At 55.9% G+C, this 57,671-nt stretch carries 42 protein-coding genes; 5 read left to right on the plus strand and 37 right to left on the minus strand.

Features of this window, described 5'->3' with window-relative positions:
- The 25 genes from KDN35_RS15305 to KDN35_RS15425 form a co-directional block, all read right to left on the minus strand.
- On the minus strand, positions 1-441 hold a 441-nt coding region (locus KDN35_RS15305), incomplete at its 3' end, for a spore germination protein (protein WP_212133149.1).
- Between the two features lie 109 nt (positions 442-550).
- Complete coding sequence (locus KDN35_RS15310) at positions 551-2,248, minus strand: L-lactate permease (RefSeq protein WP_212133180.1); 1,698 nt, start codon at positions 2,246-2,248, stop codon at positions 551-553.
- A gap of 39 nt (positions 2,249-2,287) precedes the next feature.
- Entirely contained in the window at positions 2,288-3,715 is a 1,428-nt protein-coding gene (locus tag KDN35_RS15315; RefSeq protein WP_171564589.1) for an FAD-linked oxidase C-terminal domain-containing protein, read from the minus strand.
- 3 nt (positions 3,716-3,718) lie between these two features.
- The gene (locus tag KDN35_RS15320; protein WP_171564588.1) at positions 3,719-5,065 is read right to left on the minus strand and encodes a (Fe-S)-binding protein; all 1,347 of its coding nucleotides are present in this window, start codon (positions 5,063-5,065) and stop codon (positions 3,719-3,721) included.
- Between the two features lies 1 nt (position 5,066).
- A complete protein-coding gene (locus KDN35_RS15325) occupies positions 5,067-6,377 on the minus strand; it encodes an FAD-binding oxidoreductase (RefSeq protein ID WP_212133150.1) in 1,311 nt (436 codons plus the stop codon).
- Between the two features lie 25 nt (positions 6,378-6,402).
- A complete protein-coding gene (locus KDN35_RS15330) occupies positions 6,403-7,092 on the minus strand; it encodes a FadR/GntR family transcriptional regulator (RefSeq protein WP_171564586.1) in 690 nt (229 codons plus the stop codon).
- Positions 7,093-7,107: 15 nt separating this feature from the next.
- Positions 7,108-8,712, minus strand: a complete 1,605-nt coding sequence (gene aceB / locus KDN35_RS15335) for a malate synthase A (protein WP_171564585.1) — start codon at positions 8,710-8,712, stop codon at positions 7,108-7,110.
- A gap of 178 nt (positions 8,713-8,890) precedes the next feature.
- On the minus strand, positions 8,891-10,060 hold the full coding sequence (locus tag KDN35_RS15340) for a tetratricopeptide repeat-containing glycosyltransferase (RefSeq protein ID WP_212133151.1): 1,170 nt from the start codon (positions 10,058-10,060) through the stop codon (positions 8,891-8,893).
- A 10-nt stretch (positions 10,061-10,070) separates the two neighbouring features.
- The gene (locus KDN35_RS15345; RefSeq protein WP_212133152.1) at positions 10,071-12,437 is read right to left on the minus strand and encodes a lantibiotic dehydratase; all 2,367 of its coding nucleotides are present in this window, start codon (positions 12,435-12,437) and stop codon (positions 10,071-10,073) included.
- Between the two features lie 115 nt (positions 12,438-12,552).
- On the minus strand, positions 12,553-13,377 hold the full coding sequence (locus tag KDN35_RS15350) for a tetratricopeptide repeat protein (protein ID WP_212133153.1): 825 nt from the start codon (positions 13,375-13,377) through the stop codon (positions 12,553-12,555).
- On the minus strand, positions 13,346-15,352 hold the full coding sequence (locus KDN35_RS15355; RefSeq protein ID WP_212133154.1) for a hypothetical protein: 2,007 nt from the start codon (positions 15,350-15,352) through the stop codon (positions 13,346-13,348). Before KDN35_RS15355 ends, KDN35_RS15350 begins: the two co-directional genes overlap by 32 nt.
- A gap of 2 nt (positions 15,353-15,354) precedes the next feature.
- Positions 15,355-16,488 (minus strand): glycine oxidase ThiO, encoded by a 1,134-nt coding sequence (gene thiO / locus KDN35_RS15360; RefSeq protein WP_212133155.1) that lies wholly within the window; start codon positions 16,486-16,488, stop codon positions 15,355-15,357.
- A gap of 44 nt (positions 16,489-16,532) precedes the next feature.
- Entirely contained in the window at positions 16,533-18,497 is a 1,965-nt protein-coding gene (locus KDN35_RS15365; protein WP_212133156.1) for a tetratricopeptide repeat protein, read from the minus strand.
- A gap of 16 nt (positions 18,498-18,513) precedes the next feature.
- Positions 18,514-20,961 (minus strand): lantibiotic dehydratase, encoded by a 2,448-nt coding sequence (locus KDN35_RS15370; protein WP_212133157.1) that lies wholly within the window; start codon positions 20,959-20,961, stop codon positions 18,514-18,516.
- A complete protein-coding gene (locus tag KDN35_RS15375; RefSeq protein WP_212133158.1) occupies positions 20,958-23,444 on the minus strand; it encodes a lantibiotic dehydratase in 2,487 nt (828 codons plus the stop codon). Before KDN35_RS15375 ends, KDN35_RS15370 begins: the two co-directional genes overlap by 4 nt.
- A 4-nt stretch (positions 23,445-23,448) precedes the next feature.
- The gene (locus KDN35_RS15380; protein ID WP_212133159.1) at positions 23,449-25,938 is read right to left on the minus strand and encodes a lantibiotic dehydratase; all 2,490 of its coding nucleotides are present in this window, start codon (positions 25,936-25,938) and stop codon (positions 23,449-23,451) included.
- Complete coding sequence (locus tag KDN35_RS15385; protein ID WP_212133160.1) at positions 25,935-28,445, minus strand: lantibiotic dehydratase; 2,511 nt, start codon at positions 28,443-28,445, stop codon at positions 25,935-25,937. The genes KDN35_RS15380 and KDN35_RS15385 overlap by 4 nt, the downstream gene beginning before the upstream one ends.
- Positions 28,446-28,459: 14 nt before the next feature.
- A complete protein-coding gene (locus KDN35_RS15390) occupies positions 28,460-30,739 on the minus strand; it encodes a tetratricopeptide repeat protein (protein WP_212133161.1) in 2,280 nt (759 codons plus the stop codon).
- The gene (locus tag KDN35_RS15395) at positions 30,733-33,240 is read right to left on the minus strand and encodes a lantibiotic dehydratase (RefSeq protein ID WP_212133162.1); all 2,508 of its coding nucleotides are present in this window, start codon (positions 33,238-33,240) and stop codon (positions 30,733-30,735) included. Before KDN35_RS15395 ends, KDN35_RS15390 begins: the two co-directional genes overlap by 7 nt.
- A complete protein-coding gene (locus tag KDN35_RS15400; RefSeq protein ID WP_212133163.1) occupies positions 33,237-35,834 on the minus strand; it encodes a lantibiotic dehydratase in 2,598 nt (865 codons plus the stop codon). The genes KDN35_RS15395 and KDN35_RS15400 overlap by 4 nt, the downstream gene beginning before the upstream one ends.
- Before the next feature lie 12 nt (positions 35,835-35,846).
- Positions 35,847-37,088 (minus strand): MFS transporter, encoded by a 1,242-nt coding sequence (locus KDN35_RS15405; RefSeq protein ID WP_212133164.1) that lies wholly within the window; start codon positions 37,086-37,088, stop codon positions 35,847-35,849.
- A gap of 19 nt (positions 37,089-37,107) precedes the next feature.
- Positions 37,108-38,466, minus strand: a complete 1,359-nt coding sequence (locus KDN35_RS15410; RefSeq protein ID WP_212133165.1) for a metallopeptidase TldD-related protein — start codon at positions 38,464-38,466, stop codon at positions 37,108-37,110.
- Complete coding sequence (locus KDN35_RS15415) at positions 38,463-39,845, minus strand: TldD/PmbA family protein (RefSeq protein ID WP_212133166.1); 1,383 nt, start codon at positions 39,843-39,845, stop codon at positions 38,463-38,465. Before KDN35_RS15415 ends, KDN35_RS15410 begins: the two co-directional genes overlap by 4 nt.
- 102 nt (positions 39,846-39,947) lie before the next feature.
- Entirely contained in the window at positions 39,948-40,061 is a 114-nt protein-coding gene (locus KDN35_RS15420; protein ID WP_212133167.1) for an ammosamide/lymphostin RiPP family protein, read from the minus strand.
- A gap of 5 nt (positions 40,062-40,066) precedes the next feature.
- On the minus strand, positions 40,067-40,624 hold the full coding sequence (locus tag KDN35_RS15425; protein ID WP_171564568.1) for an NADPH-dependent FMN reductase: 558 nt from the start codon (positions 40,622-40,624) through the stop codon (positions 40,067-40,069).
- A gap of 381 nt (positions 40,625-41,005) precedes the next feature.
- Between KDN35_RS15425 and KDN35_RS15430 the strand changes: the two genes are divergently transcribed.
- Together KDN35_RS15430 and KDN35_RS15435 are read left to right on the plus strand one after the other, a co-directional pair.
- Positions 41,006-42,409, plus strand: a complete 1,404-nt coding sequence (locus tag KDN35_RS15430; protein WP_212133168.1) for a helix-turn-helix domain-containing protein — start codon at positions 41,006-41,008, stop codon at positions 42,407-42,409.
- 205 nt (positions 42,410-42,614) lie between these two features.
- A complete protein-coding gene (locus tag KDN35_RS15435; RefSeq protein ID WP_230077049.1) occupies positions 42,615-42,911 on the plus strand; it encodes an aspartyl-phosphate phosphatase Spo0E family protein in 297 nt (98 codons plus the stop codon).
- Between the two features lie 247 nt (positions 42,912-43,158).
- Here KDN35_RS15435 and yjcZ read toward each other — a convergent pair whose 3' ends face one another.
- Complete coding sequence (yjcZ, locus tag KDN35_RS15440) at positions 43,159-43,248, minus strand: sporulation protein YjcZ (RefSeq protein WP_171564566.1); 90 nt, start codon at positions 43,246-43,248, stop codon at positions 43,159-43,161.
- Between the two features lie 550 nt (positions 43,249-43,798).
- Here yjcZ and KDN35_RS15445 point away from each other — a divergent pair.
- Together KDN35_RS15445 and KDN35_RS15450 are read left to right on the plus strand one after the other, a co-directional pair.
- Positions 43,799-44,686 carry an AraC family transcriptional regulator gene (locus tag KDN35_RS15445; protein ID WP_171564565.1) on the plus strand — a complete coding sequence of 296 codons (888 nt, stop codon included), beginning with the start codon at positions 43,799-43,801 and terminating at the stop codon, positions 44,684-44,686.
- 78 nt (positions 44,687-44,764) lie between these two features.
- Entirely contained in the window at positions 44,765-45,322 is a 558-nt protein-coding gene (locus KDN35_RS15450; protein WP_171564564.1) for a cupin domain-containing protein, read from the plus strand.
- A 175-nt stretch (positions 45,323-45,497) separates the two neighbouring features.
- On the opposite strand, the gene KDN35_RS15455 is transcribed toward KDN35_RS15450, so the two are convergent.
- The 10 genes from KDN35_RS15455 to KDN35_RS15500 all read right to left on the minus strand — a co-directional run bounded on the left by KDN35_RS15455 (position 45,498) and on the right by KDN35_RS15500 (position 55,428).
- Entirely contained in the window at positions 45,498-46,127 is a 630-nt protein-coding gene (locus KDN35_RS15455; RefSeq protein WP_171564563.1) for a cyclase family protein, read from the minus strand.
- Positions 46,128-46,247: 120 nt separating this feature from the next.
- Positions 46,248-47,768, minus strand: a complete 1,521-nt coding sequence (gene zwf / locus KDN35_RS15460) for a glucose-6-phosphate dehydrogenase (protein WP_212133169.1) — start codon at positions 47,766-47,768, stop codon at positions 46,248-46,250.
- Positions 47,769-47,976: 208 nt separating this feature from the next.
- The gene (locus KDN35_RS15465) at positions 47,977-49,392 is read right to left on the minus strand and encodes an FMN-binding glutamate synthase family protein (RefSeq protein ID WP_171564561.1); all 1,416 of its coding nucleotides are present in this window, start codon (positions 49,390-49,392) and stop codon (positions 47,977-47,979) included.
- 98 nt (positions 49,393-49,490) lie between these two features.
- On the minus strand, positions 49,491-50,294 hold the full coding sequence (locus tag KDN35_RS15470; RefSeq protein ID WP_171564560.1) for an ABC transporter ATP-binding protein: 804 nt from the start codon (positions 50,292-50,294) through the stop codon (positions 49,491-49,493).
- Entirely contained in the window at positions 50,287-51,105 is an 819-nt protein-coding gene (locus KDN35_RS15475; protein WP_171564559.1) for an ABC transporter permease, read from the minus strand. The genes KDN35_RS15470 and KDN35_RS15475 overlap by 8 nt, the downstream gene beginning before the upstream one ends.
- A 17-nt stretch (positions 51,106-51,122) precedes the next feature.
- Entirely contained in the window at positions 51,123-51,704 is a 582-nt protein-coding gene (locus KDN35_RS15480) for a nitrous oxide reductase accessory protein NosL (RefSeq protein ID WP_249179137.1), read from the minus strand.
- A complete protein-coding gene (locus KDN35_RS15485) occupies positions 51,701-53,080 on the minus strand; it encodes a right-handed parallel beta-helix repeat-containing protein (RefSeq protein ID WP_171564558.1) in 1,380 nt (459 codons plus the stop codon). Before KDN35_RS15485 ends, KDN35_RS15480 begins: the two co-directional genes overlap by 4 nt.
- A gap of 241 nt (positions 53,081-53,321) precedes the next feature.
- Positions 53,322-54,032 (minus strand): B3/B4 domain-containing protein, encoded by a 711-nt coding sequence (locus tag KDN35_RS15490; protein ID WP_171564557.1) that lies wholly within the window; start codon positions 54,030-54,032, stop codon positions 53,322-53,324.
- A gap of 72 nt (positions 54,033-54,104) precedes the next feature.
- Positions 54,105-54,740, minus strand: a complete 636-nt coding sequence (locus KDN35_RS15495; RefSeq protein WP_212133170.1) for a LysE family translocator — start codon at positions 54,738-54,740, stop codon at positions 54,105-54,107.
- Positions 54,741-54,810: 70 nt separating this feature from the next.
- Positions 54,811-55,428 (minus strand): FMN-binding negative transcriptional regulator, encoded by a 618-nt coding sequence (locus tag KDN35_RS15500; RefSeq protein WP_212133171.1) that lies wholly within the window; start codon positions 55,426-55,428, stop codon positions 54,811-54,813.
- A gap of 127 nt (positions 55,429-55,555) precedes the next feature.
- Between KDN35_RS15500 and pdxR the strand changes: the two genes are divergently transcribed.
- Positions 55,556-56,935 (plus strand): MocR-like pyridoxine biosynthesis transcription factor PdxR, encoded by a 1,380-nt coding sequence (gene pdxR / locus KDN35_RS15505; protein WP_376717842.1) that lies wholly within the window; start codon positions 55,556-55,558, stop codon positions 56,933-56,935.
- A gap of 156 nt (positions 56,936-57,091) precedes the next feature.
- On the opposite strand, the gene KDN35_RS15510 is transcribed toward pdxR, so the two are convergent.
- Complete coding sequence (locus KDN35_RS15510; protein WP_171564553.1) at positions 57,092-57,343, minus strand: WGxxGxxG family protein; 252 nt, start codon at positions 57,341-57,343, stop codon at positions 57,092-57,094.
- Positions 57,344-57,671: the final 328 nt, after the last annotated feature.

Below are 57,671 nucleotides of genomic sequence, written 5' to 3' on the forward strand. Positions count from 1 at the left end.
TACCAGGAGCAGCGCTTTGCCGTGCAGGATCTGCTCAATCGCGGCCTGCCAGTCCTCTACTCGCTGTATGTCACTTGCGGATATGATGTTCTCCTGGATAAACAGGATCAGGCTTTTTTCCTCGTCCTCGGCCAAAGACGTCTCCACAGCTGTCGGGAACATGCCCGCTCTCTGCTGGAGGGGAACGATCACCTGCCGGTTCAGGCGGTCGGAATCGGCCAGACTGTGCAGAAAGAACAGGCTGACATTCCTGTCCAGACACGTGAAGTGGCAGGCGGCGAAATCGCTGTTGCGGCCGAGGCGCTCCGTCAGCACCTCCGCGTTTTTGACCAGCGACGCGTGAAGGGGCGTCTTCTCGATTGTGTTCACCGCTTGTGTCTCGCGTAACAGGAACCGTTTCGATCTATCCACCGATTTGCGCCAAAACAGGTTGAACTTCATGGTCGTTTGATAGCTGTCCTTCCGTATATCCGGTAATAGGTATAGTATTGCTTACAGGATGTTCGATTATCATATAAATGGGATCGATTCGGGGGAAGGATGATTTCGTTTACGGCAGCATCCAGGAGAGGATATTTGTCTGCAGATAGGTCAGCATGCAGATGATCAGCAGGAGCAACACGCTGTGCCTACACGTAAACCGGAACAGGTCGGCGTCTTTTCCAGCCAGCCCCACCGCCGCACAGGCGACGGCGATCGATTGCGGCGAGATCATTTTGCCTGTAACACCACCGCTGCTGTTGGCGGCGATCGCCAATGCTGGGTCCATGCCCAGTTGGATGGCCGTCACCTTTTGCAGACCGCCGAAGAGCAGGTTGGACGAAGTGTCCGAGCCCGTGAGAAATACCCCCAGCCAACCCAGGATGGGCGAAAAAAACGGGAACAGGATCCCTGTCGCCGCCAAGGTCATCCCCAGGGTCGTGCTCATTCCGGATGCGTTGGCCACATAGGCAAAACCGACGACGGAGGCGATCGTTACGATGGCAAAGCGCAGTTCGCACAGGGTCTCACCAAACGTCTTCCCCCACTCTCTCCAGGAAAGGCGGCAGATGAACTTGGTGATGACCGCTGCAAACAGGATGGCCGTCCCTGCCGCCACCAGCAGTTCGAGCTTAAACACCGCGTCGATTGGCTTACCGTTGGCGCCAATGACTAGCCGGTGCAGGCCGGGAACCGGTGGTGCAAAGGTGAGGGCCTTGCCGATCGAATTGAGGGCGGACAGGAGCACGTTGCCCCCTTCGTATTTGCCGGTCAATGCCAATTTTACCGCTGGAATTCCCCACAAGGAAATCAGCGCGGTCAGCACCAAAAATGGCGACCAAGCGTACAGAACCCGCCCCGCCAAAAGGGTTTCCCCGTTTTTCCCTCCTGTCGCTCCAGCACCACCAACCGTTCTTGTTTCGGTCTGATCTGCTTCAAAGCGGAAGATCGACCGGGGCTGCCACACTTTCAAAAAGAGCGTCAGGCAGACAATCGAAACCAGGGCGGAGAGAATATCGGGAAGTTCCGGTCCCATGTAGTTGGAAGTGAAAAACTGCGTGACGGCAAACGAAATGCCGGAAACCAAAATGGCAGGCAGCACTTCCATGGTCCGCCGAAAGCCGCACATCAGCACGACGAGATAAAACGGAACGAGGATGGAGAGCAGCGGCAGTTGGCGGCCGACGATCTGGGAAATGTCAATGGCCGGAATGCCTGTCGGACCAGACACGGCGATGATCGGCGTTCCAATGGCACCAAAGGCGACCGGTGCCGTGTTGGCGAGCAGGCAAATGCCCGCCGCATAGAGAGGATGAAAACCAATCCCGGCCAGCAGTGCCGCCGAGATGGCGACCGGCGCTCCAAAGCCGGCCGCTCCTTCCAGAAAGGCCCCGAACGAGAAGGCGATCAGCAGAGCCTGCAGGCGGCGGTCTTCCGTGATGGACACAACGGACGAACGAATGATGTCAAACTGCCCCGATTTTACCGTCAGTTTATACAAAAAGACGGACGCGATAATAATCCAGCCAATCGGCAGGATTCCGTAAACAGCGCCTTGAATGGCCGACATGACTGCCATGCCGACCGGCATCCCGTACACCAAAATCGCAATCAGCACAGCCACCAGCAATGTAGTCGAACCGGCCACATGGCCCTTCATGCGTTTTACGGCCAGCGCCCAGAAAAAATAGAGAATCGGGATCACTGCAACCAGGGCGGAGAGGCCCAGACTCCCTCCCACCGGGCTGAATATTTGTGACCACGTCATCATAACGCCACACCCTTAATTCAGAATCGTCATTGCAATTCAACAGGTTTTAACCGGTGCCGTCCTCATTTCCGTGCAGCGGCCCGGTTTGGGAAATATTTTGTCCGGATTGAGCAGATTCCGCGGATTGAATACGCTGCGAATCTGCAACTGGGCGTCCAGCTCGTCATCCGTAAAGATGTACCGCATCTCCTCTTTTTTCTCGATGCCTACTCCATGCTCGCCCGTGATTGAGCCTCCCGCGTCCGCGCACACCTTCAGCACTTCCGATCCCACCCGGACTGCCCGTTCTGTTTCGCCCGGGATTCTGCTGTCAAACAAGATCAACGGATGCAGATTGCCGTCTCCGGCGTGAAATACATTGGCGATCCTCAGCCCAGAACGCTCGCTGATCTGTCTGATTTTCTCCAGCACTTCCGGCAGCCGGCTGCGCGGAATGACGCCATCCTGTACGAGATAATCGGGTGAAATGGAACCCATCGCGGGGAAGGCCGTTTTCCGGTTGGCCCACCATCTCGCCCGTTCCTCCTCGGTCGCGGCCACCTTTACCGCCGACACCTTTCTGCCCTGGCAAACGGACACGATCTTTGCGATCTGATCGTCAATGCCGGCGGCAATCCCGTCCACTTCGATCAAGAGAACCGCTTCTGCCTCCTTGGGGTGCCCGATCGGATACGTGCCTGCTTCCACGCCCTCGATCGCCGTTTTGTCCATCATCTCCAGCGCCGCAGGTATGATGCCGGCCGCCACGATGTCGGAGACGGCCTGGCTTGCTTCTTCCACACTGTCGAAATAAGCCAGCACCGTCTTTTTCCCTTCCGGATTTTTCAAGATGCGCACCGTGATCCGGGTGACGATCCCCAAGGTTCCTTCCGACCCGGTTATAAGCCCCATCAGGTCGTAGCCCGGTGCATCGGGAACGCCGCCGATTTCCACGATCTCTCCGTTTGCCAGCACCACCTCAAGGCCGAGCACATGGTTGGTGGTCACGCCGTACTTGAGGCAATGGGCCCCACCCGCGTTTTCCCCCACATTGCCGCCGATGGTGCAGGCGTATTGGCTGGAAGGGTCGGGTGCGTAATAGTAGCCTTTGCCCGCTACGGAATTTGTCAGTTTCAGATTGACGAAGCCAGGTTCCACCACGGCCAGACGGTTTTCGTAATCGACGTGAAGCAGCCGTTTCATCTTCACCAGGCTGATGATCACTTCGCCGCCCAACGGGACGGCTCCGCCGCTCAACCCGGTTCCCGCTCCGCGGGGGATGAACGGGATGTTTTGGTCGTGCAGATACTTCACCACTGCGGCAACTTCTTGAGTGCAGGACGGAAAGACGACAGCCCGCGGCGGGTGTTTGTGCACAGTGTAGCCGTCGCACTCGTAGGTCATCAGATCCTCCTGTTGATATAGGATGGAATCCGCCCCCACAATCCGCGCCAGTTCATGGACAATCGGGTCGATTGCCGACATGGATCATTCCCCCCTTACCGCTTCCGCTTGGTTCGCAGTCAGCGCTTCCCGCTCGTACGACCAATCCAGCAGTTGTACGGTATGGACGATTGTTGTCGTTCGACCGTGCTTCCTCGCCCCCATTATCATCTGCAACATGCAGCCGGGATTTCCCATCACGAGCAGATCAATTTGATCGGGGACGGCTTTCATTTTCTCGTCCAGAATCTTGCCGGCCATCTCGGGATTGGTCAGATTGTAGATGCCGGCGCTGCCGCAGCAGCGGTCCGCAAGCGCCATCTCGATCCACTCCACTCCCGGAATCTCGCGCAGAAGCTGCCGCGGCTCGTCGCGAATGCCCTGCCCGTGGGCGAGATGGCAGGCATCATGATACGCCACCCTCGCCTCTACCCTGCCGCGCGGTTTCTGATAACCGCGGGCAACCAGGAACCGGGAGATGTCTTCCACTTTTTCCGCAAAGCGAACGGCTTTGTCGTGATACGCGGGATCGGTGCGCAACAGTTCGGGGTATTCCTTGAGCGCACATCCGCAGCCCGCTGCGTTTACCACCACGCTCTCCACATCCGCCGCCAGAAACGCGTCGATGTTTTGTCTGGCCAGCGCCTTTCCCTGCTCCCGGTCGCCCGCGTGAATGTGAAGCGCTCCGCAGCATCGCTGTCCGCGCGGCACGATCACGTCGTACCCGTTTCGATTCAACACGCGTATCGTCGCTGCGTTGATCTCACCAAACATCACATCCATCACGCAACCGGTGAGCAGGCCGACTCTCCCCCTGGCCGGTCCTGCCGCCGGAATCACTTCCGGGCGCGTACGCATAACGGGATCGGTGACGGTCGGCAGGACGCGCTCCATCTCTCGCAGGTGCTGCGGGAGCAGGTTGAGCAGTCCCGTTTTTCGGAAGAGCGACTGCAAACCGCTTTTCTGGTACATCTTCAACAGATTTCCCACCATGTGCAGCCGGGATGGATGAGGAAACACGCCTCTCAGAAAAAAGGAATGAAGAAACGCTTTCCAACCCGTGAGCGGAATGGCCTTGCGAATTTGTCCGCGAGCGGCCTCAATCAGCGAGCCCACCTGTACGCCAGACGGGCAGGCAGTCTCACATGCGCGGCAATCGAGGCAGGTAAAGACAGGGTTTTCAATCCCCGCACTGATCGATAGCTTTCCTTCTGCCACGGACTTGATCAGATGTACCCGGCCGCGCGGGGATTGCTGCTCATGCCCTGTCTCCAGATAGGTGGGGCACGACTCCAGACAGAGCCCGCAGTGAACGCATGCGGAATACTTCTCTTCGTCCGGCGGATCTTCCCACCGAAAATTGCCTTTTGCATGAGATACAGGCGCACTCACGTCAGATCCCCCCTATGAATCGGTTTGGGTTTAACACACGACGCGGATCGATGGTTCGCTTAATGCCCTCCATCAGGAAAAAGGCGGCAGGTTGTCTCCCCCACACGTCCAGCTCTCGCCTCTGTTTGAGCGTAGCGTGCTGTATGACTGCATAGCCTCCCCTGCTTTCGGCCAGCGAGCGTATCTCTGTCAGGTATGCGGCAAAATGCGCCGGGTTTCCCCTTAAATAGACTCGGGTAATGCCGTGACCAACCCCGCCGTGGGTCTGGACGGCCAGATCGTACCGTTCGCCGAGCTCATGGCAGGTCTTGACGATTTCGAGCACATCCAGGTTTTTACTGCCAATTTTTATCGCCATCGTTTCCTCTCCATCTCCGGAAGAAAGGGCGGAGGGAGGCAGCCGGGCGAAACGCATCCACCACTCTGCAGCTTCCTCCTGCTCCCAAGACAGAATCTCCGTATCTTTCGGCAGTCGTGCCTTTACCCACTCTTCCTGATAGCGGACCGCTTTCTCTTCATCTTCAAAGGCGATCGCCAGCGCATATCCGTTTCCTCCACTCATGTATTGGTTGACAGCGGGACTGAGGAATTCCAACGAGACGGGTTCCATTAGGGAATCGAGGAGAGATACTGCAAAGGAGCGGATCTGGGTAAAGTCAGAGCGGGAGAATGCGAGGAGCAGCAGGGTTTGAAAGGGCGGGAGCGGGCGCAGTTTCAGCGTGATTTCACTCATGACGCCCAGCGTCCCCATGGAGCCGATAAACAGCTTGTTCATGTCGTAGCCGGCTACATTTTTCACTACCTTGCCGCCTGTTCGAATAATGCGGCCATTGGGATAGACGACGCGCATCCCGATGACGTGGTCCCTGACCGAACCGTAGCGCATGCGCTTCGGCCCGCTGTCGTTGGCAGCCACGACGCCGCCGACGGTCGCATGCCGGGGCCAGTACGGATCGAACGGAAGCATCTGGCCATGGGCAGCCAGATGCGTATTGATCTCCTGGATGGTCGTTCCGGGCTTGACCGTCACGGTCATGTCACCTGGCGCGTAGTCGACAATCCCCCGGAAGGCGGACAGACCGAGCAGGATGTCTGTGTTTGCTTCGGTACCGCCAAAACCTCTTTTCGTTCCGCCGCCCATCGGAATGACGGTCCACCCTTGTTCGTACGCCGCTCTCAGCACTGCTGCGATCTCTTCTTCGGTTTCCGGAAAGACTTCGTATAAGCCGTGATTGCCGAGAACGTGGGACGAGTTCGCCGCCGGCCGTATGCTCCCCGTACCGATGACCTGTGAGATCAGCGTCGCGTCCATGTTCTTCCCTCCCTTGGACACAATGTCACAACGTTCCGTTCAACAAGGCTTCCACATGGGCCAAATGCTCCACCATCGCCTGTCTCGCCTGTTCCGGTTTTGCATCGCGGATGGCCTCGAACACAGCCACATGCTGGTGAAAAATCACCCGCTCCTGCTCGGCATCAGCCAGAATGATCCGGTGGCAGTCCATGATCCCCTTGCGGATCGCCGACGAAACGGTCTGCATCAACTGCACGAGGTGCTCGTTTTGCGTGGCTTCCGCAATAGCAAGATGGAAGTGGAGATCGGCTCTCCACCCATCCCGCGAATCCGCCTGGGCCAAGCGTTCCAACGTCTTCTTCATGTGGTACAGGTGGTCCGTATTGCGGTGAACCGCCGCCAGTTCGGCCGTCCCTGCCTCAAGGATTTTCCTCACCGCAAAGAGCTTGTGGATATCCTCTTTGCGCACGAGGCTCACGCCTTGAAAGACGCGAGAACAGTCAGACTGGCGGACGAATGTGCCGTTGCCGTGTCGGACTTCCACCAATCCTTTCCCTTTCAGCGTCGTGATGGCATCTCGCACAGCGGTACGGCCCACGTTAAACAGTTGGCACAATTCCCGTACAGATGGAAGCTTGGCGCCGGGCCGTACATGTCCTGCGGTAATCCACTGCTCTATTTGGAGCGCCACCCTGTCAGAAAGCTTCTGTCTGTCGATTTTGACCGCTTCCATCTGCTCACTCCTTCCCTACTCCAAGATCTCATAGCCGGGGATGGTCAAAAACTCGACGAATTCATCGGCCAGGACCAGTTCGGTAAACAGCCGGGCAGCCTGCTCGAAGCGTCCCGCCTCATACGCCTCCCGGCCGATTGCCTCCCTGATTTTCTCCAGCTCTTCGTCCCGGATTTGTTCTGTCAATGCCGCCGTAACTTTCCGCCCGTCCTCCAGGATGCCTTTCGGATGGCGAATCCACTGCCAGACCTGAGCACGGGAGATTTCCGCAGTCGCAGCGTCTTCCATCAGATTAAAAATCGGGACAGCGCCGGTACCGTTCAGCCAGGCTGCGATGTATCGAATGGCGACGTGGATGTTGGTCCGAAGCCCCGTTTCCGTGATCGGCCCTTTGGGAACCGCCAGCAGCTCTGCGGCTGTCACATGCACGTCTTCCCGTTTGTTCTCCACTTGATTGGGGGCCGGCATGTGCTGGTTGAACACATCCATCGCGACAGGCACCAATCCCGGATGCGCGACCCACGTGCCATCGTGCCCGTCGCGCACTTCCCGGAGTTTATCCGCCCGGACCTGTTTCAGGGCCTCCTCGTTTGCAGCCGGATCGTGTTTCACCGGAATGTGGGCGGCCATACCGCCCATCGCGTGGGCATTGCGCTTGTGGCACGTCTTGATGGTCAGAAGGGAATAGGCCCGCATGAATGGGACCGTCATGGTCACGACCGATCGATCGGGCAGAATCACATCCGGGTCGCGGCGAAACTTTTTGATGTAGCTAAAAATGTAGTCCCAGCGTCCGCAGTTGAGTCCGGCCATATGATCCCGCAGTTCCCAGATGATTTCGTCCATCTCAAAAGCGGCTAAAATCGTTTCGATCAAAACGGTCGCCTTGATGGTTCCCCGAGGGATTCCCAATTGATCCTGGGCCCAGACGAACACGTCGTTCCACAGCCGCGCCTCCAGATGGCTCTCCAGTTTGGGCAGGTAAAAATAGGGACCGGAACCGTTTGCGATCAGCGTCTTGGCATTGTGAAAGAAGTAGAGTCCGAAGTCGACCAGACTGCCGGACGCCGCTTTTCCATCGATCAGCAGGTGCTTTTCATCGAGGTGCCAGCCGCGCGGCCGCACGATCAAGGTGGCCACCTGTTCCTTCAGGGCATACGTCTTGCCTTCGGGACTGACGTACCGGATCGTGCGGTTGACCGCGTCCCGCAAATTGATCTGCCCCTGGATGGTATTGACCCACGTCGGCGAATTGGCATCTTCCAAATCAGCCATGAACGCTTTCGCCCCCGAGTTCAAGGCGTTGATCACCATCTTTCGGTCTCCGGCGGGCCCGGTGATTTCCACCCGACGATCCTTCAGATCAGATGGAATTGGCGCAATCGTCCACGAACTGTCGCGGATGTGTTTGGTCTCCGGCAGGAAATCGGGCTTTTTACCGGTGTCCAGTTCCGCCTGTCGCAGGACCCGCTGCCGCAAAAGCGCGTCCCGCCGCGCGGCAAACGCCCGGTTCAACCCGGCGACAAACCGCAGTGCCTCCGGCGTCAAAATCTCGGCAAACGCCGGCGTAACTGTCCCGGCAATCTGCACTCCGTTTACCTGTTGTCCTCCTACCGCCACTATTGTCCTCACTCCATTCCTGATGGGAAATCGAACCCTGTTCAGTTATCAGATATGTGATGAGCGGAAAAATCATGTCACGTGGTTGTTCCAGACCACGCCAAAAAAAAAAAGCGCGCCAGGATCAACTGTCCTGACGCACTCTTTGCGCTCGCCTGCCCATGCAGCCCAACACGCCTCAAGGCTTCACTGCTTTCTTTTGCAGTATTGCGGGATTGATGGTGATTGCCGCTTGGTACGCTTTTTTCGCATCTTCGGGTCGGTTCAGTTGTTTGTACAAGGACGCGAGCATCAGATTGGTCCGATAGTTGGTCGGATACACTTCAAGGCTGCGCTCGAGGAAGCGGACCGCATCCAACAACCGGTTTTCGCGGCGGCTGATCTCTGCCAGTTCGTTGAGCGGTTTCCAGGTAGACATGCTCTCGTCTGCCAAGAGGTAATACGGCGTCTTCGCCTTGCGCTCCAGCGCCTGCTGCAGAGCGGCTTTTGCTTCGTCCAGGCGGTTGTACCGCACCAGAATCGTACCGAGCATGAAATAAGCGTCGGAGAAGTTCGGCTGCTGCTCAATTGCCCGCTCGACGTACTGCAGGGCCAGTTCGCTGTCATTCAGCGACAGGGCGCACGTGGCGGCACGCAGCATAAACAGCGGATTCTCAGGGTCATTCGGATCAGACTCGATCAGGATGTTCTGCTGCTCGAGCGCTTTGCCCCACTCGCGGATTGCCATCAGATAGTACCCGAGTTTGTTGCGTGCAAACCGGTCATCCGGATGCTCCTCAAGGTGTCGGCTGAAATTTTTGACGCGCAGATGGTTTTTCTGGATGATGATCTCGTCCTGCATGTAGGCGCGGTGGGCGATTTTGATTTCGCTGTCCACAACCGCTCCCCGGTCTTCCGGAAGGACCAACTGCGGATCGATCGTTCCCAAAAAGCGGGAGTCGGGTTGCAGATTCAGCAGGCGGTAAGTTCGCGGTTCATCAAACGTGCTGACCGGGTCCTCGAAGTGAATCGCCCGGACGCTCGCTGCTTTGGTCTTCCCGTCCTGCACCAGTTCGCCAATCAACGCATGGCCTTCCAGGATAAACTCGTCCGCATCCATCCAAATCAGCCACTCTTTGTTGGCTTCCTTCAGCATGATGTTCAACATGGCCGCTTCGTGCGGCTGATCGTGAACGCGGACCACGCGGGCACCGTATTCTTCCGCAAATCGTTCTGCAAACGCATGCTGCCCCATGTCCAGAATGTACAGGTCTTCCGTCAGCGGACGGAACGAAGACAAACTCGCATGGAGAAACGGTTCTTCTGCCGGGACACGCAGGATGACGCACGCACTCAGGTTTTTCAACATCGTTCTCACCTCATTGGTTTGATGGTTGACGCCTTACGATATTGGTGCGAAGTTCGCAGCAATACGCTCCTTCGTCGTTGGAAAACCACTCCGAGGAGCGGTCGGGCAGCCGTTCACTGAACGTCACCCGTGTTTCTCCCCGCAGATGCGTGAGGAGCAGGTCGACCAGAAAATACGATCGGAAGTTGACATAAAAAGGTTTCAACTCACTGTTCACACGCACGAACACCTCGTCGGGCATGCCGTAATGCTCTTTTAACCGCCACACGTGAAGAAACCGTTCATGCGGCAACGTGGAATCGGACAACCAGTCGGCTGCCGGCAGGTTCCATGTCTCCCGCTGGACCACCAGGCCACGATACGTCAGACGGGGCAGGTGCCCCTCCGTCCTGATTTTGGGAATTTCGATGCTCGGCTCGGCAAAGACAAAAGCGACTGGTGAATTCGGGTCGCCCATGTACGGAATGAACCGCTTGCCGTCCGCATCCACCAGCACCAATTCTCCGTCTTGTTCCACGACCCAGAGTTCAGAAAATGTCCGTACGGCATCACCTCCTTTCTGCGAACGCCCAAGCAGCGTCAACGTCTGCTCGAACATTTCGACAAAGAAGCTTTTGCCTGCCCGCTGTTTCAATACGACGTTTGCCAGAAATTCGCCGTTCGGCAAGGCTTTTAATGCCTCCCTCACCTCGGCGATCTGCGCTTCGCGCTGTGGATGGAAATAGAGCAGGTTGCTCATGCCCTGCGTGCAGCAATGTACTTCGCCAATCACCCATTGATACTCGCCGCGATTGACGTGTTCCACGCTTCTCGCTTGCAGCATGAGGTCCGGGGAGCAGACGCACAGCCGCTGATCGAAAGCGTGACCGGCTGATTGTTCGCGGAGCCACTCGTCCGGCAGCTCGACGACCCGCTGGTCCCGCTTCCCGCTCGCATTCAACCGCTCTACAATGTCGGAAAAGTCAGGATGGAACCCTTCGCTGCTCATCCGGCTGGTCAATTCCGGCAATACGGCGAGAAACGGCAGTTTCTCCTGGCCCCACTCTTCCCTCATCGCCGCAACAATCTGCCTGGCCTGACGCTGAGCATGCTCCCGCTTTTTCATCGCCACCGCCGCGCCCCAATCGAGCAGCGGGCTGATCCTTTGCTCCAAGTCCTCCTTCATGTCCAGGCTAATCAAGAATTCCTGCACATCGCCCAGCGTCTCCTCACAAAACAGCGAACGATCCGCATACGTCTCGCCATGCAGTTGGGTGGAATCGCGTCCGGTCAGCCGTTCAAACAGTGCGGACGCCTGTTCCAGAATCTCCGTTTTGCCTTGCGCGTCGGCGGCGCTGTAGGCCGTTTGCCACGCAGCGAACTGCCGCAAATCAGCGCTCCACTGCTGCTGTGCCTCATCGGCCGGGAGAGCGTCCACAAAGGCGAGCAGTTCTTCCAGCACCTCATGGCACGCTTGCGGAACACGGAATTCCCACAGGATGATTCCTTTGTCCCGCAGTTTTTCCAAAGTACTCCTCGTCGTCTCTGTGCATCCTGCCAACAAATCCCGCGCCGGAGTTTGACCATCCGCCCGGTGCAGCACCCGCACGACTTCGGACGGCAGAGGGATCCGTTTTTGCGTCTGGGCGTGAACCAGCCCTGTTTCCACCAGATAAAACGCATCGTGCACAGCGATCGGCATGTACTCGCGCCATTCCTTGTGGCGGCTCACCTGCTCTGCCAGTGCCTCCACCGCCCAATAGGTCAAAAAGCTGCGGCGGCGTCTCGGAATCGGACCGCTTCGCTCCACCGTAAGCAGCTGTTCACTGTCTCGAAACGAGCCGTAGTTGAGCGGACCAAAAAAGCTCGTCGTGTCATTTTTGAACAAAAAACGCTGCAGGTAGCGAATCAATGTGCGGCTGTCATAGCGCTTGCCGGACGATTTCAACTTTTTCGCATCGGCGGCTAGAAAGCGCTGCAGCGACCGCCAGACCTGCGCACTGGAGTGTGCGACCGCTTCCTGCACGCGCGGCAGGGAAAGCACGCGTTTGAACGCCTCCATGCACTGGGGCCACTCGCGCTCAAAAATCGCTGCCAACTCGGTCGTCAGACGCATTTTGTGCTCACGGATTGCTTCGTAGCGATTGCGCCATTCAACGAGCGGCAGTACGTCAGGCAGCGGGTTTTCCAAAGGCAGTGCGCTTCCCTTTTCGACTGCTTTTCGCCACTTGTACAACCGCTTGAAAACCGGATCACCTTTCGGATGCGTTTCCTCCAACGTTTTCACCCACGCGGGAAACTGCTGCAAAAAATGTTCCTGTTCCCGCTTGAGCTCTGCCTCAGCGCGTAAAATCGCCTGCATTTGCTCCACAGTGGCGGAAAACTCAAGCGGATCCATAAGATGCTGGGGAAAACCTGTGCTTCTGACAATAAACGCTGACAAGAACGACCACTGACCAGCCACTCAATCACCCCTTTTTGGCATTCTCCACGCTGACGACGGCGAACAGAAGTCATCCCTGCATCTGCTCTGTCTGTGCCTTGGCCTGCTCTTGCCGGATCGCTTCGAGGCGTTTTTTTGCTTCAGTGACGAGGTTGAGTGCCGTGATGCGCTCATAATACGCGCGGGCTTCCTCCACCTGTCCGCGCCGCTCCGCCACCATCCCCAGCACGTAATACAGCGGGTCGGGATGTTCGGCATGGGCGAGCGCCTTCTGGAACATGCGCTCAGCAGCTTCATACTTTTTCAGAGCCAGATAGATTTTTCCCAGATGTTCATACGCGCCGACGTGATCTTCGCGCACCGCGACGATGTGCCGCAGGTGTTCGGCCGCTTCCTTCAGACGCTTGTGGCGAAGCAGGCTTTTGGCCACCGCATAGCGCCACTCGATCTGCTCCGGAGCCTGTTCCAGTGCTTGCTCGTACGCCTGCAGCGCTTCTGACACCTGACCCGCTTCTTCCAGGCATCGCCCATAGTGAAAAGCGTGTTCCGCCTGCGCGGGATGCAGCCGCCGCAGTTGCGCAAATGCCTGCATCGCTTCACTCCACCGCTCTTTTTGCATGTACAGCGCAGCGAGATTGTGCCATGCCTTTGCATGTCCGGGTTCCTGTTCTACACACCGCTTCCAGTTTTTGATCGCCTGCTCCTCCATGCCTTGCGCAGCATACGCGTTGCCGAGATGGAAACGGGCCGAGGAACTGCGCGGGACAACGAGCAGGCAGAGATGCCACCAGGCCCAGAGCAGGTAAAACTTGATCCGAAAGCGGGAACCATCCTGCACCAGCAAACCGGACGATTTGCTGCTCTCAATCGGAGAGAGCGGCTGCGGATTCGGCATAGACCCGCACCATCCCTTCTTTTTTCCATTTGCGAAGCAGACTGCGTAGTGACTCCGCCTGTCGGGCGGGGAATTTCGCCAGAAGCTCGGCCTCTTTGACCGGCTGTCTGCACAACTCGATCACGTTGAACACCGCGCTGTTTACCACCGACATCTTCCCCCGGTCGTTTCGATAGACGACATACGTAAGTGATTGTTGAAGCGGCTCTGCTTCCGGCCAGGGAGTTTGCCCGATCAGAAATGTCCGCCAACGCTGCTCAAGCGTGCCAAACGGATAAGAAAAGCGGCGGGCCTCCACGTCCGGGGAGAGCTGCAGGACCGCTTCCCCGCCTTCGTCCGGCAATTGGTTCGCCTGCTGCGAAACTGCACTGCGTCCTTCCCCCCGAAATGCCCAATCATCCAGTTTCAGGGCGGTCGTCGGGAGGTCACCCGCACGTCTTTTCAACCCGGCGATATAATCCGCTGCAAGCGGGTACAGGTCCGCACTGTTCACTCCATGCCTGGACACAAACGGGAAGTGGCGTTTCAGATCACGCTCCCGCTCTGCCTCCCCGATCTCGACGATGCCGTAAGCGGCCGGATCGTTCCAAAAACGACTTCCCGGGGTAAGCCGGAACAGTTGAAAGCGAACCAGCCGATCGTACGCGAATTGGTGCTCGTTGAGGAAAGAGACAAACGCCTCAAAATCCCGCGGATCTGACAGCGGATGGCCGAACACCACCGACAAAAGCACGCTGCAACCTGCTGCGCGAGCGTTTCTCCAGGAATCGGTCATCTGCTGTTTGGCCGTATGCTGATCGGGATAACCGAGGAATCCTTTCAGCTCGAAGTGCAAAAACTCGCAGCCGGCCGCGGCCAGTTGAGCCGCTTGTTCCGCAGACAGCCAGGTGCCATAGGAGACCAGACTGCCCCAGGCAGGCCGGAAGCCGTCCGCTTCCATCAAGCGCGCCAGTTCGCACAGCCATTCCGGGATAAGCGGTGTGGAGAGGTAAAAGCGAAGCGTTGGTTTGCTTTGCGACAATGCGCGCATCCGCTGATACAAGCCGGCAATTGTTTCTTTATCCCCCTTTCCATCGAAGAAAGGGTCGTCCTCCACAAGCGGGAGCACCGCCACGGGAGGTTGGCCGAGATAACGGTCCAACGGCAGTCCTTCCACCGTCCACAGGTCCGGGCTGTCAGTACCCTCTGCCAGCAATGGCTGCTCCTGCACTGTGATCCCGGAGAACAGACCCGGACCGCATGCGAGGGTGTCGATCCACTCCTTCCACGGATTGCTTCCCCCGAGCGCTCGACTGATGAACTGGGCGAAAGGACCGGCCAACACAATCTCGGCAGAGACTGCTGCTTCCTTTAACATGCGGGCCAGCGTCAGCGACGGGATCACCTGCTGATCCACTTCGATCCAGAGAATGACCGCATCCGGACGATCCGATTTGATCTGCCCGACCCGCTCTCGCCAAAAGGGGACGTACGGATTAACCGCATCGTCAACGGCCGCTCGACGGCACTGCTCGGACGATTCGCTGGAATACGGCAGATTCAGGTCATGAAGCGAAATCAGCGACGGAAAGGCGGACAGTCCCGCTACTTCCAAGGCGTGCTGCACGATGCGTTTTGCCTCCTCGCGCTGCGCGACAGAGGAACCCCGGTTTTGCAGGACAGACCAGGCGTGTTCCACCTGCTTGGGCAGATTGGCGCCGTACAGCAGCGCGCGGCCAGTTCGGTAATACAGGTACTCTTCCCGAAGTGTTGACAGCCTGCTGCCTTCCTCCATCTGGTTCAGCGTGCGCTCCGCTTCCAGCCGGCAGGCCGTCAATCTTTTCGGATCAAGGAAAAAGTCGTAGGCATGCTGATTGTCGTCATCAAGCCGAACAGTGTGATGCAGCGCCCGCAAGCGCCTGGCAAGCGTGGAGGCGCGGTACGGGACGCTCGACGGATCGGCCTGAGGGGGAACGATCACCTGCAAGGAGAACATGGTCATACCTCCGTTTCCGCTTTACATGTCAAGACTCGCTGGACCTGGAAATGCCGCCAGAGTTCGCCCGGGTCTTCACCGTTCAGGTAGGCGGTCATCATCCTGCCGGTAATTCCGCTGAGCAGGATACCGTGCTGGGCGTGACCCGTCGCGACATGCAGTCCCTCCCACCCGGGCAGGGGGCCGATCAGCGGCATTCCGTCGCTGGACATTGGGCGCAATCCGACAAATGTATCGTGAATCCTGGCTTGCACCAAGGCGGGAGCTGCGGAGAGCACTTTCAGCAGGTGCGTGATGCCCGCAACGGTGATTTCCTTGGCAAAGCCGGCGTGTTCCTGCGTCGCCCCGACGACGATGCGACCGTCCTTTTTCGGGACCAGATAGCCGCGTGCAGTGTTTATCAGACAAGGCAGAGCGAATCCCGCAAGCGAAACGACCAGCATCTGTCCCCGCAAAGGGGTCACCGGCAAATCAATGCCGACCAGCTTTAGCAGTTCCGGTGACCACGCTCCGTTCGCCAGAATCACATGCTCCGCGTAATAGTGCTCCATTCCGGCAGCCACCCCGATCACGCGCTGCCCTTCCGTCAAGAATGCGGTGACCGCCGTGTTTTCCTGCACAAGCACTCCGCGCTGGCGAGCAGCCTGCAGCACGGCTTTCAATAACAACCCCGGCGTGACGTGATACTCCTGTGGACTGCGCATGGCTCCGGTAACGCGCGGGGACAACAGGGGCTGTTCCCGCCGCACCTGCTCTGGTTCCAGCCATTCTTCCTGCACTCCCAGTTGGCGACGTTCCTGATAGAGGGCAAACATCATGTCCCGTTCCTGCTCATTTGTCGCGATCCGGTACAGCGGGTGGCATTCCAGCCAGCAGTCTATCCCCGTTTCGTCTTCCAGTTGTTGAATAATTGTTCGCATCTCCGCAAGGCCTTGTACGGACAGATCGAGATACGGTCCCTTCCCGCTGCCTTCTGCAACAGTGGTCAGCAGCCCCGCCCTGGCGCCGGATGCCTCCCCGCCAGGCAGCCCGCGATCGAGCATCCGGACGCTGCGTCCGCTATGTGCCAGCAGATAGGCAAGTACCGAGCCGACAATCCCCGCACCGACTACGATAACGTCAGATGTGCGTTCCAAGGGATACCACCCCCTTTTCGTCTTCTTTTCATTGGAGGAGCAAATCAATAGAGATTGGTGAGATCAAACGGTCGATTCAGTTTGGTGTCCGGTTTGTCAATCGCGTACGAAATCAGCTCCTCCAGCTCCTCAGCGGAGAGGTCGTTCCAGCGGGACAGCGCCTTTTTCGCTTTTTCCGCCGCGTCCCCTGTCGGCTGCAGGTCCAGCGCTTCGCGGAGCACTTGTTCGGCCTCGAGGGTTCGTCCCTGTTTTCGCAGGCTCAGCGCACGGCCAAGCGCCACTTTGGGGAGATTGTCTTCCTGCAGCAGTTTCTTCTTGGCGTCGATCGCCAGTTGATACCAATGGGCGGCTTCTTCGTACTGTCCTTCCCAGAAATACACGCCGGCCAGTCCTCGCGCGATCACGTCCTGGTAAAAGAGCGAATGCAGATCGCAGGCAAGCCGATAGCTGGCCGTAAGCGATGTGATCGCTTCCGCTACCTGCCGGTTCTTGTACTGCAGACCGCCTTTGCGGTAATAGTAGTGCTTGGCAAACACCGGTCCGGACGCTTTGAGAAACTTTTCAAAGAACATCCATTTGGCGATCGCCTTATCCAGTTCTTTTCCGTATTCGTGCAGAACGGTGATGTTGGAGATCAGGTTGATTTTAATGTGGATCGCGTCGCTCGAGCGGTGTCCGTGTTTGATGTAGTCAAGCGCTTTGAGGCAGCACTCGTAGGCAGCGCTTCTGTTTTTCTCGTTCACGTACGTCAAGGCGCACAGGTTGTTCAACCAGGTCCGCTCAATGTCCGCCAGTTCTCCCTGCACGCCGGCGAGGCACTCCAGAGCCTGTGCGATGTAGTCGCATCCCGTGACGGAGTCGTTCAGCCGTTTCGTGTACAACAACGCCAGGAAAAATTTGTTTTCCGCCGCCTGTACAGGGTCCGATACGAACTGCCCCCCGTATGTGAACACGTCAATCGCTGTCGGGAAGTCTCCCATATAGGCGTAGAGGATGCCGAGCAGATGAATGACTTCCACCCGGTTTTTTGTTGAAAACCTGGGAAGCATCGGCCACACCTGCGCGATCGCCCGCAGGGAGTGGTCGTGATTTTTTGTAAATACGGAAACTTCCAACAATTCCAGAACCGCTGTTTCGATCGCCTGCACATCGCCGCGCTGCAGCGCCTCGCGGAAGGCACGGGTTTTCTCACGCTCCGCATTTGCCGCCGCAGCCGCCTCGCCCGCCGGTTGTCTCTCTCTTGCCGGGGCCTGGTACGCTTTGCCCTTTAGCGAGCAGAGGATTGCTCCTGTCTTTTCGGCGATCCGGTTCAAGAGGTCGATGCGGATCTTCGCCACGGGGAAAAACGCTACGTGTCCTGTTCCTGCGCCGGAAGCCGCCAGCACATCCGGCACGCCCTCCTCGTGCACTGTAGCGGTGATGGCAGCCGGGAGGGAGAAGAGGCATTGTGCCAGACGGGCTATGCACGTCAACGTGTGTTCATCCATCCGCTCCAGATGCTCAAAGTGAAACAAAATGCTCCGCTCCTGACGTCTCGCATATTTCACCAGAAGCGTTACGACCATCTGGGTGACGCGGAACATCTGCTCCGACTCCTTGTGCAGTCGGCGGCGCGACGGAGCCACAGCGATGGCATCCAGGGCAGGTGCGGAGCGAAACTTCTCGTCGCTTCGCAATTCCGGCATCAGGTACAGCACTTCAGATGCGACGCTTTTCAGCCATGCCTCTTCCCGCTTGTCATCCATCAGCACGCCAAGGGCTTCCCGAATCAGCGGCATCAGGGAACTGAACCCCAGCGTATCGGACTCCGTTCCATCCACGACGAAAATCTTTACATCCATGTCTGCCAGGTTTTCCCTCACCGCCGCGATGCCATGGTCCACATCCAGCAGCCAGAACATGCTGTCATGGCCTCGCTCCTGCAAACGCCGCTTGAGCGTTTTCCACAAGGTTGGTGCATCCATTTCCCGCTGCGCTTTCAATCTCGACGTTTGGCTTTTCACCTTCATCCGGCTCACCCTTTCATTATGCGCGGAGGCACATTGTGCGAAATTCGCAGCAATAGCGCTCTCCGCCGTCGTCCAGCCACAGGTCGTTCGGTGCGGGCAGCATCTCGCTGAAGACAGCTGTCCGCGATTGCTTCAACAGTCCCTGCAGCATTTCCAAAAGGAAAACGTTCGCGAAATCGATGCAGAATGGTTTTCGCTCCCCTTCCACACGCACGAACACCCAATCCGGCATGCCTTCCTGCTCCTTGAGGCGATACACGTGCAGCATCAAATCGAAGGGGTGATCGCTTCCTTGTTCCACCCGCCAGGCGTCAGCATCCAATTCCCAACGTGCCCGCTGCAGCAGTACACGCCCCATGACGATGCGCGGTGTGCGATTCCCTGTCTTCACTGTTCCAATTCCCAGGCGAGGATGCGAAAACAGGGCGACCGGGTCCAGCGGCTCCGCGTGCAGCGGCGGATACAAGCGCCACTCCTTGCCCGTCTGATCGTGCAGGTACACCTGCCCCTCCCGATTGGACACGTGCAATTCACCGGCCGGGATTACTTGGTCGTCGATCTCCGGCAGGCGCGGCAGCAATTCAATCACCTTGCCGGGCAGCCGATAGGGGAAAATTTTTGTCTTGCGGTGGTAGGCGATCTGGGCCATATGCGGATACGCGCGCTGTCGTTTGGCCCACGTGTCGATCTCTTCCATCATTCGCTCCCGTTCCGGGTGGAAGCAGGCGGACGGGAACACCGCCGTCAAAAATTGCGGATGTGCTTCACCCACCACGATCTGTACGTCATCACCGTCTGTAGGAATGAACATCAAATCGACGGAGAGAAAGTACGAATCCAGGTCGTCTTCCGCCTCTCCCACCGTCTGCCCCGTCCCTTCCGCGTCCAGATCGGCCGCCTGCAGGCAGATCGGCGTGGAAGGATCGCCTTCCTCAAACCGCTGCGCTGCCGCCCGCTGGAAGCTGGAGAGCGCCGGTTCGGGCAGATGTTGTTCGCCAGCGATCCGGGAGCGATGGTGGAGAAAGCGCAGGTAAGGCATCGTTCCTCGGCCGTTGGACCATTCATCCAACAGGCGGGCGGCGGCCTGCCGCTCTTGCCGGGATGTCTGGATCGCATCGGCACGCGCTGCCTCCAGTATCGGCTGCAGACTTTCTTCGAGCTGCGCCCAAAGCGTTCCGCCGATCTCGATGGCTAGCGGGCCGTGCGCATCTTCAAACACGATGCTGCGGTCCGCGTACATCTCCCCCGCTTCGCGGGTCGCATCCCGCGCTGTCAACCGGGCGAACATCCGCTCCAACTCGCGCAGCCGCTCCTTTCGTTCCGGCCACCCGGTCTCTTCCAGCGTCCTGATCTCCTCTTGCAGGCGGAGCAGGTTGGCAATCCAGCCATCCCGCTGCGGAAACGACTGCGGTTGTTCCTTTAGCCACGTCAGTATCCAGGCGATCGGGTCTGCTTCATCCCCGGGCAGGAGCGGGTGCAGAATAATCGCTAGTTGCTGTGCGAGAAGTTTCCCCTCCGCCAAAACCGCGTCAAGCGGCTGCCGGAGCCGTTCGGCCATCTCGCGAAACGAGAGCGTGCCGTCCGCCAGGTCGTAGACGGCAGCGGCGAGTGCGGACAGGGTGGTCTCTCGTCCGCTCAAGCCTGAACGGAGCACGTGATCGTTCACGCGGCTGTACAGCGTGTGACGCCGCGGCCGTAAAAAGGGGGTGGCTCCCGGTTCTGAGCAAATCTTCTCGAGAAGCGTTTCCGCCGCCCAATAACTGCAAAACACGCGCCGCTCCCTGACAAACGGCACAGCCCATTCGTACACGACAGGCGCCTGCTGTTCGGGATTGGGCTTGGCGTAATCGATCGGACCAAAAAAGCTGTTCGTTTCGTTTTTCGCGCACAACCGCTGCAGATACGTGATCAATCTGCGTTCAAATCGCTTGTCGTCCGAGGTGCGTTCCCCGCGCGGATTTTCCAGGTAGCGCGTCACAGCCTCGTCAAAACGCGGATTCATCGACCACAACGCTTCCCGCAAGCGGGGCGAATGCAGCAACTGACGCAATCGGGCGCGCTTTTCTTTCATTTCCGACTCCGCGCACTCCCGGCCGGCCCGCTGCTGCTCGGCTGCCTGCTGCAGCAGATCATTCCAGGCTGCTACCTCGCGTCCGAGCTGATCGTACCCCTCTTCTTCCACCGGGATGGCGGGGCATTGCAAGGTTTTCCGCTTTGCGAGCCCTTTGCGGATCTTGGACATCGTCGAGAGGAGGTGCCGCCGGTCCTGACCGTTTTTTTCGCACACTACCAGGTGTTCAATCAAACGCACGATCGCAAGCCTTTGTTCATCCAGCCGTTTTTCGATCTCCAGCACGTTTTTTACGCACGCAAGCGTTTCGGTAAAGCGCAGACTTTCCAGCCAGTTGATTGGAAACCCGGCCCGCCGAACGATTACGTACGGCATAATCCGCCACTTGCTCATTCCTGATCCCCCACCGCATCGGCATGATAGAAGACGGACGTCCGAAATTCGGCGCAGTAGCGGTTCCCCTCCGTATCCCGCAGCCAGAGATGTTCAGGACCCGGCAGCATTTCGGTGACGATCGCCACCTGATCCTCCCGCATAAAGGACTCCCACATCTCCAGGAGGAAGTAGTTGTGAAAATCGATCAGGAACGGTTTCGGCTCCGTGCTTACTCTGACGTACACATACTCCGGCATCTTCAATTCCCTGCGCAGTTTCAACATGTCGTAAAACAGCTCGAACGAGGTGCCGGCATAGGTTTTCCGCCAGCGGTCGTCGCGGGTCACCTTCCATCGTTCGCGCTGGTACACCACGTCACCCAACACGATGCGCGGCGTCCAGTCGCCCAGGTCCACCCGAAAGGGAACGACTCTCGGGATCGCAAACCACTCGTGCGCCATGGAGTGCAGTTCGCCGTTGTACAGGCGGATCGCTTCCTGTTCCTCCGCCAGTTTGAGCTGCAATTCTCCATCCGGACTGACGTACAGTTCCGCAATTCCCTTTTTGTCGTGGCGGTCGCTGACAGACCGCGCTCTCATCTGAATGGTGTACCCCGGAAACTCAAACGGGATGATCTTCAAACGCTTGGAGCCGAGCATGTTTGCTATCGGCCGTCTGACGATCGCGGCCAGTTCCTGCCACATCCGCTCACGGACCTGCTCCTCCTCCGGGTGAAAGGACAACGCCCAGCCCCACAGCAGCACGGTATCGTGAATTTCCCCGAGAATAAGCTGGTCGGCGACGGCTTCCCCCCCTGGTATCACCATCAAGTCCGGGGAGCAGAACAACGGGTCCTCGACGTCGGGGGCCTCCTCCCCCACCAGCGCAGCGATCTCGTCGGGGTCAAGCACCACGACGCGCTCACCGCTTTGTTCGGCAAGCTGGCGGACCCGTTCACCGAACTTCTCGGCAAACGAGCTTTGCAACGCGGCGAACTCCCGCGTCCACTGCTCCCATTTTTCATGCCGCATCGCATCGGTCAGGAAGCGGATAAACGGAATCATACGGTCGGTCTCGCCGTACAGTTCCCGAAATACCTTTAGCGCGAACGTCCGATGAAGCTGTTTCAGTTCCACAGCGTGCTTGGCCGCAATCTGCAACACGGGGCGCAACCGCTGTTCCCACTGGCGGCGGGTTTCGACGCTCATCCGCAGATGGGCGAGCTGCCCCCGGCACTCTTCGTAAAACAGCGTACGGTCCGCGTACATGCGACCGCCACTGCGTTCAGTTGCCTGCCCGGTCAGTTCCTGGAAGATTCTGTTTGCCTCTCCCAGCATCTGCTCTTTTGCAGCGACGTCCCCGTCCGAATACTTGTTTTTCAGCTCCAGCAGCCGCCGCACCGATTGGCGCCACGTATCCACTTCCGGATCATCCGTCTGCACGCACTGCATCTCGTGCATCAGCCATTCGAGCGTGCGGGTGGCGGTGATTGGCACTTCCCATGCCAGGTTGATCAGCTTCTGCTGCTCCAAACCGAAGAGCCTTTCCCTGAGCTGTTCTTCTGACATCTCCACTTCCCGCATCATTTGCTCCACCGTCCGCGTGCCGTCGGCCAGATGCAGCAGCTCGTAGTCAGCAGAAGGGAGCTTGGATCGTTTTTGTGTCAGCGCGTTTTGAATCGTTCCATCGTCTCGCAGGCGATAGAGAAAGCTGCGTACAGGTCTCAGCCGGGTAAACACACTTGGCAGGCGGGAAAACGTCTCCGCAAGCGTTTGGACAGCCCAATAGGCCATGAATGTCTCCCTGTGCTGCAGGGCAGGCGTCCAGTTGTAGCGGATATCGGGCCGCTTTAGGGAGACGTCCGGATCGTGCGGGGCGCAGTCGTCTGCAAAGCAGCCGTAGTTGATCGGTCCAAAGAAACTGGTCGTTTCATTTTTGCCGACCATGCGCTGGAGATAGGCGACAAGCTGCCGCTCCAAACGTTTGGTCTCCGCGTTCCGTTCTTCACCCGATGCATGCAGGTAGGCCAGCAGCCCTTTTCTGTACATATGGGGACTGGAGAGGAAGACCGCCTCCTGAAAACGCGGGTTGGAGACGAGGGCGCGCAATTCGCGCCGCTTTTCCTGCAGTTCTGCTTCAAACACACGGACAGCGGCCGCCTTGGCAGCGTGAAGGGCGTCCAGCTTTTGGTTCCAGTCTGCCGCCGTCTCCGCAGGTCCGCCGTGCTGCCTGATCCATTCCAACTCCTCCGCGGTAATCGCCTGCATTTTGCCGATTGATTTTTTCAGCCTCTTCCAGCGCAGTGCGACATCCCGGTCCCTCAGCCAGTCACTGCCGTGTTCCCGGAAGGAACTGAGCACGCGATTCAACTGTTCTTCCTTTTCAAACAAGTCCTCAATGGCCTGCACTGTTCTCGAAAACCGAAGACGCTCGATGTCAGAAAAGGCGAACCCGGTACTCCGCAGGATAAAATCATTGGCCAGTTTCCACTCTCCGCTCATCGATTCAACTCCTCATCAGCAGTGTGCGCAGTTCCGAACAGTAGGTGCCGTGCCGATCGCGCAGCCACAACTGGTCGGGGGCCGGCAGCATCTCGCTGAATGTGACCGTCTCGTTTTTGCCCGCGAGATGCTGCAGCAATTCCACCGCGTACGGATTTTCCAGATCGAGGTAGACCGGTTTCTGTTCGGAGGGCACGCGGAGAAACACATGGCGGGGCAGCGAATATTGGCGTCTGACCTTTTGCACGGCGACGTAGGCGGAAAACGGCTCTTTTGCCCGGATTACCGTCTGCAGGTCTTCCGTCGAAAGCGTCCACTGCGCCCGCTGCACGACCAGGTGCCCCGTTTCAATCCTTGGCGTGAATCCCTCACGGCGATAGGTCGGCATCTGGACGATCGGGAAGGAAAACAGGGCAAAGGGAACATACGCCTGATCTGTGAACCCGAAGGCCGGCGGATAAAAACGAATGGCTCGATCATCTCCGCGCAACGTGAGGACAAGTTCGTCCCCGTCCACTCGTACGACCAGATCTTTCAGACCAAACGTCGCATCCGGTCTGCGCGTGGAGGCATATCCCGACACTTCCACCATCACACCCGGATACTCTTGCGGCGCCGTTTTCATCTTTCGGTTGAAAATCAGGTTGGCCGGCAGGATCTTCCGTTTCGACCGTTCCTGTACGATTGCGAGATGACGTACAATTTCCTGCCGAATCTCCTCCCGCACACGGTCCGCGTCAGAATGGAAAGAGAGCATCCACCCTTCCATCGTGATACCGTGATGAAGTTCGCCCAGCACGAATGTGGGTGCAGTCGCCCCTCCTTTTGCGCCCGAATCAAACATCACGAGCAGGTCGGGGGACGTGAGGTACAGGTCGTCGTCTTTCATCTTGTGCAAGAACGCCGCGAACTCCGGTGAGATCAGCGTGGGGGAGTGCCCCGCCAGATAAGCGTCGCATGACTGGTGAAAGATCCGGAGGAATTCCTCCAGCGGATCATCGGCGTCCCCATGCTCCCGCGCGCCGTCCGCCAGCTCCGGCAGCAGCTTGTGGCATGCGACGACAAATTGGTCAAAGCGCACCGCTTGCCGATTGCCAAACATCCTGCGGTAGATCTGCATGGCAATCTTCATGTACCGCTCTTTGCGGAGTGTCGTGTAGACGGTGGCGATCTTCAGCGGGCCGTACAAATCCGTGAGCAGGTGGTCAACCATCCGCCGGTCGAGGCAGATGGTAAGATTGCCGCGAGTGTCTTCGTAAAGCACCGTGCGGTCCCGAAACAACTCCCCTTCACCGCGGCGCGGTGCCAGGCGGGTCAAGTCGGAAACCATGGTCTCCACCTGCTCCAGGATGGCGATGCGTTCTTGCAGGTCCCCCTGTTCGAATTGATGCTGCAGGCGCTGAAGCTGTCTCAGCACCGACAGCCAGCGTTCTTTTGCGCCGCGCTCCGCTTCCGTTTCCGCCTGCAGCCTCCCAATCCGTTCGATCAGATCGGCCAGTCCGTGTATCACGGAAGACGGAATGGGGAAAATGCGCTGCAGCGTGCTGTTGGCGATCAAGCGATCAACCTCCTGACGGGTTTGCTCAACTGCCGCTCCCGTCGCTTTCGCCCATTCACGCACGCTCATTCCTTCCGAGAAGTGTTCAAGCTGCACCTGCTTGGAGCTTCCCCGAAACATCAGGGGAACGACATCGGCCAACGCCGGATCGGCCGCAACCAGTGCGGCCAGTTCCTGCAAGACCCAAAAGGCGTAGAACGCAACCCGCTTTTCTAGCGCAAATGTGTCGGGCCATTGCGCCGTGATCAAGCCGTTGGTCCCGGTACCCTCCCCTTCCGCGATCCGGCCGTAGTTGACAGGGCCAAAGAAGCTGGCCGTTTCGTTTTTTGCTGTAAACCGCTGCAAATAGGTGAAAAATTGACGCTCCAACTGCCGCCAGCGCGAGTCACGGGTCTGGTCGGCACGGTGTTGGTCAAAATAGGCGAAGCCGCGTTCATAGAAGGATGGGTTGGAGAGAAACACCGCCTCCCGGAAGCGGGGATGCGCAATGCAGGTGTGCAGTTCCTCCCGTACCCGCTCCCATTCGCCGGCAAATACCTGTTCCGCCTGACGGTAGAGCTGCTCCTCCTGTTGAAACGTTTCTTGCCATTGGTGCGCCCATTCGCTCAGCTCGGAGCGGCCGATCGCTTGAATCCCGGCCCGTTCATTTTCGTTGAACGCACACGCTTTTTTTACTTTCCTGTACACGCTGGCCAGCACTTTCTGCTGAGGTTTCTCCCAGCGAATCGCCTTGTCGGTAAGGAGCGGCAGCACGTCCCGCTCCCACTGCTCCACCAGGCGGTGGCGTTTTTCTTCCCACGCGAACACAGCCTCCAGCACCTGTTGGGTCTCCTCCATCCTCATTCGTCCGATCCATTCAAACGGAAAGCCGGTACTGCGCAGGACGAAATGCGGAAACCACGTCCACACAGACGCAGCCAGTGCCGTCTGGTTCATATGTTCATCCCCAATTCTTCCCGAGTCGATTCATACTCCCTGGAGCCGGGCAGCGGCGGACGAAATGCGGTGCCGCGCAGTTCGATGCAATAGCTGCCGTCCTCGTCGCGCATCCAGAGATGCTCTGGACCAGGATACATCTCTGTCATGGTCACCTGGTCGTTGGTCTTCAAGTGGCCGTGGAGCAGTTCGATCAGGAAGAAACTGTCGAAATCGAAGTAATACGGCTTTTTCTCATTCTCCACACGCACGAACACCCAGCGCGGCAATTGATGGCGGCGCTTCGCACGGCGCATCGCGAGGAACAGGTCGTAGTCGCTTGTGTCAGGGTCCGTGCCGATAAACTCCCTCGACGGCAGCACCCAACGTTCCCGTTGGTAGACAACGCCGTTGATTTCAATGCGCGGCGTATGCTGCCCAAAATCAATCGGGATGCTTGCCACGCGCGGTACAGCAAACGCCCACAAGTGCAGGTTGTCGTCGCCGCTGTTGTAGATCGTGAAGGTTCTGTTGGAATGTCGGTCGGCGAGCACCAATTCGTCTTGCTCGATGCGCACCACCAGATCACGAAGCGGAACGACGTGTTTGGCACGATCGGACGGCTTGCCGAGGAATTGAATCAACGTGCCCGGGAACGCTTCGTAGAGCAGCCCTTTGTGCCGGCGTGTGTTCAAAATGGTGGACAGCTTCTGATACGCAGGCAGTTCCTGGATCACCTGCTCGATCTCCTGTTCCACCGCTTCGCGATCTGAATCAAACAGGAATTGCGACCCCCACATGGACACAAACTGGTGCACCTCACCCAGCACGATCTGGTAATCACCGCGGGCGAGCGCCTCCACATCCCGGGCGGCAAACATCAGGTCCGGCGACGTGTGCAGGGAACCGCCGGCATCGTGCGCGATCAGTTCCGCGAGGTCCTCTTGCGTCAGGCGGACGATGTTTCCTTCCTGATTGGCTTTCACCACGGCGTAAAGCTTCCGATGGAACTCGTTAAAGATCTCGTCATCGTAGTTGATCTTTCCCTGCTCTTCCATCTCCTGGACGCGGCGAATGAAGTGGGCATACGGAATTTCGCTCTGTCCTTGTGCGATCTCCCGGAACACCTGTTTGCCGATCCGCTGATAGTACCCGCGCATCATCTCCCCGTAGGAAGCGATAAGCTCGAGGATCGGTTCAATCCGCGAATGAAAATCGTCAAGAAACGCCTTGTTGAACGACAGGTTCCGGATGGTGCCCTTGCACTCTTCGTAATAAAGCGTGCGGTCCGCGTACGTCTTGCCAGCAAGCCTCCGCGTTGCATGCCGGGTCAGTTCCACGAACCGTTCCTCCATGCGCTTGCTGATTGCCACGCGCTGTTCAAACGTACCGCCTTCAAATGCGGCCCGGAGCTGTTCGAATTGATCCAGTTCGGCTGCCCATTTGGCTTTGGCTTCCACATGATCCGGCAGGGCACGAACGAACTCGTGCAGATAGTCAAACGGTCCAAAGATGGTAGACGGGATTTCAATGCCGAACAAGATCATGCGCTGTTTGACCAACAGCTCAATCTGTTGAATCAGCTCCTCAACCGGCATGTCGTAGCGGTTTGCCAGCTCCCTTACCGTGGTCGTGCCGTCCACATCGCGCAGCAGCCGCAGGAGATGAGCGGGCAGTTTGCGCCGGCCGTCGATAAACAGGTACTCGACGCCGTCTTCGGTCAGGGTGCACAGCGGGTGCAGGCGCGGAGCCAGATAGGGACGGATTGAAGGCTCTTTGGAGATTGCATCGGCCAGAACGTTGGTCATCCAGAATGAATAGAAGACAGCGCGCTTGGTGAATTTCCCACTGACCATGTCCAGCTTGACCGGTTCTGTTTGCTCCAGGTCGAAGCGGGCGTAGTTCATCGGGCCAAAGAAGCTCGCCGTATCGTTCTTCGCGGCGAATCGCTGCAGGTAGGCGATGAACCGTTTTTCCAGCATTTTTAACCGGGTTGTGCGCTTTTCAAATTCGTCGTGGGCGATGTATTTCAGGTACGAGTTTTCGTAGACGTCCGGGTTGGAGATAAACACTGCTTCCGCAAAGAAAGGGTCTCCGACCAGTTTCTGCAGATCGCGGCGCTTGTGCACAAGCTCCTCGGCCAGAATTGCCTCTCCTTCCCGATGCAGCTTCCTGACCTCTTCCGCCAGGGCGACCACCTTGGCAAACTGCTCGTAAAACGGCGTATTCGGCCAATACAGTCGCACGTGTTCCAGGTCCTGCAACGACACCTGCCCCTTCGCCACTTTTCGGCGATACTTCGATAGGAGCTTCAGCTCTTGCCGGGCCTGTTTTGCCTGGGATATTTTCACCTGTTCGGTGAACCGCTCACTGAGGAGAACGCCAATTTCCCGTTGCAGCTGCTCCTCCGTTTCCAGCTGCTTGTCAATGTGCGCAGCCGATTTATCAAACGCGATTCGGTAGAGCAATTCAAAGGGAAAACCGGTGCGACGAACTACCATTTTTGAGATATATTTCCATTCTGACATGCAGCGGGTCCCCCCTACTCTTTTATCACGTGGCCGTATGGTATATGAATCAGATAAAACGGCATGCCCAGTTTGGTGCGCGGCCGCTGCAACTCCTGACGAATGACTGCTTGCGTTGTATCGCGGCCGCCCTGCTCCCATTCGAGAAGAAGCTGTCTGCACAAGTCGCGCCGCCGTTCTATGCGACAAGTGGCCTCCAATTGCTTCAGGATTTCCACCGATTGCTCCCCGCCGCGCCCCGTTTCGTACGCGATGGCAGCAGCGGCAATTCTGGCTCCTTCTGCACGGTTGCAGCTGCCTACTTCCAGCGCGTGTCGTTCGCTCTTGCTAAGCCAGTCGATGCACGCGTCCACCATTCCCCGCTCCCGGTACAGGGAACTGATGTTGCGCGAGATCACGTCCATATGAAAATGATCCGAGATGGCGCCTGCCTCCTCGTACGCCCGGATGAGCTGTTGCAACGCCGCTTCCTCGTCGCCCATGCACAGGAGCAGAGCCGCTTCCCGATAGAAGTAGATTTTGGCGAAGAGACGGCTGCCGCTGCCGCGGAGGAACTGTTCAAAGCGGCGCCAAATCTTCAGGGCCATGTCCAGATTGCCCATCTGTTCAGCGACCACGCTCATATTGGAAACCAGATTGATCTTCAAATGCAGCGCTTCCGAGTTGCTTTGGCTCTTGAGAAACTGAAACGCCGTCCTGCACAGTTCGTACGCTTCCTTGTACCGCTTTTGCATGAAACGGGTGAGCGCAAGCGTGTTGTGCAGCCAGCCGCGCTCGATCATGGTCGCCTCATCCTCCAGGCCGTCGATCTCTCGCAACCCTTGATGCGCCAGGACTTCGGCGCGCTCCACGTTGAACTGTCGCTTCGTGGCCACCAACGTCAAATAGGCGTACAGCTGGGCGCGCATGGTAGGGGTATCCGCGACCCGGAGTGCCTGTTCGTATGCGGCGTTCACCTCGTCGTAGTTCCCCAGGTATGCCTGCATCAGCCCGCAGCGCTTCCACAGGTAGACTCGCTGCTCCACTGAGAATGATTCTTCCGTGCGCAGGGCCAGCTTGACGAGAGCAAGCACGTTTTCGTAGTTGCCCCAATGTTCAGAAATCGACACCGCCTGCTCTACATGTGCGAAACCATCCGCTGTCAGGCCTGCCATTAAAGCGTGATAGGCCAGGTGGCTGTAGTACTCCTCCGCCGTCCAGTATGACGGGCATCCACGCGCTATCAGTTTTTCGTACAACAAGCGGTGAGCAGCCTGCACTTCCTCTTCACCGGGCGCTTCCGGCGAGTCGAGCTGCTCCGCCAGAAGCAGTCGGTCCCGCGTCATCGCCTGAATACCGGCCGCGGTCCATACGTGCTCGTTGGCATGCACGGCGCGATAGAGCCGCAAAAACGCCTGCTCCTCCGCTGTCCATTCGAATGTGCCCAGCCCTTCTCCGGCGCCGGCTAGCAGTGCCTGCACCAGCATCGGCATGCCGCCGCTTTGCCTGTACATCTGCGGGACCCGTTCCACAAGATCGGGGCGCTTCGCTTCCACGAACGCGCGCACCTGGTCTTCCGTCCACGCCTGCAGCTCCATGACACGCGGCTGCACATCGCCCACCAGATCAGACAAGAACTGCGCGCGAATCCGGCGAACATCGAACAATACCTGGAGCGGATTGCCTTCCTGCGCTTTCGGCGCTGGCCGCGGAACGCTGCGCATCGTGGCGACGACGCGGATGTGCGGATGGCGGCGCAGCAGCAGATTGTGGAAGGCATGAGCGGAGAGCCGGTCAGCCTCATCCAGGCGGTTAATAAACAACCAGAGCGTTTTGCCTGCCAATGAAGGGCAGCGTTCCATCGCTTGCAGGACGAGGCTTACGGAGCCTGTAATCAGGCGAAACACCTGCTCATTTTCCCGCGAGAGACGCCGTTCGGAAGCCGAAAGGGCGATCTCTTCAATCCTGACGGTGTTCGCAAACAGCTCGTCGTCCCTGGCATGGGGGAACAGACTGGTCCACTCGGCCGCATGTGCCTTGAGCAAGTCGGCAGCCTCCTGCCGAAGAACGGGTTCCAGCGCCATGAGCATCGCTTTTAGCCCGTAAAAAGAGTGGGACATGCGCCCGGTTACGTCGATCGACACGGCGAGATGACCTGCCTGGTGCACGTCTTCTGCTGCCTGTGCCATAAGCATGGCACCGCCCAGCCGCTCTTCTCCGATCAAGAGCACTGCCGCTTCTCGCACGGATTGAAGCTGATCGATCAGCGAGCGGTTCCAATCAACTTTCACAGACGTTTCAGGAACGGCTACCATAGTCCGCCTCCTTTGTTCTCGGTTCTGGTCTTCCACACGTTCATGCGAAATTCGCAGGAATATCGGCCCGCTTCACTGGTCAGCCACAACTGACCCGGCGTCGGCAGCATTTCTTCGATCAAGAGCCGCTCATTGTTTTGCACGATCGAGCGCAGCATCTCAACGCAGAAGAAGTTGCGAAAATCCACCACATAGGGCTTGCGCTCCGACAAACCGCGAATGTAGACCACGTCCGGCATGCCCTGCTTTTCTTTAAAGCGGAATACGTTGAGGAACGCAGCTGCATCGTCTTTGTCGAGCAGTTCCGCGACCGCCTGTGCCCCGCATTCCCAGCGTTCCCGCTGGTAGACTGCTCCGTCGATGACGATGCGCGGGGTATGGTCGCCGAGCGAAATCGGCATGTGTGTCAAAGCCGGCAGGGCAAACAGCATGAAGGGCAGATACGTTACCTGATCAGCCAGTTGAATGTACAGGCGGATCTCTTCGCCACTCTTCACGTTTTGCAGCCCGAGTGTGCCGTCTTCCTTCAATACGACCTCCAGATCGTACATCGGGATGACGTCGTCGCCCTTTTTCAAGGACAGCTCTGCAAACTGCATCGCACGGCCCGGAAAATCGTAAAAGCCTTTGTTGCGGCGGACGACTTCCGGCGCGACGAGCTGACGGAACTCAGCCGTTTTATTCAGCTCACGGCACAGGTCTTCCCGCAGTGCTTCCCGGTTCGGGTAGAAGATGGTCATCCAGTTTGGCACGAGCAGGTGGCTGTGCAGCTTGCCCAGCACCACCTGAAAATCCCCCTTCGCCATCGCATCGATGCTTTCGCTGGCGATAAACAGGTCCGGCAAGCTGTACATAGGCATCGTGACTTCGCGAATCGGCAGTGCAGCGCTGGAAAGCTCGACACAACGCGGGCTGTCAGCCGCTTTGCTGCGGACCAGTTCTTCGATTTGCCCGACGACTTGTGGTTTGAACGGTTCCAATGAATCTGGATACCTGTCCCGCAGCGCGTTCACAAAGGTGTAATACGGAACGGGAGCGCCACCGTTGGAGATGGAGTCAAACACCTCTTTGCCGAGCCTTTGCGCATGAAGCCATAGTTCGTAGCCGTAGTACGCGCTCAATTCCAACGCCCCGCGCAGGTCATTGCACAGCTTTTCATGGAACTGCCTGCCCATGACAAATCGCTCGATGTGCCCTTTTGTTTCCTCGTAGAAGATGTAGCGGTCGGCATAGAGACTGCCGCTGCCCCGGCGGGCCGATTCTCCGGTCTGCTCGGTGAATCGCGCTTCGCCTTCGCTGATCAGCTCGATGCGGGCCTGCAAATCCTGCTCGGCCGACATGCGCGCAAGCCATGCCTCCCAACCGCGCAAGCGCTCCAGCCACATCTGCCGTTGATCGGACGGCGGCAGCGCCGCTACTTGTTCGATCACGTAGGGGAGCGGGTTCCCCAGCGTTGACGGAACGTGCAGTTCCTGCTTCAACAGCCCGGCTTGCAGCAGGTGGGAAAGCGGCTTTTCCACAGCCAGGCGCTCCTTCTCGTCCAGAGGGGCGAGCAGCTCCGGCAGGCTTCTTGTGCCGTCCGCCTTCCTGAGCAGGGAGGCCAGCGTACGGCCTACCGTTACGGTTTTTCCGCTGTTGTGCAGGTGCAAAACCCCTTTCTCCGGAACCGCCTCCACCATCGGATGCAGGTGGACCGGGAGATGAGGCCGGAGCGTATCGTCTTGCCTGATGGCTTCCGCCAGGCGCTTGATCGCCCAGAAAGCCAGGAATACTTCGCGATGCCGGATGATGTCGCCCGTTTGAAAACGCGCGTCGAGGTATGACGGATCAGAATCGTCGATGCTGCCGTAGTTCAGCGGGCCAAAGAAGCTGGAGGTCTCGTTTTTTCCGCACAGGCGCTGCACGTAATGGAAGAAGCGCCGCTCCATGCGTTTGACGGCCGCGTTTCGGTCCGGCAGCGGTGTGTAGCTGAGATACTTCGGGACGTTGTTTGCGTACATGTCCGGTGAGGAGAGGTAGACCGCTTCCTGGTACTTGCGATCTTTCACGAGCTGGCGCAGCTTTTCGCGTTTTTCGGCCAACTCCTGCTCAAACGTCTCCGGCACCAGCGCCAGCAATTCCTGGTAGTCTTTGGCAATTCGGTCCCAGGCTGCCGCGCAGTCGAGCAGCTCATTCGGGCCGGTGAGTTCCAGTTCGGCCAGTTTGGCAGCGGCGCCTGTCTCCCGGCGCTGCAAGAACCGCGACAGCTTCTGCCTGCTTTTTCTCGGCAACCCGCCGCTTCGTTCGGCGATTTCCAGCAGCGCTGCCGTCTGGACATCCAGTGAACGCTCTACCTGCACAATCTGCCGTGCCATGTCGCTGGTGCGGGGAAACGCCAATGCTTCCAGCCACTCAAATGGAAATCCGGTGCTGCGGATGATGTAGTGCGGGAAAAAACGCCATTCAAAATCAGGGGAAAACGGCTGCGTCCCCGCCTGATTTTCGGCCGTCATCATATTCATCGCCTATCCATCCTCGCTTCCTGCTTCTGCCTCAAACCGGCAGAGTAGTCGTACACATAACCTGTCCGGAGTTCAAACGTATGCACACCGATATCATCATGCCACCACAGATGCTCCGGGCCCGGATACATCTCGCTGATCGACACGCGGTCCGTCTGGGCCGCCACCCGCACCATCCACTCAAGCGACCAGGGGATGGACAGATCGACATACATCGGTTTCTCGCCCGCCTTCCATTTCACAAAAAAGCGGTCGGGCAGATCGAACTGCATCTGCTTGCGAGCCATGTGCACAAACAAGGGGAACCCTTTCAGTTCCAGGGAATCAGCCCGCATGTGTTCGGCCGGAATCTCCCACCGTTCACGCTGCATCACCACACCGTCGACGACAATGCGTGGAGAGCGTTTCACATCCGCCTCCTCCTGCTCGCTGGAAACCGTAATTGCGATCGGCACCACGCATGGCAGGGAAAAACAACCGTGCGCGGCCGAGTGCAAATCTCCCGGATAGAGGGTGAGCGGCTTTCCGTTTGCCCAGAGCGTGAGCCGCCCGTCGATCTCACGCACCGCGACCTGATGGATCGGAATGACATAGGCAGGCTCTTTGGTCGAAACGGCGGAGAGCAGGATCGTATGGCCCGGCAGCTCCGGAGTGACATGCTTGTTTCGCCGCTCCGTGATGATTGTAGCCATGCGCTCCCACTGCGGCATCCTTTGAATGCGCTGTTCAAACCGTGCCCACAGCGCCTCTGGATCATCCGCAAAGTACGCCATGAACCCGTTGAAAATCGTTGAGCAGTCATCATGCAGTTCACCGAGCACCAGCCGGAACTCCCCTCGCTCGACCGCATCAGCAGAAGGTGCCGCGACCATGATATCGGGACTTGGCAGGGTCATCTGCAGGTGAGCCAGCGCTCGTTCGATCTCTTCCTGGAACGGTTCCAACAGGTCGCGGACCTCTTCCTCGCTGATGTGCAGTTCGCCCCCCGAATGTTCCTCCTGCCGCTGGCGCAGCAGCGTTTGGATGCGGGATTGGAATTGACGGGTGTACCTCATCTCCGGTTCGCCCTGCTCAAACAGCGGGATCATGTCGATGTAGCGGACCACCTTCCCGTCCGCCGCCAGCTTGCGGTACAATGTCCTGCCCGCCTGTTGGTAATCCATCCATTTCAGGACGGCAGCGGCTGTCAGCAGTTTTAATGTTGTTAAAAACGAACCGGTCAGCGCCCGATAGAGGGGGCCGCCAATCGTCAACGCGGAGAGCGTGCCTGCACAATCTTCGTACAACGCGGTGCGGTCCGCATACAAGGCTCCGCCCTTTCGCCGCGTATCCTCTTCCACCAGGTCAGCGAGCTGCCTTTCCACATCCTCCCACACCTGTACGCGCTCCGGATACGGGGTATGTTCCAATAAGACCCGGAAACCTTCCAGTCTATCGATCAACTCCTCCCCCGCTTGACGCGCCTTTGGAGGAAGTGCCGCCAGCTGGTCCCGCAGTTCGGCCAAGGCGTCTACGCGCACCGGAGAGAGGGGAATCGACAGATCGATCAACCGTTTGTTCTTGAGCTCATGCAAAAGCGCGATCAACGCGGATTCATCCATGGACAATTCCGCGGCCACTCGCGAAACGGTCTTCTCGCCGTCCAACGCCAGAAACACACGTGCATGCGCATCCGGCAAGCGGAACGTCCGGTTGAGTCCGTGGAAATGAAACGTGTGGCTGTCCAGGGGGCGCACCAGCGGATTGGGGCGCGGCTTCAGATGCGGGAGGATTTCGTTGCGCCCGGCCAGCTTTTGCGCGAGCAGCTTGACATACCAGTGGGCGATAAACACGCGCCGCTTTCCCAGGACGTTCCCTTCGCGAAACGCGCGTCGAATCGCTCGCGGCTCTGCGGCGTTACATGTTCCGTAATTGACGGGCCCGAAGAACGACGTCGTGTCGTTCTTGGCACAAAAGCGCTGCAGGTACGCAAAGATCATTCGCTCGGCACCTCGTGCGGTGCTGTTCCAGTCCGGTTCTGGCTTGGCTTCCCAGTCCTTGCTGTACTTTATCACTCGCTGAAAGGAAGACGGGCTGCTGAGAAACACCGCCTCCTGAAAACGCGGATCGTTCACCTTCGCCATCATGACGCGGCGTACGCGGGCCAACTCCGCTTGAAACAGCTCCTCCCCCGCCGCTATTGCCTCTGCCCGCCTGCTTTCCAGCTCGTTCCACTCATCCACAAAGTGCTCCCAGTCTGTGTTTTCATACCGGCGGCTCTTCCAAAAGGCCACATCGTCCAAAGAGAGCGTCCGGTTTTTCATCACGCGCTTCCTTAATTTGTACAGTGTCGGAAACACCGCCGACCCGACCTCTTCCCGCTCTTGTTCATACGCGATCAGGCGGGGAAACAGCTCGTGCACAAAGCGATCGCGCAGCCGGTCCTGCTCCTGCTCCAGTGCGAGCAGCCGCTTCGCTTGCGCCAGCGTTTGTGTGCACCGCAACTCTTCCAACCATTCAAAGGGAAAGCCGGTCGTACGAAACACGAAATCCGGCAGCAGCTCCCAACCGGTATCCAGCGAATGCGTCTGCACCGCTTGGCTGTTTTTCAACATCAAATCACTTCCCTATCCCTGTGTAGAAACGGAAGATGGAACACGGTGGGCAGTCCGGGTCAGCCACAATCCAACCACGCCACACAAGATCAGCCCGACGCCTGCAACCTTGTAACTGTCAGCCGCTCCCAGCCACCCGATCAACGCACCGGCCAGCAGGCTGGAACCGGACTCGCCGATAAAGGCGGTCGTCGATTGCATGCTGAACACTTTGCCAAGCCGGTCGTTGGGCACGGAGTTCTGCACGAGCAGAATCTGCGGCATATCGATCAACGATTCCGCCGCGCCGGCCAGGAAGGCGAAGCCGACCGCCAGGACAAACATGTCTGTGGAGCCGATCAGGAAGTAAAACAAGCCCCAGAGCGCCCAGCCGCTGAAAATGACTCTTGCGAATTTCTTGATCTGGATTTTGCCGAGCAGAAGCGTCATCAGCAAGTTGCCGACCGCAAATGCGCTCAAAATGATCCCATACCCCTTGGAGCCCATGTCCCACACCTGATCAGACAGAATGGGAAGGCCCAAACGGTCAAGACCGACAATCAGACAAAGACCCACGCCAAAGAAAAAGATGGACCAAAACAGCGGACGAACGGTTTTGACGAAGAGGTAAGTATCGTAAATGTCCCGGAATACTGATACCTGCACATTCTTCTTTTCAATCGGCGGTATCTTGGTCGGCAGCAGGGACAGAATCGAGACGACGTAGCTGGCGGCGGTGATCAGATAGATGAAAATCGCGCTGGTCTGCGCAATCAGCACGCCTCCGATCATCGGCCCGATGGCGCGCATTAGCTGGAAGGACGCCTGCATGAATGAGTTGCCTGCCGACCAGAGTTCTTTCGGCATAAAGCTCGTAAGCGACGCTCTCATCGCCGGGAAAAAGAAGCAGCGTACCGTACTGAGCACAAATGCCGTAATGGCCAGATTCCATACGTGCAAAAGATCGAGCCAGTAGAAAAAGGGTACGGTGAGGAGAGAGACAAGGCGGATGATGTCCCCGTACACCATCACGCGTTTGCGGTCCCAGCGATCGGCATAGGCGCCGCCGAGCAGCCCAAAGAAGATGTATGGTGCCGATGTGGCGAGAACCACAAGACCCGCGACGAATGAGGAATTGGTCATTTTGTAGGCGAGCCAGAAAAACGCAATCTGGTACAGGGAGTCCCCGAAATTTGCGGTCGTTTGCCCGATCCACACCAACACGTAATTCGGGATGGTGAACAATTGCTTGTACCCGGCTTGATCGTGTGCCATAGGAACATCCTCCTCTGCTTCAGATGACAATGTGCCCCTCCTGTACCTCAGCATCGTCAACAAAGATCGTTGGCGATCCGGCGCCCTTTGCCTGAAGAAAGAACGTCAGGTCGCTGCCGAAGGAAGAGAGTTTGCGGAGAAAGCGGAACGGATGCAGGGCGACTGCTACCGAACTCACTTGTCGTTCGCGCTTGCCGCCGCGTATCAGCCACCCGTCGGCAACAAACCTGATCATCCCGTTTTGGCTGACAAATTCAGGCGGCTGGACTGCGTGAACAATCTCCACGCCCAGATCGGTCTGCCTCCTCCATTCCGCGTGATCCGTCCCGCCAGGTACAAAATAGATATTGCTCGGACTTACACTGTCGGAGTGGTTCCGCGAGCGAACGCCATTGCCTGTGGAGGTGACGCCCCACCTTTGCGCCGTTACCGTCGAGTGCAGAAACTTCGCCATGACGCCGCTGTCAATCAGCACCGTGCGTTGCGACGGTGTTCCTTCCTCGTCAAACGCACGACTTGCCCATCCGCCCGGCAAGCAGGCATCATCGACCAGCGTTACATGCCTTTTGGCCAGCCGCTTCCCAATCAGACCCGCCAACTCCGGTGAGCCCAACAAACGCGGCCCGGAAAACAGGATGCCGTATTTGCGCGCGATGTCAGCCCCGATGCTGGGCGGTATGGACAGCCGAATGGTGCCCGGTTGAAGTGTCGTCTCTTCCCGCGGCCATGCCAGCAACTGACCGATCCGCTCCTCAAGGTCACCCGTCCTGAAATCAGCCGCTCGAAGCGCGAACGTTCCTTCGAGCAAAAATCCGTGTCGCCCCTCCAGCAAGAGCTGGAGACTGTACTTGTTTGCTGCATCCGACATCATCTGGCCGTCTGAGCGAACCAGCGCCGTGAATGTGCGCCCGCTGATGCACTCCCAGCGATGCAGATGAAAGGCGGAAGGGACGAATCGTTCCTGCCATTTCCGCATCATGTCGCGGATTGCAAGAAAATCGACGGCATCCGTGTCCGAATCAACGTGTGCATACCGCCCCTGCCTGGCCGCATCGACCCACGTGATCTGCTTCACCCGCTCTCGTGGAGTGCGGATCAGTTCGCGCACCGTCTGGATCAATCGGCTCTCGATGCCGGCAGCATTCAGCGCGTCGGAAACAAACGTCACGGTCTGTCCGTCGACGTCCAACTGCACATGCACATTGCTTTCCGCGCCGCTTCTCAATGCGACTCCTTGGTAAGGTGTCCAGTGCAGGCGCACCATCTCCTCCACACGCAGGAAAATCTCCACGTTGTCAGCGCCCGCCGCCACTGCCCTTTCCGCCAGCCGGACCGCCCAATCGTCGACGCGTACGTTATCGATCACCCCGATGTTCATGATCTACCAGCACCCGTTTCCACATGGATTTTCTTTATCCGAATCGTCGGCTGACCGACACTGACCGCGAGATTCATCTGGTCAAATTTGTGGCACGTCGCGTGGCGGGAATGATGCATCCGGAGATCGCAGCCGACACGGTCGATGGAAGACAGCAGATCCGGACCGTTGCCGACCAGCCACAGGTCGCCTGTCGGACGCGTAATCCGGCCGTTCTCGATCAAAAAACCTTCCACCACACGCACCCGAAACCGCCCGGTGGTCAGTTCCGTCTCTCCCGTGCCAAGTTTGCGAACATACAGCCCGCGGGAGGTTTGACGCACAATTTCTTCAGGCGTGTACTCGCCTGCTTGAATAAATGTGTTTGACATCCGCGGAATCGCCGGGTATCGATACGACACACGCCTCCCGTGTCCGTTCGAATGCGTATCCCACCGCTTGGCGGCCGTACGGTCGTACATCAGTTCCTGCAGCCGGCCATTCTGGATCAGCACGGTGGATTGGGCCTTTTCCCCTTCGTCATCCACGCGATAACTGCCGGACAGACCCGGTATGGTCGGGTCGTCAACCAACGTCACCTGCTCCGATGCCACAGGCTGTCCAAATTTTCCCCCGTAGACTGCGTCCGGATGGGCAGCCAGATCGCCCTCCAATCCATGCCCGCACACTTCGTGGATCAGGATCGCAGGGTTTCCCGGCCCCAGCACCACGCACCAGTCTCCTCCTTCGATCTCTATGTACTGTTGCAAATCGTCGAACTCAGCGAGTGCCGATTGAACGAATCCGGCAAACCCCGCACGCAGTTCTTCCAGATTGAGGCCGCCGCAGGAACGGCTCATGTACATGGGACGCGACTCTTCCGTCCATTCCCCCTGGATGTCGATCGTGTAGTAGGAGCGGTGATCGTCAGCGTAGAAGCCGTCGGATCGGGCCACGGTGATGCGCTGGTCAAACGAGGTGACACTTTCCATGCAACGGCTGTTCACCCGTCCGGCTGCTCTGAACCCCCGCTGCCACCTGTCATGCAGTTCTTCAAACGCTGCAGCCATCGCCGATAAGGATACACCGACATGTTGATCCTCCTCATCGCCGACCTGCTTCACGCTGCGCACTTCTCTCAACAAGGCCGTGTTCCGGCCGCTTTTTACATGCTCCAGGAGATCGGCAGGTGACATGGGAAAGTGGAGGTATTTCATTCCCATTTCACCTGAAATACGCACCCCAACCCCCTGACCAACTGTCACTCTCCACTCTGGCTTTTCGCCGCCCCGCCTCGTGCGGAGCGAGTGGACCTGCTTTTCTTCATGAAATATCTCGACTTCCTCATGCCCGTACGCCAGGAACTGCTGGATCAACTCGTTTGCGAGCGCTTTTTCCATCACACACCCTCTCTGTTCATGAGGATTCTTAAATAGATACTGAAGCGGAAAGAAAAGGCAAGATGACCTATCAAGCGGATGATAGATCATCTTACCCGCAGGCTACGCAAGCGGTGCGATCTTGTCTTCGATGTCCTCCAGGAGAAAATCAATGTCTTCCAGGTCCAGATCTTCATTGTTTTCCACTGCTTCTTGTTGATTTTTTACTTGTTCCATGGGACTCACCTCCTTTCCATTTCCACACGATTGCGTAGGGACAAAACGTTTAACTCCCGCTGCAGTCCGGCAATGACGCTCTGCACGCGCTTCCGGCACGCCTCATTCAACTGCCCGTTTTCGTCCAGCTCGTGTTCACTGGAAATGGCAATCTCTTCCGGAATCACGTTTGCGTGCAGCGTACGAAACACCTGCCGCAGGCTCATCAGCGTCAGAATTCCTGCCTTTAGGCCTCCCGATACGGCCAATAACGCAATCGGCTTATGTTTGAATCCCGACCCATCCTGATAGTCCAGCAGATTTTTCAGCGCACCTGTGTAGCCGCCGTGATACTCGGGCGAACCCACGATAAAAGCGTCAGCTTGTTTGATCTTTTCCGAAATTTCGATCATTTTGTCCGTTTGCGGTACCGTAAAACTAAACAGCGGGAAGTTTGTCTCCGCCACACAGATCAGTTCCGTTTCATGACCTTGTTTTTGCAACAGCTTTGCGAACAGATTGAGTACGCGCTTTGTCACCGATTCCGGGTTCATGCTGCCGTTGATCAAGACGATTTTTGCCATGACGTTCTCCTCCGAATTTCCATAAAAATGAAACTTTTCTAACATATTACATGATATGACACGACCATTCAACCCCGTTTTTGACGATGCACCCATTCGTTCCGTTCAGCCTCACCGGAAAAGGAGTTCCTTCCTGTATCTTACATTTTTTCCATCTGGTCGTGAAGTCCATGTGGGCCCGCAAATGTGCACTTTTTTTCGACACACCCCCAGCATGCCCAAACAAAAAGGGGCAGTCGGAAATGACCGCTGCCCTAATCATATTCACCCAGCCACCCGAACATTCTGAGCAGGATGGGAAAAGCGCTTGTCTATCATCTTATGATATTGTAATATACAGGAAAATAAGGGTGATTTCTCTAATTTCTTGGGGGAGTGCTTATGGGATTTCAACAGGTGCGCCGGTCCTTGCGATCTGAAATTGAGCGTCAGATTAAAAAGCACGGCTACACACTCAGGAAACTTAGCGAAATAACTGGCATTAATCAGGGACATTTAAGTGCCATCCTGAACAGAAATCCTCCTCGGGCAATAACGATTCGGCAGTTGGATGCTTTGGCTACAGCTTTTGGACAGGCTCCGGGGTGGCTGTACGATTTGTACGAAGAAGAGTGTTTCTCCGAGGGAAAAGTATCACGCCCACGACTGGTGCCATATTTGATCCGCTGTGCGGAAATCGGAAGGCAGGATTGTATTGAGTCGATTGTCCCCAAATTGCTGGAGAACCCTAAACATGTGTCGATTCTTTTCTCCGTGGCCGAGCAGCTATTTGAGACCGGAAAACGAAAAGAGGCAGTGCCATTTTATCAACACGTTATAGATAACGAAAAGGACAGCCACAACGATCGTTTTGTGTTGGCTCACTATCGGATCTTTCAATCGCTGCAAGGTACAAATGCAGAAGAACATTGGGAGGCGGTCATACGTTTTGCCCCCTATCGAAAGCGGCTGCCTGAACAGTATCAGTTAGATGCGCTATTAAAACTGGCGAATGCTTGCTTTATGTTACAAAAGTGGAACCAGATTGAAACATACGCTGACGAATTGCGTGCGCTTGCAATGGCAGTATATGAAGACCAGTTGCGAAAAAAGCAAAGTAACAAGGAATTCGAACCGTTAAAAACAGAGCGGCACCTGGTTGTATACTATGGGCAAGGATTTCTTGCAAAAGGCGTGGCATTACAAATGCAAGGCAGGTACGAAGAGGCCAAAACGTATGTGCAGGGATACGCCGATCTTGGGTGGTTTCAACTTTTGGATGAAACTGGGCGAAGGGAAGTCGAGAAGTTCCGAATCTGGGCGAAAGCCAATCTCTATACCCTTGATCTGTTAACGGGGAATATCGACGTTCTGCCGGAGTACGTGGATTTTCTGATGAAATACCCCGCCGAAATACCAGCGGGATTATTAACCATTATGGAGTCAGCCAGTAAATATGATATTACCATTGACCATATTTTGGAACGCTTTTCTGAGGAAATTGACCGTTTCAAGCAATATCAAGACCCAATTAATATTGGCAGACATTATCATTTTCGTTATTGTAAAACTATATATGAGTTTAAAAGGGGGCGTATTGCCAAAGCTCTCGAAGAAACGTTACTGTGCCTTTCCCTTGCTGATAAGATGAATCACTACCAAGCCTTCAAACGTTGTACAGAATTGTTCTGGGAGCACCGACACCAAGCATCCAAGCAGCAGTTAAGCGTCTTTGAAGAAATTTTAAAAGGAGGTTCAACAAATGAATGTAAAAACGTTGTTCCTTCCGCTTATCGTCATATTTAGTGTATATTGCGCTATTGCGATGCCGATTGAAACAAGTCAAACTATAACCATGCTTACACACGGATTCGGCGGTTGAGCAATGAAAAGCACCCTTTGGGGTGCTTTTCATTATTCCATTTTTTTCAGCCCGGAAGTTTTGGGATACCATTGTATAGTAATAATTGTCCTTTATTGTCAAAAAAAGGAGGTGAATCTCATAATCACAATGATTAACGAAAAGGACGTTCCTCCTCCTCGCCAGAGCAAAGGAACGCCCCCAAAAAAAGAGAGACGACTTCCATATGTAAAGTCTACCATGCAATCATTTGAACAGGAAAGAAGCAAATTTCCACATGTCTATGACATCGTAGGAATAACGGAAGAACTGCGCCGGCAGTTGGTTCAATTGGTTCAGGAGACGGGCAGCCTGTCAAATGATACCGTGGTGGAGCTAAGCCAACGTTTGGACCAGTATATTCTGGCGATTCAACACCGGATGAATGAGAAAAAAAAGAAGCTGTAAAACAAATACTCCTCTTGGGAATCAGGTGAGCGGCTGGTTCCCAATTTGTTTTCTCCGGGCAGTTTCGTTCGGCGCACTCCCCTTTGCACGTAAAAAATCCCTCCCCCAACCTGAGGGAAGGATTGAAAGAGCGATGCTGCAGTGTTCTCGGGTCAACATGCTTATGCGATTCCCCTCTGCTGTGTGAAGGGGAAGAAATTGCAGCTGCTTTTCTCTTTGCCTTACCATCGACGCAAGTGAATCCATCCTAGTCGCAAGAACAACCCACGATCACCAGCAGAATGAACAGTACCAGGACCAGCCCAAATTCGTCGAAACCGTTGAAGATTCCACTCATGGTTGGATCCACCTCCTCCTGTTGATTCAGTATTTATGCTATGTCGCAAGAAGGAAACGGGTATAGACTGGTGTCATGGAATGAGCACAATTTTTCCGATACCGTTCAAGCCGAGAAATGTACCCCATTCCGGACGCTTTATCCTGACAGCTCTGTCCGCTCCTGTTACCAGCGGTCTTCCTCAAAGAGAATGAAGAAGAGGAGCAGGATCAGAATCAATCCAAAGAACCCTCCGCCAAAGAAACCGTGCTTCCCGCTCATGTTATTCCCTCCCTTCCATCTCGCCATGAGCAGGGCATCCTGTGTTTGTCCCTACCCAGGTTATACTATGTATGGCATCATCGGCCTGTCTCGATTCTCGTCTACTTGAGAGTCAAAACAGGCGGATTTCCGTCCGTTCACCATACAGAATGACAGCATAAAACGGGCCTTTCTCTCATGAGCCGGTACACAAAGCAGCGACACACTCGAATCCCCTGCAGGATTGGGCACGAAATGTCGGGTGAGTCGATTCCTCACCTGCTATGCTGTGGATAAGGAGGCGAATTCAATGGATGTGCTGACGAACTGGAACAAGGCAATCAAGTATATCGAAGACAATCTGACGAACGACATTGATTGCAAGGAAGCGGCACGGCTGGCTTTATGCTCCGAATATCACTTCAAACGGATGTTTTCTTTCCTCGCAGGGATTACCCTGTCGGAATACATTCGCCGCAGGCGCCTGACACTTGCTGCGTTTGAGCTGCAAAACAGCAGCGCGAAGGTCATCGACATCGCGATGAAATACGGGTACAACTCCCCTGATTCGTTTGCCCGCGCATTTCAGAGCCTGCATGGGATCACACCGTCGGAAGCCAGAACAAACGGCCATTCCCTGAAAGCCTATCCTCGAATGAGCTTCCAATTAACCATTCAAGGGGGAAACGAAATGAACTACCGCATCGTAGAAAAAGAGGCATTTCGCATTGTGGGGATCATGAAACGAGTGCCCATCGTGTTCAAAGGAGTGAATCCGGCCATCGCCGACATGTGGAAAAGTCTGGACATGCATACGATCCAAACACTCAAAAGTCTTTCCAATGTCGAGCCAATGGGGCTGATTCAAGCATCCACCAACTTTTCGGAAGGGCGAATGGAGGAAAAAGGAGAGCTCGATCACTACATTGGCGTGGCCACGACGAACGAGTGCCCGGAAGGTCTCACGCAGCTGGAAGTGCCCGCCTCCACCTGGGCTGTATTTGAAGCAGTCGGTCCTTTTCCCGACACGCTGCAGAATATCTGGGGACGCATCTATTCCGAATGGTTTCCCACCGCGCACTATGAACAAACAGAAGGTCCGGAAATTCTGTGGAACGAGCATGCAGATATCCATTCCCCCACGTTTCGCAGCGAGATTTGGATTCCGGTTGTGAAAAAACCGCACGCGAATGGATAACGATTGCTTCCTATACACCCATGCACAGCAAACGGCATAGGCTATGGTGCATGATGAATGTATGGGAGGCGAATACGCATGTACCAACAACCGTGGGGATACCCATATTGGCATACTCCCGTGTACGACTGGACTCCCAATCCGTGGAGCTACCAGTGGAATCCCTATTATGCCCATTGGAATCCCAGCCGCTATCCTCATGACAGACGGATCAACCTGACCGATCATGGCAACAGTCCGTTTGTCGTGAATATTGAACAGGCGGCCAAACAAAACCAGACGTACCGGACGGCCATATGGACAGGAAAGCACCTCCAGGTGACGGTGATGAGCATTAATGTGGGCGATGACATTGGTTTGGAAGTCCATCCGACTACGGATCAATTCATACGGATTGAAGAAGGACAGGGACTTGTCCAAATGGGGCCAAGCAGAGATCGCCTGGATTTTCAGCAGATGGCCTATGAGGACGATGCCATCATGATCCCTGCCGGCACATGGCACAACGTCGTGAATACCGGTCACAAACCGCTGAAAGTGTACGTGATCTATGCGCCGCCTGAACATCCGTTTGGGACCGTCCATGAAACCAAACAAATTGCCATGGCTGCCGAAGAAAGCGGACATGACCGCTGAATCAGACGGATGGATTCCATCATGACAGTGGAGCATGCCGGAGCCGCAGCACATGAAAAAAGCAGATCGCACCGTGCAGCTTCACAACACGGTGCGATCTGTTCGTTTCCATAGCGTTTTGTTACGAGCGCCCGCTCTTTCTTCTGGGAAGGGAAGCGGGAAATGCAGACACAGGCTATGATGCCGTGGGGGCCAGCCCGGTAAACAGCAGGACGCGTGCAGGTGCAGCGTCGGTCCCCACGATTTTCAGCGGAGCCGCCACCATGAAATACTCGCCTGCTTCCACTTCTTTCAAGCGAAGGCCTTCCATGACGATCACGCCGTGTTGAAACAGGATGTGATGCGTCGGATGGCCCGGCTGATCCCGCTCGATGCCAAGCGCATCAATGCCTATTCCGCGAACGCCCAGCTGAGCCAGATATTCGGCTCCATCCTGCGCCAGGAAGACAAAATCAAAACGGAATTCATCAACATCGGAGTTTCTGGTTTTCAAGAGAACAAAATCGCCCTTGCGAATCGCAAATCGCTCCAAGTCCTCCTTTGTGATCCGGTCGTGGACCCCTGTCAGATCCAGCACAGTGCACATGCCGACCAGACTGTCGAGCGGTATGCTTTCAAACGTGTCCCCGTCGGTCATCATGTGCAGCGGCGCGTCAATATGCGTGCCCGTGTGCACATCCATGTCGATGCGGGATTCGGTTACATATCCATTCGTGACCGTTTTCAGCTTTGGCTGCTTTTCCGGTTTGTTTTTGTACACGGCCATGCCTTCAAAAATTGATCCGGTTACATCGTAGATTTTCATGTGGAGTCACCTGCCTGGACATATGTTTTGAAAATGGCTGCTATTCCACTGCAAATACTGCTGTTCCACAGCATCTGCCGGTTTGTGCCCGATCTCGCCATCACGTCAATGGAAAGGCATCTACATCGATGCGGACAGCATTTCCCTGCGAACCACCAGCGTTCCTTCTTCCGCATGGCGGTTGAGTTCCCACCATGAAAAACCGTCTTCCTCCAGCAGGCGAAAAGCGGCTTCGGGACCCTGCGTGCCGGCTTCGTACAAATGAAGCGGAACTTGCTGATCGGAGAAGGCGTCGAGAATGGGCTGCACCCACTTCCAGCACCATTCAACCTCTTCCCAATGGGCAAAGAACGTAGAGTCGCCTCGCAGCGCGTCATAGAGCAACAGCTCATAGGCTTCGGGCACATCGTTGTCATTTGCCGCAAACTCCATGGTGATCGGCTCCACCCTGCTGTCTTTCCCCGGATGCTTGCTGTTTAATTGAAACGAAACACCCTCGTGCGGATTTACATGGATGACCAATAGATTGGGAGCTGGATTCACATGGACGGGATACGACTCCCTCAACGGATTCTTGAATTCGATCACGATTCGGGTCGACTTCTCCTGCATGCGCTTCCCGGTCCGGATATAAAAGGGGACCCCGCTCCACATCTCGTTGTCAATCCACAGCCGGGCGGCGACGAACGTATCGGTGTTCGACTCCCTGTCCACCCCCGGCTCGTCCCGGTACGCCGCTGCCGGCTTCCCGTTGATCCATCCGCTTCCGTACTGCCCGCGAACCACATGCTTGGCCACGTCTTCCCGACGCAGCGGACGCAGCGCTTTTACCACCTTGATCTTTTCATTGCGGATTTCCCGGGCGGAAAACTGCCGGGGCATTTGCATCGCCGTCATCATGAGCAGTTGGAGCAGGTGGTTTTGAAACATGTCCCGAATCGCGCCCGCCTTGTCGTAATACCCTGCCCGTTCTTCCACCCCGACTGTTTCGCTGGCGGTAATCTGGACATTGGCGATGTGTTGATTGTTCCACAACGTCCGCAAAATGGGGTTGGCAAATTCCAATACCTCGAGGTTCTGCACCATGGGCTTGCCAAGGTAATGATCAATGCGGAAAATCTCCTCTTCGTCGAAGAACTGCCGCAAGGAACGGTTGAGTTCCTGGGCTGACCGGAGATCGTGCCCAAACGGCTTCTCGATGATCAGGCGTTTCCAGCCTGTTGCCGAACCCAACTCACTGTTTGAAATATGGGAGGCAATCACGCCAAACAGCTCCGGTGCCACCGACAACGAGTAGATTCGGTTTTCCGGAATCTTCCCGTCCTGCTCACGCTGCCGGATGCGCTGCGCCAGCTTCCCGTAATCCTGCGGTTGCATCACGTCCATGGCGCAGTAGTGAAACATGCGCAAAAACTGCCCCGCACGGTCACGATCGTCTTCCCAGCGACGGGAGAATGTTTTCACCGACTGCTCCACATGGGCACGAAAGTCCTCATCGGACATCTCCCGTCTTCCGGTACCAAAGACAGCAAACGCGCGCGGCAGCTTGTCATCAAGAAACAGATTGTATATGGCAGGATATATTTTTCTTTTGGCCAAATCCCCTGTTGCTCCAAACAGGATAAACGTCATCCCATCCATCCTTACACCCTCCGTAACTGCATATGACTGACCTGTTGTTGACGGATAACCGTGACGAACTCAATACATCGAACAATGATACATTATGATTCTTTCAGCCTAAATAAACAAGTATCTACTCAAGCAAAAATATTTTTGTCATTTTCTGGCGATCGACTGAACATAAAAAAACAGCACCTTTTCACTGGTGCTGCAATTGTTGTCCACTTCACCGGACGAGCTCATCGGGTTGCGTGACCAGCCGCACTTTCGTGACGGCGCTCGTCCATCTGTCAAGAGCAACCAGATCGTCCGCATTCACGTCCCTCACAGACGTTTTCCCCAATGCGCGAATGGCAATTTTCATCTCTTCTGCAAAGGCTTGAAGCAAGTTCTCCAAAGACCGCGCCGCCTTTTCCACTTCAAACTCGTCTTTCAGGCTTCCCGTGTAGAAGGCGAGCTGCGTGGGCGGCTCCCACGGAATCGCTTTTGTCACCTGATCATGGGCCATTCCCCACAGCAGGGCCGTTCCCATATAGACGCCATCCGCTCCAAGGGCGAGCGCTTTCAAACATCGGCCGGGCGTGGCATATCCTCCGCCGGTAAGGAGGGTGATCCGGTCTTTTACGCCCCGTTTTTTCAGATATTCCACGGCACGGGACAAGGCAAAAATCGTCGGCAGGCCAAAATCGTCTTCCAGAATAGGCTCTCCCGCTTTTGTGCCGGCATTGCCTCCGTCCAGACTGATAAAATCCACCCCGGCCTGTATAGCGGCTTCCAGATCCGCTTCCAGCTGTCCGGTGGCACACATCTTCACTCCGATGGGGATGCCTTGGGTGATGGTGCGCAGTTTCTCGACCAGGGGCTTCAAGTCCTTCGGTTCGACCAATTCCGGAAAGCGGGAAGGGACGACGAGTACCTCATCTTCCGGAGCATGCATAAGTTCACGGGCCCTTCCCTTCAGATCCTCGGGCGAAATCTCGGTCCCGGCCCCTGCAACCGCCCCTTGGCCGAGACGAATCTCGATCGCGTCCGCTTGCTGGAGAATCTCTGTCTCTTTGGCCCAGTATCCGGAATGGTACTGCAGGATGTAGTGGGCGGCGCAGGCCCTCTCTTCTGGCAGCAAAGGGCCTAAACCTGAGTTCGTCGCGGTTCCGACCGCAGCCGTTCCTTTGGCGATGGCGATTTTCACCTTTTCGGACACCCCGATCCCGTAGCCCATCGCTCCGGCCAGCAGGGGGATGTTCAGGATGAGCGGCCGTTTGGCTTGCGGGCCGATCGTAATCATCATGTCGACGGGAGCGTTTTCCGATGCGGGCAGCGTGGCAAGCTGAGCGGGAGAAAAAACCAGGTTGTCATAGAACAGATACCGGCGCGGGGTGCCAAACGGTCGTTTGATGACGTCTCCTCTGGCTGCACGCATACTGTTTTCCACGACAATCCGGGGGCTTGTCCTGGTCAGCGCCGAGACCATCTCCCAGATGTTTTCCGGGTAACGGTCTTCCATCAGCCGTTTCGTAAAGCGCCCGATCACCCATTTGATCATGGGCCGGGCAGTCGCGATGGCAATCAGAGCCGCACAGAGAATGGCCAGGCATGCGCCAATAAACGAGCCGACGAGAAATTCCCCCCAGTTGATGGTCATGACAACCTCCTTGCACTGTTTCTTCCATCATTATCCCGCTCATGCGCGCTGTCTATGCACTGATCGGCTTGGGCCTAAGCCGCGTCCCGACCGCGTGCTCAAGCATCCCTACCGTTCCTGCTCTCACGCCCGCGAATCGTGACGGTCACTGAGGAGGTTTTCTCCGAATGCTTTATTGGCTGCCGTTCACGGGGAAATAGTTCGGAAAACGCACGGTGCAAGGCCAATTCGCCGTATTCCGCCCGGTATTCCTCCATCGCGGCGGAGCGGACGATTGTTCCGTTTATGACAAAAAGCGCCCGATCCGCCACTTCGTTCGCTGCTTGCAGCTGGTGCGTGGAGAAAATCACAGAGATGCCTTCCCTTTTAAGAGTATTTACCAGATCCACGAAGGCGCCCATCCAGTACGGGTCCAAACCGTTTGTCGGCTCATCCAGCACAAGCAGTGCCGGTTTGCCCAACATGGCCTGGGCAAACAGCAAACGCTGCTGCATGCCTTTGGAAAACACGGACACTTTTTTGTTGCGGGCCTCGTGAAGACCTACCGCCTTGAGCGCCTCATCTGCTTCCGACGCTGTCCTGCCGCGAAGCGAAGCGTAAAACCGCATGCACTCGCTCGCCGTCAGTCCGGCTGGAAAATTGAAGTGGTCCGGCATATAGCCTATTTGCTGCAAATAATTGACACGATCTTGCTTCAAGTTTATTCCGTTCAGCTCAATCGTTCCCGCACTGGGTTGGGTAATTCCCACAATCATGCGGAGAATGGTGCTTTTCCCCGCCCCGTTGCCCCCGCAAACGGCAACAACCTGTCCCGGTTCGACGTGCAAATCAAACGGATGCACAATGGTTTTTCCGCCGATCGCCTTTTCCACCTGCATCATGTGCAGTCCGGTCTTAGTCACGGTATCGCCTTCTTTCCCACACCGCTATCGCGGTCAGCATCGTTACGCCGATCCACATCAGGCAAAGCGCGGCAAACCCAGCAATGCCAAAAGGGGATTCCATCCAGGTTACCCACTTGTAGTACTCCGGACCGAAGATGGCGCCTCCGCCCAGGCTGACGACGGAAAACATGCGCACCAACTCAGCGGGATTCAGGCAGCTGGCCACCTGGAGTGCCGGTTTGATCCACGTATACGGCAAAAAGCTCAAGAGCGAGATCAGGAGCGTGGGCCAGGCCAGAACCAAGAAAAACCAGATGCTGACCCCGAGCGTGAGCGCCTGCCACCGATTCCGGCTGAGAGAGCCGACCACCATGGCGATCCCCAGAAACAGCAGCACAATGCAGATGGAAAACAACAGGAAAAACAGCAGGGCGGAAAGGGTGAACCCTTTTCCCAGAAGCGTGCCGGACAGCCCGGCAAACCCGTAACTAAAACACACGATGGAGACGAGCACCGCTGCCAATCCCGCGTACTTCCCCCACAAAAACGACGTGGCGGTAACGGCGTAGGTGGACAGAAGCTCCCAGCTCCCCTCCTCCTTTTCTGCCGTCACCGAAAAGGAGGCGAGCAGCATGGTCATCAAGGGGAGCAGGTACAAGATCAGGTTGAGAATAGTGCCGGTCGTATACGTGTATCCCTCCATGTAGGACTGGGATTGAATGATCAACAGGGCCAGCGTGAACAGGGAAAACAGGGCCGTGAAAGAATACGCCCACGGATTGCGAAACCCGATCTGTATTTCCCGTTTGGCAATCGTCATGATGTGCACGTGTGCCACTTCCTCTATTAGTTTTGTGTTTGCTGTGCTTCTTGCGTACCGTGCTGGTTATCCTGCATGCCGTGCTGGTCGTCCTTCGAGCCATGCTGATCCGATTCTGAATCGCCCTTATGTTTCCCATGTTTTTTCATGCTTCTCTCCCAGGTGTGCTTGTCCAGTTCCTGTACGCTCATAACCAGGCCGGTTTGCTTTTCCTTGACGAACGCTTCCGCCGCTTCCTTGTCCTTGAAGGAATAGATGCCATAGCCCATTGGGGTCTCGAACGATTTGTCGTAAACATACGTCGCCCGATCGGTGTTTACCCATTCCTGGGAGAGGTAGTCGCGCACGAACTTGGCTTCCACCGATTCGTTTTCATGCTCCTTTGTCCAGCGGTGCATGCATCCGATATCGTCAAATTTTAACACTTTCCCGTTTTGCAAAACGATTTCCGTTGCGTTGTGGTCATTGGGCACATTCATATGGCAGACGTCGCATTTGTCCACGCCTTCGACGATGTCCACCGGTTTTGCTGCCTCCTTGCCGCATCCTCCCATCAGCATGGAGAAGGTCATCACCACTGCACCAATTGTCCACTTTCGCGATTTCATGTTCGTCTCACTCCTCTATACATCATTAAACAACTTCCGCTTAACAGCAGCACACTGAGTACGCCTGTAACCGTCTGCTGTTCCGCCCGCTGTTGGTCCGTTTGCGTCTTTGCCGGAGCCAGCAACGGGGCTCCGTCCCGAATCGATGCGTCGGTCCCGGCAGTAAACAGCCCCTCCAAAAACACAAAGCCGGGCGCTTGAAAAAAGATCTGATAAGGCGGCACTGCGTCAGTCAACGCCAGGAAAAACGGGTTGAGCTGATAGGGAATATTGCTGCGGCCGTCTGCATCCAGATCAATGCCCTGCATGTCGTCCCAGTAGTTCCCCTCCAACGTGTTGGCTGTGCTGTCCTGTGCCTGCGCCTGGATGACATTGGCGACAAAATGGTTGGACGTCATGGCATTCCCTGAGGCTTGTTTGAGCTGCATCCCGACGAAGTTCAGCGTGACTTCGTTGCCTTCCAGACGGTTCCCTGTGGAGCGTTCCACGTACACTCCGACACGGTTTCCCTCGATGCGGTTCCCCTCGAATTGCGAGCCCGTTACGTCGTAGAGAAGAATCCCCTGGGCGTTGGGATTTTCCCTTTGTTTGACAAAACGATTATGCTGAACGACTGCGCCATCCGATTCCATGAGCATCGCGCCTGTCATGTTGGCACTGCCCGTGTTGCCGAGCAGTTTCGTGGCATTCGCGCTCATCAAATGGAAACCGTAGCGGGAGTTCTCCACGACATTTTGCTCGATGCGGTTATCGTTGCTGTTTTCCACATAGATGCCGTCAAACACGTTGCTGATCCGGTTGGATACGATCTGGTTGCGATGAGCGTGTTTCAAGTCGATGCCGTTTCCTTTTTTGGGCGTTACCTCCGGATTTTTGTTGACTGGTCTCAACAGATGGTGCGCGTGTTGGCTGTGATTGTGAAGACCATTTTCATCCTTGTCCGGGTCGGTTACCATGCCGATCACACGGATGCCGCGCAGCGTATTGTCGCTGGCATTGCGAAGCTGCACCCCTGTTCCCATCGTCTCGATCACAAGGTCCTCCACAATGTTGTGGTTCCCCTTCATGACCACCGACGCTTCAGCGGCATTGATCCGGTTGTCCACGATGGTCATTCCCCGGACGACGGCACGGTCGGTCAGGACCGACAAAACAGGGCTGCTGCCGTCACTGGCAATCTCCACGCCCCCCTCTGCCTGCAGCACGATCGGTTTGGTAATGCGAATCGGCCCCTCGTATTTTCCGGCCGGAACGGTGACGACGGCTCCCGGTTGGGCCCGATCGATGATCTCCTGCAAGGAGACCGATGCGGCACTGACCCGGTCGAAACAAACGGCCCCGACCGCAAATCCGGCGATTCCCGCGGCCAACAGCATGCGAGCAATGGTGCGGTTCTTTGATCGTTCAAACAGATGTCTCCCCCCTTTTCCATAAATCTTGTCAACTCCACCACCAACATAGCGCTCCCAGGGGGGTTCGTAAATGACTCAACCGGGCTATAAACCTTGACAAAAAAACAAATTTTTAATTCCCCTGACAGATTGCAGCAGGGTGGTGTCCAACCAGCAGCAACAAAAAAGCAGCACCTACTGCAGGTGCTGCAACCAATTTTTTCGTTTACGCCTTGATGGTCATGTCCCTTTTCTGAATGTCCAACACCTCTATCCTCACACTGCCGCCAAGATGATGACTCACTAACCGTGACAGTTCTGTAAGCGCCTTATGGAACTCATCGGTTCTGGTCTCATCCAGCAATTCAATGCAGAGGAATGCATTTGTCGTCGCTTCGGTCAGCATGGTCCGTTTCGCTTCACGCCAATTCCAGCATCTGCAAACTGCGCCGGCATCATCTTTGTACACGATTTCCCCTTCGTATGGCGGTTCATTTTCATCACTTCCCAATGGGATAAACGGTTCAGTGCCATTGGCCTTCGTCAGCCGCAGATCGCCTGCAAACGTGTCGATGTCTTCTCCGCCGCACGGAAGCCCATAGCGTAATGAAATCGAGTTGTAGATGTCAACGAGCGGGTTTATCGTGCCTATATGCTTGCCGTTTTTCACTCTTTTTAACAATGCTTCAATGGAACACCTTGCCCCTCGCTTGGTCTTGAACTGTTGAAACGCTTCTCGCCATACCGCAATCACCGGATTGCTGCTGAATTCCTCCAGACTCAGGAATTTGTGTGCTTCTTTCTCCGCCTCCAGCAGCATCTGCTCGTACATTTCCACATCTCGACGCGAATTATCGATGCCCTGGCAAATAACCGTCCCGATTTTTGCCTGGGGGAATAACGACCAAAAATCATCTTCAATGATAAATCTCGTCATGCCACATCTCTCCATTTCTTTTTGCCATCATCTCTTGGTACAATCGCTATTTCTGCGCCACGAACGGCGTCATCACGTTTTGGAATGGGAGGGGCTCGCAAAGGCGGAGAATACCCCCAGAACGATATAGACATAACCGGTTATCCGATTTTGCAGTGCCGTATTTACGTTCATCCGTTTTCTGATACTTGCTGCAAGAAGTGCATACAGACTGTCGCTGATAAACGCCAGGAGCAAAAATATCGCGCCCAATTGCAAAAATTGCACGCTGACTGACCCGGCAGCAGGTGAGATGAATTGCGGAAAGAACGCGAGAAAAAAGAGGGCTGTCTTGGGATTCATTACTTCTACGAGCGCTGATTGGTAAAAAATCTGGATCAACTTTTTGCGGGGCACTTGTGTAACTTCAGCAGTCGTTTTGTCAGATTTCGAACATAACGTCTTGCACCCCAGATAGATCAGATACGCAGCACCCAGGTATTTCGCAAGTTGAAAGGCAGTTGCTGATGTCATCAGGATGGCAGAAACGCCAATCGCACCAGCCAACACGTGAACAGAACCGCCAAGCGATACACCGAGAACGGATACCAGGCCTGCTTTCTTCCCTTCATTCATACTTCTCGCCATAATATAGAACACAGCTGGTCCAGGTATTAGTAACAGCGTTGCAGCAGCGATGACAAATAGCCAAATCGTTGAAAACTCCATGACATGCAGCTCCTTGTTGCAGTTTTGCCCATGATCACAGCGGGCCCTTCAGTGATGAAGAAAAGCAAGATTACCCTATGTTTTTCAAATTTCCCTTCATCAAGGAGGCAATCTGTTGCTCGTTTGGAGATGGAATCTGTTCCAACTGTTTGATGACGAGCTCTTGTCTGTGTCTGGAATGGTTTTGACTGAGCTTTGCTTTGCCTTCAATCGTTTCGATTTTGATTTTGAATCCCTGCACGCCTTTGTTCATGGCTGAAAGGAGTTCAGCATCTACATCCTCCAATCGGTACGGACTGTCAGGCGCTTCATACTTCACGACCATGTCATGCATGGAACGCATGAGTTCGTGTTCATCCTCGATTAGTTCAACGTGCCCGTAAACATGAACGGTCACGTAATTCCAGGTCGGCACCGCCTGATTGGTCTCATACCAGGCGGGAGAGATATAACAATGAGGCCCGTGGAAAACGGCCAAGACCGTCTGCTGTTGAATATCATGCCACTGCGGATTCGGACGGGCAAAATGACCGTACAGATAGGTTTGCTCCTTATTTAGCAGCAGCGGCAAGTGAGTGGCAAACGGCATGCCATTATGAAGGGAGAACAATGTGGCAAAACTGTTCTCCTGTATGACCTGGTAGGCGACTGTTACGTCTTTGATCAAAAATTGAGCGGGGATATACATGACACTCCTCTCCTCCTTTTTGATTGTTACGGACAGCACATATCCTTTACACGGTATGATATAATCGAAACTGACATGTTAAAAGGTACAATTTTAAAAAATTCTACATGTCAGAGGAGGGATGGCATTGAAAACGACCATTTTTCCCTTGGATGACAACACTCCGAAATACAAACAAATCTACGAGAAATTTAAATCGTTTATCGAACAAGGTGACTTACAGGCGAATGAACCCTTGCCCTCCATTCGTCAGCTTGCCGATTCCTTGCGCGTCAGCCGCAATACAACGTTACAGGCGTATGAACAACTGGTCGCGGAAGGGTATATCCGTGTAGAAAACCGAAAAGGGTATTTTGTAAATGAAATCGAACCCCGTTTCTTTCAAAACGCGCCCCGTTCTGCTCAGCAGAAGCAAGCAGAGCCAGTCCCGCCTGTCCGCATTGATTTCCGCGCAGACGTGGTCGATCAATCGCATTTTCCTTTACAGACGTGGAGAAGGATTTCCAATCGGATACTCACCCGAAAAGACTGCTTTCGATACGGCGATCCATTGGGCGAATGGTGCCTTCGTGAACAAATTGCAGCCTATCTGCTCCAGGCTCGCGGGGTGCGAACAGATCCACAGTCAATCATTATCGGAAGCAGTACCCAACAAATGCTTGTATACCTGGGGCATATACTGAGGGATGAGTTTGAGAGTATTATCGTGGAAGACCCTGGTTACGACGGGGCCAGGGAAGCCTTCCAGTTCCATCGTTTTGCGATTGAAACCGTGCCGGTATATGAAACAGGTGCGGATCTTTCTCAATTGGACCAAATGACATCACGATTGATCTATGTAACCCCTTCCCATCACAGCCCATTGGGAGTAAGCATGCCGATTCAACAACGCCAAATGCTCATTCATTGGGCAAACAAGCAGGAAGGCTATATTATCGAGGACGATTATGACAGTGAATTTCGCTATACCCAACAACCGTTCCCCGCGCTCGCTTCCATCGATTCAGCCAGAGTCATTTATCTGGGGAATTTCTCAAAGTCCTTTCTGCCAGGGATACGGTTAAGCTATATGGTGCTGCCGCAGCCGCTGTTGGACCGTTACAAAAACTACTATCAACGGTTCGAGAGCACCACTTCCATTTTAAGCCAACTCACAATGGCTGCATTTATGGAAGCGGGAGAGTGGAATCGCCATATTAAACGGATGCGGCTTGTCTACAAACGAAAAATGCAGCAGTTGGTTTCAGCATTACGCCATCATTTGGGGCAGCATATATCCATTATCGGCGAGCAGTCCGGTCTGTACATCCTGGTCAAGGCAGACCTGAATCGTTCAGAAGAATGGCTCATCCAACAAGCGCTCCTGCACGGTGTGAAAGTTTACCCTACCTCCATTTACTTCATAAAAAATCGCACCGATAAACCAATGATAAAACTGGGGTTTAGCAATCTGTCTTGTGAAGACATCCAGCTTGGTGTGAAGCTCTTGCAGCAGGCATGGTTGTAAGTCAAAAAAACAAGGCCTCTCGTCCAATCGGAAAAGAGGCCGTTTTTTATACCCATTGATGTATGTTCAGCGTGTGCCGGCTGGTACGCAAAAATGCCTGTCCACACCAGAGGCGTACATCATTTCTACGTTTCACACAGGAAACGTGCGTCCATCTTATCTGCCAGGATTTTGATTCCTGTTTCGACCGGCCAGCCCTGCAAGACCAGCAAGCCCCAACAGACCTACCCATCCCCAGTCCACATCGTTGTCTGCAGCAGTCGTTCTATACATATTGTTCATATTGTTGCCTTGGTTTACATAATTTGCGTCTGTATTCCCGGCAGCACCAGTTTCTGCATGAGCGCTGAAGCCCATGGATAGCAGTAACACCGCTGTCAAAATCATTACGCTCAATTTCCGTTGCATAAGAACCTCCTAGACCATGTAGTTACTTACCATTAGTCATTATTTCCACCAGATAAATCTTTATGCATAAGAGCGTCCCCGCCGGGGGGAGGAAGTCTCCAATACATTTCATCCGACAAGAAAAGGCTTGGCGTTTGACAAACCGCGCTCGATTGGGTAAGGTGAGAGTAACGAACGGGAAAGGGTGACAATGAAGACAATGCACAACTAATCCTATTCTTACGAAACGATCAATGGAAGGCTGCACGGCTCGGATCCCCTGTTGATCCGCTAGTCGACCAATGCCGGTTTATGACCATGACCGGTCTTGGGTTTGCTATGCCTTCAA

Origin of the sequence: Brevibacillus sp. NL20B1 (assembly GCF_018195675.1) — a bacterium.
Classification (GTDB): domain Bacteria; phylum Bacillota; class Bacilli; order Brevibacillales; family Brevibacillaceae; genus Brevibacillus; species Brevibacillus aydinogluensis.

Coding starts and splice junctions, on each gene's coding strand:
- KDN35_RS15310 (WP_212133180.1), bottom strand. CDS start 2,248: ATGACGTGGTCACAAATATTCAGCCCGGTGGGAGGGAGTCTGGGCCTC.
- KDN35_RS15315 (WP_171564589.1), bottom strand. CDS start 3,715: ATGTCGGCAATCGACCCGATTGTCCATGAACTGGCGCGGATTGTGGGG.
- KDN35_RS15325 (WP_212133150.1), bottom strand. CDS start 6,377: ATGGACGCGACGCTGATCTCACAGGTCATCGGTACGGGGAGCATACGG.
- KDN35_RS15330 (WP_171564586.1), bottom strand. CDS start 7,092: ATGGAAGCGGTCAAAATCGACAGACAGAAGCTTTCTGACAGGGTGGCG.
- KDN35_RS15340 (WP_212133151.1), bottom strand. CDS start 10,060: ATGTTGAAAAACCTGAGTGCGTGCGTCATCCTGCGTGTCCCGGCAGAA.
- KDN35_RS15345 (WP_212133152.1), bottom strand. CDS start 12,437: ATGGATCCGCTTGAGTTTTCCGCCACTGTGGAGCAAATGCAGGCGATT.
- KDN35_RS15350 (WP_212133153.1), bottom strand. CDS start 13,377: ATGCCGAATCCGCAGCCGCTCTCTCCGATTGAGAGCAGCAAATCGTCC.
- KDN35_RS15355 (WP_212133154.1), bottom strand. CDS start 15,352: ATGTTCTCCTTGCAGGTGATCGTTCCCCCTCAGGCCGATCCGTCGAGC.
- KDN35_RS15365 (WP_212133156.1), bottom strand. CDS start 18,497: ATGAAGGTGAAAAGCCAAACGTCGAGATTGAAAGCGCAGCGGGAAATG.
- KDN35_RS15370 (WP_212133157.1), bottom strand. CDS start 20,961: ATGAGCAAGTGGCGGATTATGCCGTACGTAATCGTTCGGCGGGCCGGG.
- KDN35_RS15375 (WP_212133158.1), bottom strand. CDS start 23,444: ATGAGCGGAGAGTGGAAACTGGCCAATGATTTTATCCTGCGGAGTACC.
- KDN35_RS15380 (WP_212133159.1), bottom strand. CDS start 25,938: ATGAACCAGACGGCACTGGCTGCGTCTGTGTGGACGTGGTTTCCGCAT.
- KDN35_RS15385 (WP_212133160.1), bottom strand. CDS start 28,445: ATGTCAGAATGGAAATATATCTCAAAAATGGTAGTTCGTCGCACCGGT.
- KDN35_RS15390 (WP_212133161.1), bottom strand. CDS start 30,739: ATGGTAGCCGTTCCTGAAACGTCTGTGAAAGTTGATTGGAACCGCTCG.
- KDN35_RS15395 (WP_212133162.1), bottom strand. CDS start 33,240: ATGAATATGATGACGGCCGAAAATCAGGCGGGGACGCAGCCGTTTTCC.
- KDN35_RS15400 (WP_212133163.1), bottom strand. CDS start 35,834: ATGTTGAAAAACAGCCAAGCGGTGCAGACGCATTCGCTGGATACCGGT.
- KDN35_RS15405 (WP_212133164.1), bottom strand. CDS start 37,088: ATGGCACACGATCAAGCCGGGTACAAGCAATTGTTCACCATCCCGAAT.
- KDN35_RS15410 (WP_212133165.1), bottom strand. CDS start 38,466: ATGAACATCGGGGTGATCGATAACGTACGCGTCGACGATTGGGCGGTC.
- KDN35_RS15415 (WP_212133166.1), bottom strand. CDS start 39,845: ATGGAAAAAGCGCTCGCAAACGAGTTGATCCAGCAGTTCCTGGCGTAC.
- KDN35_RS15420 (WP_212133167.1), bottom strand. CDS start 40,061: ATGGAACAAGTAAAAAATCAACAAGAAGCAGTGGAAAACAATGAAGAT.
- KDN35_RS15425 (WP_171564568.1), bottom strand. CDS start 40,624: ATGGCAAAAATCGTCTTGATCAACGGCAGCATGAACCCGGAATCGGTG.
- KDN35_RS15430 (WP_212133168.1), top strand. CDS start 41,006: ATGGGATTTCAACAGGTGCGCCGGTCCTTGCGATCTGAAATTGAGCGT.
- KDN35_RS15435 (WP_230077049.1), top strand. CDS start 42,615: ATGATTAACGAAAAGGACGTTCCTCCTCCTCGCCAGAGCAAAGGAACG.
- yjcZ (WP_171564566.1), bottom strand. CDS start 43,248: ATGAGTGGAATCTTCAACGGTTTCGACGAATTTGGGCTGGTCCTGGTA.
- KDN35_RS15445 (WP_171564565.1), top strand. CDS start 43,799: ATGGATGTGCTGACGAACTGGAACAAGGCAATCAAGTATATCGAAGAC.
- KDN35_RS15450 (WP_171564564.1), top strand. CDS start 44,765: ATGTACCAACAACCGTGGGGATACCCATATTGGCATACTCCCGTGTAC.
- KDN35_RS15455 (WP_171564563.1), bottom strand. CDS start 46,127: ATGAAAATCTACGATGTAACCGGATCAATTTTTGAAGGCATGGCCGTG.
- zwf (WP_212133169.1), bottom strand. CDS start 47,768: ATGGATGGGATGACGTTTATCCTGTTTGGAGCAACAGGGGATTTGGCC.
- KDN35_RS15465 (WP_171564561.1), bottom strand. CDS start 49,392: ATGACCATCAACTGGGGGGAATTTCTCGTCGGCTCGTTTATTGGCGCA.
- KDN35_RS15480 (WP_249179137.1), bottom strand. CDS start 51,704: ATGAAATCGCGAAAGTGGACAATTGGTGCAGTGGTGATGACCTTCTCC.
- KDN35_RS15485 (WP_171564558.1), bottom strand. CDS start 53,080: ATGCTGTTGGCCGCGGGAATCGCCGGATTTGCGGTCGGGGCCGTTTGT.
- KDN35_RS15490 (WP_171564557.1), bottom strand. CDS start 54,032: ATGACGAGATTTATCATTGAAGATGATTTTTGGTCGTTATTCCCCCAG.
- KDN35_RS15495 (WP_212133170.1), bottom strand. CDS start 54,740: ATGGAGTTTTCAACGATTTGGCTATTTGTCATCGCTGCTGCAACGCTG.
- KDN35_RS15500 (WP_212133171.1), bottom strand. CDS start 55,428: ATGTATATCCCCGCTCAATTTTTGATCAAAGACGTAACAGTCGCCTAC.
- KDN35_RS15510 (WP_171564553.1), bottom strand. CDS start 57,343: ATGCAACGGAAATTGAGCGTAATGATTTTGACAGCGGTGTTACTGCTA.